Here is a 46,201-nt window from a genome sequence, read left to right on the forward strand (position 1 = left end):
GCCTTCTAAACCTTCCCGCAAATTATGAAGAAACGTATGCGTTCGCCCTAGTCACAGTTTCGCATTCTATTTACAGATGCTCACAGCGTTCCATCGGGTGTCGTCTTAATTAGCCCTAGCTTAGAGCGAAACCAGCAAGACGCAATGCACAAGATTCTGAGTGAGACGCCCTCTGATCTATATGGAGAAGCAGGATTTGTCCCCAATGCTTCAGTCCCAAATTATGAGTACATGATCTCCGTGGTGGAACAAGTTAGATCCATTTTTCCTGGCGATACCAATGAGAGTATGGCGTTGCTTCACCAGAAACCTGTTCGCGTCTTTAAGAGGTGAAGATCAGGCTTCTCCTCCCATTTTGCTCTTACTACGCCTGAGTTAGGGCGGAGTAGCTTTGGTGCTTGTTCACTGGTCAAGGCGGAAGTTCTATAAATTTGGTATAAAACAGGCGCAACTCATCATCGCTATCTGTTCCATGTGAATGGCCTACATTAATAGGCTTGAACTTGCCAGACTTGAACTTGCCAGATAAGAAGCGGCAATCAAAGAGAATGTAGCCTCAATTCGTTTCGTTTTCGCAACACAACCCTCAGCCTGATCTGGTAGGTTAAGGCATTGTGCTATGTTGCTGGAATAGGCAAAATTGCGCTTAGAACAAATTAACTAATGCTTAAGCAGTTTGGAAATTTAGTAATTTAGGCAAATTTAGTAATTTAGACAAAGAAAAACGTTGCTATGAATATCGCTGGCTGCAATTTATCAGAAGTACTGTATGAAGGGGCAAACACCGTCATCTATCGTGCTTCTAAAGAGCCAGAGCGTTACTCTGTGGTGATCAAAACACTCCGATCTGAGCATCCCACCATTGAGGAATTAACGCGATTAAAGCACGAGTTCAAAATCCTTCAATCCCTAAACATTGATGGAGTCATTAAACCTCTGGCACTGGAGAATCATCAGAATGGTTTGGCTCTCATTTTGTCAGACTTTAAAGGGGAATCGTTAGCAAAATCTCTTGCAGGTCAGCCCTTGGAGTTGAGTTGCTTTTTACAAGTTGCGATTCAACTGGCTTCAACCTTGGCGCAACTGCATCAAAACAATATTATTCATAAAGATATTAATTCTCACAACATCATTATTAATTCCAGAAAGCAAGTTCAGATTATTGATTTTAGTATTGCTTCTTATTTATCAAGAGAAAATCAAACCAGCAATCCTTCTGATTTGCTTGAAGGCACACTTGCATACATGTCACCCGAACAGACTGGGCGAATGAATCGCTCGATCGACTACCGGACTGATTTCTATTCGTTGGGTGTCACTTTCTATGAACTGCTAACAGGTCAACTGCCGTATCAAACCGCTGACCCTTTAGAGCTGATTCACTGCCACATTGCGAAAACTCCGGCGTCTCCTGAAGCGCTGAATCCCAGCATTCCTTCAGCCGTGTCTGACCTAGCGATGAAATTGCTGGCTAAAACCGCAGAAGAACGTTACCAAAGCGGGCTAGGGCTGAAAGCAGATTTAGAAGTGTGTCTAAGAATGCTGCAAACGGCGGGTGACATTGCTCCCTTTCAGATTGGAGAGCTGGATTTATACAGTCAATTCTCGATTCCGCAGAAGTTGTATGGACGCGAACCGGAAGTTCAGGTGTTGATCAATGCTTTCGGTCGCGCTCAGGCTGGCAGCACGGAGATGCTGCTCGTGAGTGGTTATTCTGGGGTTGGCAAGTCTTCTTTGGTCAACGAAGTTCACAAATTGATTAGCGCAAAGCGCAACTTTGTAGAAAACGCGTCGCACGCTTCGAGAAAAATTGGGCATTCGCGCGGCTATTTTATTTCCGGCAAGTTTGATCAATTTAAGCGAAACATTCCTTATGCTTCTCTGATTCAAGCCTTTCAGGAATTGATGCGGCAGCTTTTGACAGAGAGCGATCGCAATATCGCTGATTGGCGATCGCGGCTGTTAGACGCGCTCGGCTCAAATGGTCAAGTTCTGATCGATGTCATTCCTGAAGTAGAACGGATTATTGGAGCGCAGCCCGCCGTTCCTCAGTTGGGGGCATCCGAATCCCAAAACCGATTCAATCGAGTCTTTCAACAATTTATCCGGGTCTTTAGTCAACCCGAACATCCCCTAGTTGTGTTTCTAGATGATTTGCAATGGGCAGATCTGTCTTCTCTCAAATTGGTTGAACGGATTGTGGCTGATCCAGAATGCCAATATTTACTACTGATCGGAGCCTACCGAGACAATGAGGTTAGCGCCACCCATCCATTGCTACAAACCTTAGAGCAGATTCAACAGAGCGGCGCAACGGTAAATCAGATTATCCTTCGCCCTTTAACCCAAGCGCATGTGAACCAATTAGTCACGGATACCCTCCGCACTGACCTTACCGCCGCCCAACCTTTGGCGAACCTGGTGTTTAACAAAACTCAGGGCAATCCGTTTTTTCTGACTCAACTGCTCAACTCCCTTCATCAAGATCAGTTGCTGTCATTCAATTTCAGTCACCGCAGATGGCAGTGGGATATGGCAGATCTGCAAAACATTGACATCACTGAAAATGTGGTTGAGTTGATGGTGGGTCAAGTTCAAAAGCGATCGCGAACGACGCAGAATATTTTGAAATTAGCGGCTTGTATTGGTGACCACTTCACGCTAGATGTTTTAGCGATCGTGCATGAAAAATCTCAATCCGAAACGGCAAAAGATTTGTGGGAAGCCTTACAAGCCGGTTTAATTCTGCCGCTGTCTGAAGCGTATAAAATTCCCCTCATGCTAGAAGCTTCAGACACGCTGCAAGCTGATCTTCCTAAAGAAGTGGGTTACAAGTTTTTGCACGATCGGGTGCAGCAAGCCGCTTATTCCCTCATTCCAGAGTCGCAGAAGCAAGAAACACATCTTAAAATTGGTCGATTACTGCTTCGCAATACTCCACCGGAAGACCGTAAAGAAAACATTTTTGCGTTAGTGAATCACCTTAATTATGGGGCTGATTCACTAACGTTAGAGTCAGAAAGAGATGAGTTAGCTGAACTCAATTTGATGGCAGGGCAGAAAGCGAAAGCAGCAACGGCGTATGAATCTGCGATTCGCTACCTAAAAGCGGGATTGAGCCTATTGAGCGCTAACAGTTGGCAGCAGCAGTACCCGTTAACGCTGGCGCTCTACGAAGCCGCGATCGAGACGGCCTATCTCAATGGCAACTTTGAGCAGATGGAGCAATGGGCAACCCGTGTCTTGCAGCAGGCGAACAGTGCGATCGATAAGATGAAAGTGTATGAGATTAAAATTCAAGCTTGTATGGCGCAACTCAAACCGCTTGAAGCGGTCGAAATTGGCTTACAAGCGCTAGATCTACTGGGAATGAAGTTGCCAGCGTCGCCGAGTCCTTTAGAGATCCAGCAGACGATCGCTCAGACCGCCGCAAATTTGGCTGGGAAGAACATCTCAGGTTTGATTGATTTACCAACAATGACAGAACCCGATAAACTGGCAGCCGTGCAGATGCTCACCAGCTTAGGTTCTCCTACTTATCAGTCTGCGCCGACCCTATTTCCATTAGTGATTTGCGAACAGGTAAATCTATCGATTCGCTACGGCAATGCTCCGTTTTCAGCCTATGGCTATGTTTGTTACGGAGTCATTTTAAACGGGATCATGCATGATCCTGAGTCCGCGTATCAGTTTGGTCAACTAGCGTTTAATCTAGTCGAACGGTTCAACATTTTAGCGCTCAAGACGAGTACACTTTTTGTGGGCGGATCATGTACGGTGCATGGCAGAGTTCATGCTAGAGAAACGCTACCACTATTACTGAACGGATATCAAAGTGGACTAGAGAACGGACACTTTGAATATGGTGGGTATGCGGCTATGCAACGCTGCCAATATTCCTATTTTATCGGTCAAGAACTCACAAAACTTGAGCCAGAAATGGCGATGATTAGCGATGCGCTGGCTCAACTGAATCAAGAAAATGCTTTGAGTTGGAATCAGATTTTTCAGCAGAGTGTGCTTAATTTGCTGCACCCTTCTGAGCATCCATTCTGTTTAGTCGGGAATGCCTACAATGAAGAGAAAGCATTACCCATTCTTCAAGCAGCAAATGATAGAACAGGTCTGCACTATCTTTATTTAAATAAACTCATTCTTTGTTATTTATTTGAAGAGCATCAGCAAGCTCTAGAAAACGCTGCGCTAGCCGAAGACTATTTAGATGGAGTGACGGCATTCTTGGCTGTCCCTGTGTTTTACTTCTACGATTCGTTGGTTCATCTTGCGAGGCTTTCGAGCTTGGCGGAGCCAATTGCGTCATCGGCAGCGGCGCAAAATATTCTCAGCAAAGTGAGAAGCAATCAGGAAAAAATGCTCGTCTGGGCAAACCATGCTCCGATGAATTTCCGGCATAAGTATGATCTAGTTGAGGCAGAGGCGGCGAAGCTGTTGGGGAATCGGATTGATGCGATGGATTTATACGATCGCGCGATCGCAGGCGCTAAAGAGCACGGATATCTCCAAGAAGAAGCGATCGCGAATGAGCGAGCCGCAAAGTTCTATTTCTCGATTAACAGAACTAAATTTGCTAAAGAATATTTGAGTAATGCTTACTATGGCTATGTGGGTTGGGGCGCAACGGCTAAGGTCAGACGTTTAGAAGCACAGCATCCCGACATTTTTTCTCGACAGCCGAGAGAATCAAGCGAGGACAATCCGCGATCTTACACTACAACTAAAAAGTATTCTGAAACGTTAGATCTCGCGACTGTTATGAAAGCGTCTCAAGTGCTTTCTAGCGAGATTGTCCTCGATAGACTGCTGACCAAGTTTATGCAACTTGTCATTCAGAATGCTGGTGCAGAAAAAGGATTTTTGCTGTTAGAAAAAGCGGGAGAGTTGCAGATTGAAGCATCTGGAACTATTGATCATAATCAAATAACCGTCGAGCAGCCTAGAGCAATTAGCACTTCGCGCAACTCTGAAGGCATCGCATTACCCGCTCTTTGCCCCATGTCTGTTGTGAATTATGTGGCGAGAACGGGCGAGCCTATTGTGTTAAGTGATGCCACCCATGACGGGGCTTTTACACTAGATGCTTATATTGCAGAACAGCAACCCAAGTCCCTGTTGTGTGCGCCCATTTTGCATCAAGGCAAGCTGACTGGTGTTCTTTATTTAGAGAATAATTTGACGATCGCAGCCTTTACCCCAGAGCGACTAGAAGTTCTGCAATTACTTTCGTCTCAAGCGGCGATCTCGATCGAAAATGCGCGGCTGTATACTGACTTAGCAGAAGCGAATCGCACCTTAGAAGCAAAGGTAGAAAAGCGAACCCTAGAATTGCAAGCTAAAAATTTGCATTTGCAACAAGAAATTAGTGAACGCCAACGGGCAGAAGAAGTGGCGGATGCGGCCAACCGGGCGAAGAGCGAATTCTTAGCTAATATGAGCCACGAACTCCGCACGCCGCTCAACGGCATTCTAGGCTATGCCCAAATTCTGGGGAAGGATGCGGCGCTAACAGACTTACAAAAGAATGGGATCAAGGTCATTCGTCGCTGCGGCGAACATTTGCTGATGTTGATCAACGATGTTTTAGATGTGTCTAAAATTGAAGCCCGAAAAATGGAACTTCACCTCGATGATTTCTACTTTTCGGAGTTTCTAGAGGGAATTGTAGCCATTTGTGGAATTCGGGCTGAACAAAAAAGAATTGCTTTTACGTATAGCGCGCTGTCGCCATTGCCCCAATTAGTTCAGGCAGACGAAAAACGATTGCGGCAAGTTCTGTTAAATCTGTTGGGCAATGCGGTTAAATTCACGGAGAAAGGGGAGGTCACGTTCAAAGTTGGCTATCTATCGGCCTTTGAGCCAAACACTCGCCTCACCTCAAAAATTCGATTTCAAGTCGAAGACACGGGCGTTGGCATCATCCAAGAGCAGCTCCAGGAAATCTTTTTGCCCTTTAGACAAGTGGGCGAACAGCGCGGGCGAACGGAAGGAACCGGATTGGGATTGGCGATCAGCCGCCAACTGGTTCAACTGATGGACAGTGATATCCAGGCACAAAGCGCTCCGGGAAAAGGAAGTATTTTCTGGTTTGATTTAGACCTGGCTGAAGTGTGTCATCTGTCAAATTTTACGATCGCTGGTGCTACGATTCGTGGGTTCAACGGCGATCGCAAAACCATCCTGGTTGTAGACGACAAAGAGCCAAATCGTCTGGTGTTAATCAATCTGCTACAGCCGCTTGGGTTTGAGGTGTTTGAAGCAACCGACGGTCAAGACGCCCTGCAAAAGGCGCGTCAGTTTCAGCCGGATGTAATTTTAATGGACTTAGCCATGCCGACGATGGACGGGTTTGAGGCAACTCGTCAGATCCGGCTCTCTCCAGACTTACAGCAGACGGTGATTATTGCGACCTCGGCAAGTGTCTTTGAAATGGATCAACAGCAAAGCCAGAGCGTCGGCTGCAATGGTTTTTTGTCGAAACCCATTCGGGAAGCAGAGCTACTAGAGCAGCTATCGATTCACCTGAAGCTGGAATGGATTTATGAACCCTCCATCGAGTTAAACCGCCCACAGCCAGACCGCATTGAGCCAAACCGTGTTGAATCAAACCGCACGAGTCCATCTTTGCTCACTCCTCAAGCTCCAATGATTGCTCCCCCTGCCGAAGAAATTGCGGCTTTACTAGATTTAGCCAGGATGGGTGACTTGAGAGCGATCGCAGAGCGAGCCGCTAAACTGGAATCACGCGATTCGCAATGGATACCCTTTGCAGCGCATCTCCGCCAACTCACAAAAACGTTTAGAAGACGACAAATTCTGGAGTTTATTAAACAATTCCAAATGACCGATTGAAATTACTGATTGAAATGATTGAGTGAAAATTTATGGCTGATCAGGGCGTCGTCCTCATTGTGGATGACACACTTACAAATTTAGAAGTGTTATTTGATTCTCTCATCAACGCCGACTTCAAAATCTTGGTGGCGGAGGATGGCGAAAGCGCGATCGACACGGCCAACTATGCATTACCCGATCTGATTTTGCTTGACATTCTCATGCCCGACATCGACGGATTTGAAACGTTTCGTCGGTTGAAAGCGAATCATGCCACCGCAGACATTCCAGTCATCTTTATGACGGCACTAAGTGAAACGGTGGATAAAGTAAAAGGCTTTGCTCTAGGGGCAGTAGACTATATTACAAAGCCTTTTCAGCAAGAAGAGGTACTTGCTCGCGTTCAAACTCATTTGCGGCTTCGACAGCTTACCAAGCAACTCCAAGAACAAATGGCACGCGAACAAGCCATTCGCGCCGAAGCAGAAGCCGAACGCAGCCGAGCCACGAACATTCTAGAAAGCATTACAGATGGGTTTTTCGCGCTCGATCAAGAGTGGCGGTTTACTTACTTAAACCCCCAAGCAGAGCCGCTCCTGCAACGAAAGCGAGAGGATTTGTTAGGTAAAAACATTTGGGATGAGTTTCCCGAAGCCATTCACTCGCCGTTTTATCAGAAATATCATCGTGTCGCAACCCAACAAATCAGCGTTGAATTTGAAGAATTTTATCCCCCTTTAAATGTTTGGTTTGCTGTTCATGCCTATCCTGCCAAAAATGGGATATCGGTTTATTTTCAGGACATTACGACGCGAAGAATGGCGCAGGAAGAATTGCAGCGTCAGTATCAGCGATCGCAGCTATTCGCAGAAGTCACCCTCGAAATTCGTCAGTCGTTAAATCTTGACGAAATTCTGCAAACCGCCGTTACCGAAGTCCAAAGAATTTTGCAGGCCGATCGCGTGCTGATCTATCAATTATGGGCAGATGGAAGCGGGAGCGGAGTTGCCGAGGAGGTATTACCAGGCTGGTCGCCCGTGCTAGGGAGAAAATTTCCGGAAGAGGTGTTTCCCATCGAGTACCGAGAGCAGTACCGCCAGGGACGAGTCTGTAATATTCCAGATGTCACCGATCAGAAAGAGCATGTTCCGTCTTGTTTGATCGAGTTTGTGCAACAGTTTCAGGTCAAAGCCAAATTAGTGGTGCCGATTTTAATCAAATCAGAACTCTGGGGATTGCTGATTGCTCATCAATGTGGCGCTCCTCGTTCCTGGACTTCTTTTGAAGCAGAACTGCTTCAGCAACTCGCCGATCAGATTGGCATCGCCATCACTCAAGGGCAATTACTAGATCAAGAGACTCGTCAGCGTCAAGAACTCGGTCGTTCTAATGCTGATCTACAACAGTTTGCCTACATTGCGTCTCACGATCTGCAAGAACCGTTGCGCATGATCACGAGCTATCTCCAGCTATTGGAGCGCCGTTATAAAGATCGCTTAGATGAAAACGCCAGCGAATTTATTGGCTATGCGGTAGAGGGAGCGGCTCGGATGAAGACGCTGATTAATGACTTGTTAGCCTATTCACGTGTCGGAACTCACGGTAAAGCATTTGAGCATATCGATTGTACGGCGAGCGTCAAGCAAGCGATCGCGAACCTCAAGCTCTCCATTGCTGAGAATCAAGCAACCATTACCTGGGATGAGTTGCCCGAAGTTGTGGCAGATAGTACCCAACTGACGCAGCTATTCCAGAATCTAATTAGTAATGCCATTAAATTTCGCAGCGTAGTTCCTCCAACCATTCATATTTCAGCCATATCTCAAGCCGAGAACTGGCTCTTTCGAGTCCAAGACAACGGCATTGGCATTGAAGCTCAATACGCTGACCGAGTTTTTGTCATCTTTCAGCGTTTGCATAATCGAGCCGAATATCCAGGAACAGGAATTGGGTTAGCAATTTGCAAAAAAATTATAGAGCGGCATGATGGGACTATATGGATAGAGTCTGAACCTGGAAAAGGTTCAACGTTCTGTTTTACCATTCCAGAGCAAGCATGACGGAGTCATCAATTTTGAGTACCGAATGTCCTGAAAGACTGATCGAGATTTTGCTCGTGGAAGACAATCCTGGTGATGTCAGACTGACCCAGGAAGTTCTGAGGGAGGGCAATATCTTCAACCACTTGAGTGTCGTTGAAGATGGGGTTCAGGCGCTCGAATTTTTGCAGCAGCAAGGGAACTACAGTCACTCTCCCCGTCCCGATTTAATCTTGCTCGACTTGAATCTGCCCCGTAAAGATGGGCGGGAAGTTCTTGCAGAAATTAAATTCAGTACACACTTAAAACGGATTCCGGTAATCGTTCTAACCACGTCTCAATCAAAGGAAGACGTTCTCAGAGCCTATAACTTTCATGCCAATTGTTACATCACAAAACCGATTGATTTAGAGCAGTTTATTAAAGTTGTTCGCTCGATTGAACTGTTTTGGCTCACCATCGTAAAACTTCCAGCAGAGTAAAGATATGAATGATCAGATGATTAAAGTCTTGCTCATTGAAGACAACCCTGGCGATGCGCGGTTGTTGCAGGAACTCTTGGTGGATGTACCCTCGGTGGCGTTTGGGCTAGAGCAGGTCGATCGCTTAAGTAGTGGTTTGACACGGCTTCAAGAAGGCAATTTTGATGTCATTCTGCTAGATCTTTCTTTACCCGATACTCAGGGATTGGAAACCTTTGTCACCCTCTACAGTCGCGCTCGAAATACGCCGATCGTCGTCATTACAGGTTTAAATGACGAAACAGTCGCCATTCATGCAGTCCAGGCAGGCGCACAGGACTATTTGGTGAAGGATCAAGTGACGGGCGATGTCCTCGTGCGATCGCTGAGATATGCGATCGAGCGTAAGCGAGCCGAACAAAAAATTCGGGAACAAGCGGCGCTGCTAGACATTGCAACAGACGCCATTTTGGTGCGAGATTTAGAGGGTCGAATCTTGTTCTGGAACAAAAGTGCGGAGCGACTCTACGGCTGGAGCACAGACCATGTTCTCGGCGAAACAGATGAATTGCTATACCAGCACCCTTTACCTCAATTTCAGAATGCTCAAAACATTCTGTTTGACCAGGGCGAATGGTCTGGAGAACTTCGCCAGGTAACAAAAAGCGGCGAAGAAGTCATTGTTGAAAGTCGCTGGACGCTGATGCGCGATGATGACCACAAACCCAAATCGATTTTGGTCGTCAGCACCGATGTCACAGACAAGAAAAAACTAGAGGCTCAATTTCTGCGTGCCCAACGCATGGAAAGCATCGGCACGCTGGCGAGCGGTCTAGCTCATGACTTAAACAACATTCTCACTCCTGTTCTAGCAACATCTCAACTGTTGCAGATAAAATTTCCTCACTTAGATGAACATAATCGACGGCTCCTGAAAATGATGGAGATCAACGCAAAGCGCGGAGCGGCTCTAGTCAAGCAAGTCTTACTCTTTGCCCGAGGCGTTGAAGGAGAACAAGCGGTTCTTCACCTGGAGCCGTTAATCTTAGAAACTCAGCATGTTGTGGAAGAGACGTTTCCAAAATCAATTACGACTGATACACATCTTCCTCCAGCGCTTTGGACGATGACTGGAAACGCCACTCAACTCCATCAGGTGTTGATGAATCTCTGTGTCAATGCTCGGGATGCCATGCCCGGTGGAGGTACGTTGACTATTTCTGCGGAAAATGTGTTGCTCGATGAAAAGTGTACCCAAACAAATCTTGATGCTAAGGCGGGTTCCTTCATTAAAGTAACGGTTGCTGATACCGGGACGGGTATTCCGCCAGGAACCCTAGATCGAATGTTTGAGCCGTTTTTTACGACCAAGGAAATTGGTAAAGGCACAGGGCTGGGTCTGTCTACTGTTATTGGCATCATGAAGAGTCACGGTGGTTTTGTGACGGTGTCTAGTGATGTTGGACGGGGAACACAGTTTAATCTATTTTTTCCCGCTGCGATCGCAGCCGAACCTGAGGAGACAAACGATCCAGAAATCTTAGCAGGAAATAATGAACTGGTGCTGGTGGTGGATGACGAAGCGGCTATCCGTGACAGCAACAAAGTGTTGTTAGAAGCCTACAACTATCAGGTGCTGACCGCTTGCGATGGCATTGAGGCGCTCGACCTTTACATCAAGCACAAAGACAAAATTAGCTTGGTGCTGGTGGATATGATGATGCCTGTAATGGATGGTGAGATCACCATTAGCACGCTACAAAAAATTAATCCGCAGGTCAAAATTGTTGCCGTTAGTGGACTGGTCTCTAGCTCTCAAACTGCTGGGGTAGCAAGTTCAGCGTTCTTACCCAAGCCTTACACCGCCGAAGAACTGATCAAAATCGTCAGTCAGGCTTGCAGAGCAAGTTTAGCTTAAAGGATGTTATGAGCTTTAGCAGGTTTCCATCTAATTGCGTTTGTGATGCTGATGGTTAGACAGGTTGTTGAAATCCGGTTTCAAAGTCCATAAAGTTCTCTAGCGCGATCATTAATCAACTAAAAACCTGACTCACATAGCAGGCTCATCGCCTTCTCGTGTCCATAAACATGAATTAGCAGCCTGACTATCCAAGCATAAGACGCTCCAAGCTCAAACTCAGCATCCATAAACGGAACATCTGGCTTCCAAAATGACAAAAACTCCTGAATGGGACGACCGATTTGGCTACACTTCAACGTCAGAAGATCCGCCAAGGCTTCGTCGCCCCCCCATAGCGCACAGTGTGCTCCATGCTCGACTACCATTACCCATCGCTTGTGGGCTGAGTATAGAATGTACCTATCGGCAAAGAGAGAAGGTCTTTCTGTGTCCATAAACTCTTGAGCGATTCCTTCATCATTGAAGGCGTACTCTACCTGAGCGGTAGGGACATAGTAGTATGAGCTAGGTGTTGTCTCTAATAGTCCCCTGCGATTCATATAAGTTGTTCTGCCTTCAAAATCAACATAAAGTCCAGGGTCATGAACGGAACGCATAACGTCTGCAAGGGCAAAAACCAAGTCGTCGTCAATTTGAGTATCACAAGGATAGATGATATGACGCGATAGTAGCTTGTCGGTGAAGTAAGTCTCCAGTATTTGATCGCCCTTGAGTTCGATTGTGAGTTGCTCAACAATTGGCTTAAGCTCAGTTTCATACTCATCCTGGGTGAGGGCACGCATCATTTTTTCTTCACCTCCAGTGTTTCAACATTAGAGAACATTGTTAGCCTAAAGAATAAAATAGCCCTGCGGCAACTAGAAAGGGTTGTAAACTTCTCACTAAGCTAAAGGCATGATCAGAAAACCATGTTTAACAGACTTGCGTGAGATACCGCGAATATAAGTGGGAAAAAACGAGCAACCGAGTGCAGTAATTCTGGACAAAAGAAAGGATTTGCAAGTCATCTCCAGCAGCCCGGAGTCGTTATGTCTCGCACCAATTCGGTCATCAATTTACTTGCCTAGCCATTTTTCTAGGTTAGGTTCTACCCATTTCTCCGATGTCGAAGCGCGATCGCAGTTGGCATTCTGTAATTACGCCCACATTACAGAGGATTGGTCATGACCGCTTCAGACCCATTTCATGTGTTATCTACATTTTCAACTCAGTTAGCTGACGCGGTTGAACAAGCCGGACGATCCATTGTGTCTGTGAATGCTCGCCGTAAACTGTCGTCAAGCGGCATCTATTGGAGAGAAGGCATTGTTGTCACCGTCGATCATGCGATTCGACGCGAAGAAGAGATTGCCATCACCTTGCCCGATGGGCGCACAACAACCGCCACCATTGCCGCCCGCGATGCCCGAACCGATTTAGCCTTGCTGAGCATCCAAGCGGTTGATTTGCCGACCGCAGAGGTTGTGAATGCCGATCAGGTTAGAGTAGGACAGATAGCCCTTGCGATCGCCCGCAATGCAGACGCCGCAATCAGTGCCAGCATGGGCATCATTAGCTCGCTCAGTGGGAGTTGGCGCTGGCACAGAGGCAGGCGAGGGGACACCTTGATTCGTCCATCGCTGCTGCTCTATCCCGGATTTTCGGGCGGGGCCTTGGTGAGCGCAACAGGACAAATCATTGGCATGAATACGGCGGGGCCGCATCACATGAGCGTTACCATTCCAGCCGCGACGGTCGATCGGGTGGTGGATCAACTGCTACAACAAGGCACGATCGCACAGGGCTATTTAGGGCTTGGAATGCAAGCGGTACAGTTGCCCGATTCAATGCAGCGATCGCTGGATCTGGCTCATTCAACAGGTGTGATTGTTGTAAGCATCGAGCCAAACGCTCCAGCCGATCAAGCAGGTATCTTAATTGGCGATATTGTAGTGACGTTGAATGGAACCGCACTTGCAGATGTCAGCGATGTTCATGCGGTGTTAGATAGCCAGCAGATCGGGCAAGTTCTCTTGGCCCAAGTGGTTCGCGGCGGAGCCTTAGTCGAAGTTTCCATTACGGTTGGAGAACGCTCAGGGAGGAACGGCTAATGGTAGTAGAGGTAATAGAGGCGTTTGCAACCGTGGCAGAGTCGTTGCGCCAATCTACAGTACGAATTCGAGCGGGTCGCGCTGGAATTGGATCGGGCGTGATTTGGCGAGCGGATGGATGGATTATCAGTAATGCTCATGTGGTGCGATCGCTTGGAACTCGTCACCGATCGGATCAGACGACGATCGAACTGGCAGATGGACGCCAATTTCTCGCGTCTGTGGTGTCGCAAAATGTGCAGCGAGATTTAGTTGCGCTGCACATCGAGGCGGACGATTTACCCGCGATCGCAGTGGGTGACAGCGATCGCCTGAGAGCGGGAGAATTAGTCTTTGCAGTAGGGCATCCGTTGGGTGTCACCGGCTCAGTGACGATGGGTGTCATTCAGACGGCATCAGCAAAAGCTTGGGTTCAAGCCGATGTTCAGCTTGCGCCCGGCAATTCGGGTGGAATTCTGGCCAATGCTCGCGGTGAGGTGATTGGCATCAATACCATGATTGTAAATCGGTGTGGATGGGCGATTCCGAGCCGTGTGGTTGAACAATTCTTAGATGCTCCTGTAGCACGTCCACATTTGGGGGTGACACTGGAAGTTTTGAAAGTACAGCTTAATCGTCGTCCTGCGTTCGGATTGTTAATTAGCGCGATCGCGCCTAACAGTCCCGCCGAGCAAGCTGGATTCCGCGTTGGAGATGTGCTAATTGGCGTTCGTGGTGTGCCGTTTCAGACGCCGCACGAACTCACTCAGATTCTAGATTGCTCAACGGTCGGAGATGGATTAGCGATCAATCTTTTGCGAGGCGAACAGCATCTGATCTTGAGCGTAATTCTACAAAGTCCTTCCGAACCTCAAGCGGCATGAGTGCGGTACGTGTTGTCGTCGTTGCCCAGTCGATTGTGATGCAAGCCGGGTTAGAAGCCTTGCTGGCTACCGATCCGAGTGTCGAAGTGATCGGGCGGGCTGTGGGATGGGCGGCACTCTCAGAAACGCTTCAGGTGCTTCAACCCGATGTCATGTTGGTAGAGTGGAATCCTCAAATCGCAACCTTAGTGGAGGATATTGAGTTAGAGGAGTGCGCGATCGTAGTGTTAATGAACGACGAACTCGAAGACACGATGAGCGCAGAGGCAATTGCAGCACTGTTGCGCTCAGGTGTGCAAGGAATCTTACCGCTGGAAGCGGCAGCAGATGAGATCATCGCCGCGCTCAAAGCAACCGCGACTGGACTCACTGTTCTGCATCCTGATGTGTTAGAGATGTTGTTAGCATTGCCGTCTCGCTCAGCGTCTGAGAGGTTGATGTCGGGGTTGACTGCTCGTGAAACGGAGGTCTTAGGCATGTTGGCAGAAGGATTGGGCAATAAAGCGATCGCGCGTCGCCTCAACATTTCTGACCATACGGTAAAGTTTCACATCAGTTCAATCCTAAGTAAGCTGAATGCTTCTAGCCGAACCGAGGCAGTTATTCTAGGTGCAAAACAAGGTTGGATTTTGCTTTAGGACAGTATGAGGGCATGGCAGCTGCCATGCCCTCATAAAAGAAGTCGTTTGCAGCATTTTTTGAATGGGCATAACGATGCTCAAAGCATCTGAATTCCGCCACTCACTGGCAAATAAGCCCCTGTGATAAATCTCGCTTCTTCAGATGCCAACAGTAGAATTGCTCCTGCAACATCTTCTGGCAGTCCATTCCGTTTGAGTGGGATCGTTTGAGCAGAAGCCTCTTTGTGATCCTGTGGCAACTGCGCCGTGGCATCTGTCAGCGTTAGTCCGGGGGCAACCACATTGGCGCGAATCCCGTAAGGACCTAGTTCCAAGGCAAGGCTTTTGACAAAGGCATCTAATCCAGACTTGGCGGTACTGTGGGCAATAAATCCCTCGCCTGGATGGCGAGACAAGCCGCTGCTGACCGCAATAATGCACCCTCGCTGCTGTTCGATCATGGAGGGCACGATCGCTTTGCACGGGAAAAATGCTCCTTTGAGTTCTCCAAGCAGTTTCGCCTCAAAGTCTTCCCATTGGTAGTCTGTAAAGGGAGCCGTTGGAAAATTAGCATTGGCATTGATGATCAGCGTATCAATAAAACCGAATGTCTCTGTGACCTGCTGTACCATTGCACTGACTTGCTGAGGATCACGCACGTCTGCTTTCACGGCAACTGCCCGACTGCCCTCTGATGAAATTGCCTCAACAACCTGCTGAGCAGCGGCTTCACTGCCATAGTAGTTCACCCCAACAGCAGCACCCTGTTGTCCTAGAAGTTTTGCGGTAGCAGCTCCAATTCCACGACTCGCTCCTGTAATGAGAACGACGCGATCGCGCATCAGCTTCTGCTGATCTGAGGTTTGGTTTTGTTGCGATGGTGTAGTAACCATAGTTTGATCTTGTTGAGTATTTAATCAGCTTTAACGAGGAATGATTGGTTCCATTGACCTGAGAAAACAAAGTCATGCAATGGTTTGCGGGTCCGTGGAGCTAAGGCTCTTTGCTGGAGCTTGTCGGACAATGTGTGTGGATCGCCCAAATACCCCAGCGCGATCGCAGCAACTGGTTCGTAGCCATCGGGAATATTGTAGGTCTCGCGCGCTTTAGCCACATCAAATCCTGCCATCTGATGGATCACTAATCCTAGCGCCGTTGCTTGAATGGCTAAGTTAGCCGCTGCTGCTCCGACATCATGAAATGCGTGTCGGTTCTCCACACCGTTACGCTCAAAGTGAAGCTTTGCTACAGACAGCATCAGCACGGGAGCCGTCTTTGCCCACTCTTGATTACCTTCCGCCAAGCAACCCAACAAGCGATCGAACTCGGCTTTGTGATCTTTTGTTGCAACAATAAAGCTCCAAGGTTGCTCATTAAAGGAGGATGCTGCCCATCGGGCTGCTTCTAAAACGCTGGATAATTTTTCTGGTTCAACAGGCTGATCTGAGAACGCTAAAGGACTCCAACGGTGCTGCAACACCTCTTCGATGGGATACTGAGTGTCCGCTGTTTTGTCTGTTGTTAAGCCAGTTCTAACCGCATTGTCTGTCATGTCATGAACCTCCAGTAATCAAAATAACCTGATTGTTTAGGTCATACAGTCGAGCGCGTCGCTCACAATCTAGCAGTGACCAGCAGAAGCGGGTTGAGTAATGTAACAAGAACTCCTGTTGTCAGCTTCAGTAGATCCAGATAGATCATAATTGAAGAAGCTCCTGATGATTGCACCAGCAAGTTAGCTTCAGCAGGATTGTGAAGTAGCAAAATCATTGAAGCGATAACAACGAAAAGTTGCATGGGCTTATACTAAACCCCTTAAGAGCATTCTTCCTCTGACTTAAGTTGCGCTACACACACCATTCAAGATGTCGGAAGGAGTAAACCCGTTTGGAGTTTGGATGTGAACGTAAATCCAACAACAGCAAAAAAAGAAGATGCCGCTCGTGAACGCTGTGTATAATGACTGGCACAACAACAAACCTAACAACACCTGTTAAGCGAAATCCACAATGACCTACTCTATCTTGAGCCATGACTCGAAACAACAACTTGAGCAAGAGCGATCGCGGCTCGTGCACGAACGCGAAACGATCATCGAATCGGTGACCGCAGAGATTAATCGCCTCATTCAGCACATTGATGCCTTGCTAGGAAGCGAAGGAACGGCTGAGGTGAATGGTACTGTTGATACGGCAGTTCCTACTGCTGATGCGGCAGTTCCTACTGCTGACGCGGCAGTTCCTGCTAAGGGAACGCGGAAAGGAAAGGCGAAAAGCACAACTTCAGGCGCGGGTAGCCCTGCCAAGTCCCAAGAGAGCGCACCTTCTTCCGATGAGGTTGCTGCACCAGATGACGGGCAACAAAAACGGAAGCGACGTAAATCAAAATCGTTTGATGCAGAAGATCTCAACTCTGAGTTTAAGGGTCTAACTGCGATCGATGCCATGATCCAGGTGATGAGGGAAGCGGGGGAGCAAGCCTTTTCGACGGATGAGATGATCCAGCAGGTGTATGGAGAGTTTGAAGAGTCGGAGATGCCAAGAGCGCGGAAAAGCGTAGCAGGTGTGTTAGCTCGCGGCGCACGGTTCAACACGTTTGACAAAGTGCAAGAGAAGCCAGCGCGATATAAATTGAGTGATTCTGTCGCTTCTGCATAAATTCAGAGCAACCGATCGCAGGCAGTAGCGCGCGATCGCAGCTTAGGACACTGTAGGTTGAGACAGGTAGGTTGGCATCGATTTGGTGAAGCTGCTACCCCGATCAAAACGAGGTAGCAGTGAACACAACTCTGGACAGACGGCAGTTTCTTTAGCGTTTGGCTACTTTGAATGTACTGTCTGTCACAGTTATTCCACCATGCTGTATCGTAGCGTCACTCAAGATCGGATTTGCATCACTCAACCTACCCACGCTTGGGTGGCTGGACAGTTAGCGCAGGCATGGGGCAATGACAGTTTTGGTGCTTTCGCGCCCCGTGAGGCAGTATGTCTGGGGGCGGAGCAGCATGATATTGGGTGGTTGCCGTGGGAAGCGGCTCCTACCTTCAATCCTAAAACTGGGTATCCTCACAGCTTTAGGGAAGTTGCACCAGAAGTACACACCAAGCTATGGGCAGGCGCGAAACAGTTGGCGATGCCGATGGGACGCTATGTTGCGCTCCTAGTTTCGCTGCACGGGACTGGGCTATACGAACGCTTTACGAGTTGGCAAGGCTCTCCTGAATCTGCTCGTGTTGTTGAAGCGTTTCTGAAGCAGGAAAAGGAGTTCCAGCAAGATCTGATGGCGCGGCTTCGGCAAGATCCGGATTATGCAGCACATGTGACGCCAGACGCGATCTCGCGTAATCAACGATTGGTCGCTGTTTGGGATATGCTGTCTCTCGCCATTTGCATGGGCGTGACCGAGCAACAGCAGTTTGAAGGGGTTCCGCTTGCAACTGGAGACACAACGTTGACCCTAACGCCGATTATTGCAAAGCGCAACTCCGAAGGAACCAGCAGTAACTCTACTCAGCTTCAAGTAGCCCCTTGGTGCTTCCGAGTGTCTTCTGTTGAGTTGCTCTTTGAGGGACGCATCTTGAAAGAACCTGCACTGAACGAAAAAATGATGCAACAGCAGCTTGATAGTGCGCCTTGGGTGACGCTTACCACTACGCTTCGCGCCGCTTGAGCGACTGTTCACCCGTCTATTACGCCTCTTGAGGATTTGCTGCCTTGTCACTCAGTTCGTGGCTAATATTCGTCCCTTGGTGTAGTGGGAGATCGTGCATTCTGGATTCTGAATGAAGTTGTCTACGATCGTGCATTATGACCTCAACTCATTCTGTTGAACAACAGAGGGTGATGGAACGGAGCGCCTGATGCCCGACGGCAGATTCACGACAGATTCAATGATGAAGTCCTACCTGAACAGTTCCGCCACTTTGAGCAGCTAGTTTAGAAGTGAGCATAGCGGTCATCTCTACACCGCTGATTTACAGCAATCCCCGATACCGAATAAAAATCAGCACAACTGCCCACGATCCCAGGGCAACTTTGATGGCAACCAGAATGTTAAGCAGGGGAACTGCTCCACCGCTAATCAGTACACCCAACTCCCCGTGGGGAAGTTCAACCCCTGCTAGGGTGAGCACTGACAAAACAATGAAAACAAGCACTGAAACCTTTTCCCAGGTGGCAGCGTGCCAACGTTGATAGATCGACTCCATCCACTCGGAGGATGAGGTAATCGCCACCAGTCCGATCGCCGTTCCGCCTGCGACGCCTGCCGCAAACCCACCTCCCGGGCTTAGGTGTCCTCGAATCGCCAGTTCAACCCCCACGATCGCGGCAATGGTTGCTCCCAGTTGTGCCAGCACAATCGAGGGCTGGTCGGTAAACCGATAAATGGTGCAGAATGGGCGCTCGTTTGCCAGCAGGAATTGAGCGCCCATAATGGAGAGCGTAAACACGATGACTTCAAAAATCGTGTCATACAGCCGATTTCTGAAAATGATGCCTGACACTGCGTTAGGCACACCGCTATCTTGCACAACGGCTTCAACAATCGACAGATCGGAGGTATCTGCGATTGGGTTGGGCATGATCAGGAATTTGATGAACAGGGCAATTCCTGCTGCAACGTAGAGCCATTTCATTTAATGCTTCTCTCCTGAGTCTGTTGCTGTGACGTAGGTGAGGGTGGTGGCGGGCGATGCCAATTCAGTTTGCAGGATGTCATAGAGACGGTGGATCCGGACTGCCGTGTGATAGGGTTGCCGTCCGGATTCAATTTCTGCCGAGTCATGCTCGTCCTCGTGCGATCGCTCAATACAAGTGACGTGGACTTCTTTTTCTATCAAGGCTCGGTGTAAGGACTGTGGATTAGGATATGGAAGCAGTTCAAGCCGAAGATGGTACTTGCTGCCAATGGTTTGAAGATCAGCAATCAGTTGGAAAAAGGGGGATCGATCATCTGTCTCACCCAATTCATCTTTGAGGACGCCGATCTGCATCACCAGTGATGAACGTACCGCCACGGCGTAGAGCGTCGTGGTCAGCATAGTTCCCACCAACGCCTCAGTTAACGCCACGTCGGCCGCCCCCAAAACTGCATAAACTAGGGCTGCTACCCCTCCAAGGATGCCGCGAATGACTAGGGCATTGTAGGGATTGACCTGGACGGTGAGCATCACCGCCGCGAGTGGCAGCAGGGCAACGATGACATAGATGTAGCTATCATTCATGCTTCCCTCCACTGCTGGAGCAATATGCCAATACGTATCCCAGCACCGTATTCCAGATTGCCAGGGAAATCAGAGCGAGGACGAGCAACGACCACTGATTCGGAATTTTCAGAAGCAGCCCGAAGATAATGCTCATGGAGCCAAGAGTATCGGCAACCGAGAGGCTATGCAGTTTGAATAAGAGCGATCGTTTGCCGAGCAGGGGAAAAGTGCCCCAAAACCAGAAGACAATTCCCACACCGATGCAGATATAGCTGAGGATATTGATCATGCTTCATTCATCCGTTTAATCACATGGGCTAGCAACATTAATCCGGCATTTCCCACACTCAAAATGATTACTCCAACCACTCCAATCATCCAATCACCGCGCAGAACGGAGACCACCAGAATCATCACCGATGTTTTGCTCGCAATACTGGCAAATGCCAACATCTTTTGCCAGATATTCTCATCCTGCCAAGCCTCATAGATGGGAATAAGTAAAGCTAAAATCATGGCAATTAGGATTAAGTTCATCGCCCTTTCCTCCGTTGCACTCGATGAACTTCGTAACAGCCTTCTTCGTGGTATTTCACAACAATTGTTTTGGGTGTAAACGTAATCAGAAAAATATCCAGGAAGATGAGCCCAGGAGAGCGCCGGGGTTTAGCTCGCTCCATCGTGACAGTTTCCTGCGTGTGCGGACAGAACATTAGTTCAAATGCTTCCAAATAGGCCTGGGGAACTGCCACTATGATTTTCCACAGCATCTGCAGCCACTCTTTTAATGCAGTAGGGGCAGTACGGCTATGGGGTATCAGGAAAACAACACAAATACCAATGATGATATTTACCACACTCAGGTTAGCGGTAAGCAAAAACCAGATGACCAGTCGCAAAGTGAGATTGAGATATCCAATCATGCCAGCACCATCCAGAAGAGTAGGATCAACATCAAACTCATCACCCCGATCAAGTGATCAAATTGCTCCAACAAGCGCGGCAGTTTGAGAACAGCTTGTCGAAAAATCAAAAAGTATGCAAGCCAACCAAGAGCGATCGTGACCAGGGGTTTGACAATATTCCCGAAACTATAGGCCTCGTAGTACACGATATTCGCCAGAAATAACCCTCCAATCAGCAGGGCGATCGCGGCCCAAAAACCAGCCTGAATTTTCCCTTGTTTCTCTTGCATTTGATGCGGCAGAAAAATGAACTTGGCAAAGGAGATTGCCGTTCCCACTGCCGCAACATTCATGCCAATGACTTGCCAGGGTAACAGGCTCTTCATGGTCAACACCTTTGCCCCAAAACCAGATAGCAGCGGGAATCCAGAGATTGAGAAACTGGCAATCACCAAAGCAATCCAGATAGGTGTATGGATGGGTGTATGTTGCAGTTCCTTGAGGTTACGACTGGGGAGAACTCCTGCAATTAGGAAGAGTGCTGATTTTACTAAACCGTGGGTCAGAGCATAGAATCCGCCGACTTCTGGCGCAGCGAGAATAAAGCCTAATTGAGAAACTGTGTGAAACGCCAGCATGCGCTTGGTATCTTTTTCAAAAACAGCATAGCCCACGCCCAGCAGAGCAGTCCCCACGCCAAAGATGCGGATCAGAGGGTCAACCTCCTCCACCAACAAGGCACAACGCACCAGCGGCAAGACACCTGCTTTGACCACAACACCTGAGAGCATCGCTGATACAGGGGTTTCCGATTCGGAATGGGTCAACGGTAGCCACAATCCTGATATAAAAATTCCACCCTTAATCAGGAGTCCCAGAAAAATGAGAGCGAGTGCTTCTGGCGGTGCTTCGCGCAGTCCAGTAAACGCAAAGGAACGGTTGGCTTTGTAAACCAGCACTGCGCCCACCAGATAAAACAGCATGGCGACGTTGCTGACAAATAGATAGCGCAACCCGACCCAGATCGATCGATCCGTTCGGGGGTAGGCAATCAACAGAAAAGCGGCAATACTGATTACCTCTAGTGCCACGTACAGACTGATAAAATCCGTACAGACAAATGCGGCATTAACGCTGCCATGCAGAATGATGGTCTGCATGAAAAAGAAAGGGGTCTTACCACTGTTCCAGCAGTAGAGAATGACAGCGGCTGTCACTAACGCATTCGTCAGGATAAAGAAACTACTTAATGGATCAAGCAGTAAGGTTACGCCAAACCGATCCAGGAGTTGCAGCGTCAGCGGTGGTTGACTAAAGAGCAGCAGCGCGTAGCTAATCGACGCGATCGTCATCCCCAATGAGAGGATGCGATTCAGCGGAGGGAGCAGATAGCTGATGAACCCAACAAAAAATGGCAGGGTAATCCAGACAATAGTCAGGGTACTCATGGTGCGTTATTCTGCTCAATTTCACTGGTTTCCAGCGTCGGATTATTCCGTGCCAATTTCATCACCCCTACTAGCATGAGTGCCTGAATCGAAAAGCCGATGACGATCGCCGTCAAGATTACCGCTTGAGGCACCGGGTCGGCGTAATTCCCTCGGCGGGTAGTTGAAAGAATCGGAGTGAACAAGCCATCACGAGATGCGATCAGCACGTAGTAGGCAATCACCCCCGTACTCATGACATCCATTGAGATGATTTTCATCACCAGATTTTTCTTAAAAATGATGCCGAAAAATCCGCACAGGATAGTTGCAAAGATGAATGCTTCTAACATCGGGAATTGATGAGTGGATGGGGAGAGGGATGAATAGGAGGGAGGAGAGCAAAGAGGTGAAGAGGTGAAGAGGTAATTTCATTCTTTTTACTTCTTCGCTGTTTTACTCTTTCACCCCTTTCAGTTTCTCCTCAAGATTCACTCACCACTGTCGCTGGTTCCAGCGCGGCTTCTCCACTAGCGGGTGGCTCTGCGGACTGCCCAAAGGCAATTCGGAGGAAGGGCGGCGCGAGAAATGTAGTCAGAATCACCATGATGATAATGGCAGCTTCTAATGGCTTGCTTAATGCGCCACTGGCAGAACCAATCCCGGCAAACACGAGACCTACCTCACCCCGTGGAATCATGCCAACTCCAATTGCCAGTCGGTTAATGCCCGGTTGACCAAACACTGCCCAACCTGTGACGACCTTGCCGAAGATGGCCACGGCAATCAAAAATACGGCAATCACTAAACCAGCCCGATTTTCAGGAACTGTCGGATTGAGAACACTCAAATCTGCCTTGGCACCAACGGTGACAAAGAAAATGGGAACCAGCAGATCGGCGATCGGTTTTACTAGTTCATCCAATTCATTCCGGACATCGGTTTCATCTAGCACCAGACCGGCGGCAAAGGCACCCAAAATTGCTTCCAGGTGAATTGCGTTACCCAGAAATGCCATAAAGAAGGCAAAGATAAATGCCGGAATCACAATATTGCCGCGAGTTTTCAGTCTATCGACAATGGCAACAAAGGTCTTGTTGAAGATGCCGCCCAACAGGATTGAACCAATCAGGAACGCTGTTGCGCTCACAATCAGGTAAATTACATTAGTCACATCGATTTCACCAGTTTTAGCGAGACTAGCAACCACTGCCAGAACGATAATCCCTAGCACGTCATCGATCACCGCTGCCCCGACAATAATCTGCCCTTCCCTGGATTTAAGCCGCCCCAACTCAGACAGCACTTTAGAGGTAATGCCGATGCTGGTTGCGGTCAGAGCTGCGCCTGCAAAAATTGCCGGAATCGCTGGAACGTTAAATAACATCATTAGCCCAACCGTACCCGCCGCAAAGGGGACAACCACCCCAACACAGGCAACGATCGCCGCTTGGTAGCCTACTTCCTTCAGTTGGCGCAAATCTGATTCCAGCCCGATTTCAAATAGCAGAATAATCACGCCCAGTTCTGCCAGCACCGAAATTACTTCACTCTGGGACTGAAATACACTAGTCAATGCTTCTGGTGCCAGTCCGTTAATCCATTGCAGCACGGTCATAATCACCGAATCAGCAGCCTGCATCCCGCTTTCGGGAAAAACCATCAGATGCAGAGCAGACACGCCAATCATCACCCCAGCAACCAGTTCGCCTAAAACGGGCGGAAAATCCAACCGCTTAGAAATTTCAGCCCCAAATTTACTGGCAAGGTAAATCACCACCAGACTCAGCAGCACGCCAGACAGAATAATGGGTGAATCCTCAGCAACAACGGTCGCCAGGAATGGCATCGGAGCCATGAGAGCGGCTATCCCCCCACTGAAAGGAGGCAGAATGTTGGACAAAATCATGAGTTTAAAGCGATGAAAGTTAAGGGTTTGAGGGAGTTATAAAACTGCGAGGGGTTATGAAAAAGGCAACCGATCAAGGACGGTCATGCTTTGGATTCTTTGAGTAACGGTCACCAAAAAGCCGGAGTCATGACCCGGCTTTTTAGGTCCGCGTCGTCTCGATTCAACAGCCGTCTGGTCCACAGAAACTGTGCCCGTACAGTACCTCCGCGTCACAGATATAGATCATGCCCGCAAAATCGAGGAAAAACTTTATTGCGACCTGATCCGCAATATTCTCGGCCATATCCCGATCCGGGGTGAGCACCTCGAATTTTATATTCGCCGTGGTGTCAGAAACGCTGGGTTGTCCCGACGAGCGCACGTTGCGACTGCCTTTACCGCCGGTTTCCAGAACCGTATAACCGGTTGCCCCGGATTCTTCGATGATATCGGCGATCTTTTTCAGCAGAATCTTTTCCGTGATGATGACGAGCTTTTTGGCTGACTTGGCCATGTTGGTTACCTCCTTACCGTAATTGATCTTATATATTGAGTCGCTTGGTCTACCGGGTCAAGGGAGGGCCGACAGACCGCGACCCGTCTGGGATTAGCTGCCGCTGATCGCCTGGGCAAGCCCGAGGAAGAGCGGTATTCCCACGCCAATCGCAATGGGTGTACCGATAGCTGTGGAGGCACCGATGTAGGCGGAGGGATTGGCCGACGGAATCCCGGCTCGCAACGTGGGTGGGCCTGAGATGTCTGAACTGGAGGAGGCGATGACGGCCAGAACCACTACGCCACCCATGCTGAATCCTGTGGCGTAGTGGGCAATCATACCGAGACCGAAGGCGATGAACCCATGCAACAGCGGTGCCACTACGCTATACACGACGTACCACTGAGCCACCTTACGTAGTTCGCCAAGTCTTGACCAAGCCTCCATACCCATGACCACCATCAAGATCGAAAGCAAGCCGCGAAAGGCGGGATCGTAGAAGCTTTTATAGACACTTTCCGGCTGGGCGAATATGCCAAGAGCAAGACCGAGCAACATTGCCGATAGGGCAGATCCCTGGAGGCTTTCCTGCACGATCGGCCATATTTTGACCCGATTATCCGCAGACTGCTGCTTGCTGAGATACTCCTGCCGGGTGCTGGGATAATCCTGCTGATCGGGATAATCGCCTGCTGCAACGGTCTGCTTGCTGAGATACTCCTGCTTGCTGAGATACTCGCCTGCTGCACTACCCTTCTTCTTCTTGTTGAGATAAATGTTGGCTATCACAATCGCAGTTACGAGCGCTGGGATATCCATGAAGGGATAGAGTGCGCCAGCCCATGCCTCGTATTGGATGTTTTGTCCATCCAGTACCGTCAGGGCGGCGGCCATAGTAGAGCCACTTACAGCACCAAACAACCCCCCGGTCGCAATCGCATCTACGGTTTTGACCTTCGGCAGCTTGGCCAACGTATAGCGCGCGATGAATACAATGAGAATTCCTACTGCTATAGCAAACGCTACGGGTAACACCATCTCCGTTAGGTTGGAATTGCGGATCGCCTGACCACCGGTCAGACCGATTTTCATGAGCAGCATGAAGACGATGATCTGAGTAATCGCCTCTGGAATTACCAATTCGCTACCAAGGGCGGCAATGACCATACCACCAATCAGAAAGCTGAGTGTTGGGGACTGCAACTGCTTAACGAAGTCCATTAAGAACAAGGACAAAAAATCCACGAATACCTCCTTCTCCTCTGATGAGGAGTATTGCAATAAATGAACTAAATGCACTTGCTAGAAGCGACCCATTTCATAGAAAGGATCGGCTACAGATAAAAATCGGCCGGAGAATGGAGTCTGGCATCTGCGATCGCACGCTCAAAGAAGTCTCAACAACAGACTGCCGAGAATGATTGCTGAGCGACTGCAAGCTCTGAAAAACTAAGTCGCAATAGTTAAATCATTTAGATGTTTTTAACTGTACGCTACTCTGAGTAAAGTTACTCATTGAGTGACCAAGAAAAAAGTTTCGGTCTGTATAGGAATTCTTCTATGGTTTTTAGATTACTGGCACCGCGAAGCCAGCGGTCGGGGCAGCAGCCCAACAAGTTGTTGCAGCGGCGGAATAAAGGTGGTTGTGTCGCAATGTCAGGTTTAATAGTGAGGTAAGAAATCTAAAACTTTGGATTAAGCCACAAGTATTTTTTTAATGATAAATAGTCTGAGCCAATCGCGTTACCTTAAGCGATAACTTCAAAGTGTTTTTTACTCAAGCTTACTTGAAACCACTGTTTCCTTTGCCAATTCCATTAGCTTAATGGGAAAGCGCCAGAACTGAGATTTTAATGTTGAGCGAAGTAGGCTTCATCTGATAGTCCGAGGGCTGAACCCCATTCCTGTTTGATAAACTGCCCTATTGTAATTCTGTCCTCATCACTCACCTTCAACACATGACCATTCTCAGCTATGGGACGTTTTACAGCTGTGACCAAATACTTTTTGGCGGCAAAGGAGCTGTTTCAATATCGTTGCCTTAAACAACTCCAAAACCGAAAGTGATACTGGCTCAATCCTGCTATCTCAGCCCTTTTTGGCTTAAAGTAGCTACATTCCGGCTTGACTAAATTTCGTCTTGACTAAGAATCATCTCTATTTCGTCTAAAGAACTTCCAACTGAAGGCACGCGATCGCGTTCGTCGCTGCTGACGATGGCGCAAGGCAGAAGCCTCTCGGCGGCGTCTGCGATTGGCTCTGTCCGAAGGATCGCGAGTCATCGCTTCGGTTCCTTCTTCGCCGATGGGTTTCGGATCGGGTTCTGTTTTTTCGTCTTTGCTGAGCCACCAGTCTACAATCAAGCCGCTCGCTAAGCCGCCCAATGCTCCTAACGCAATACTAAGCAGCGCAGAATAGCCACTCCAATATAGGCTAAGCAAAAACAAAAGCCAGACCTGCAACCCGGCTGAAAACCCTTTAGAAATGGGCTGTCTACGCACGATCGTTACCTTTACGACTTTAGACAGGATACAGCGAATTTCAAGCCCCAGACCGGAGATTCAATAAGGGAAGAGGGACGCAAGATAATCTGCCGACTTCATCCCTCATCCCTCCCTGCGTCAGCGTTGCCGCAAGGCGTCCCTCATCCCTCCTTCTTAGCCGTATCGATCGTCTTCACAAACCGCTGTTCCTCATCCGTAAACGGCTCCATGTGTTGATTAGACAAAACATCAGTCGTTGCATCAGAGATGTCGCCTTGACGCTGCTGAACCCGTTGTTGCAACACATCATCTGGCGCAGTGCAATGAAGAATTTCCAGGGGAATTTGATGGGTTTGGGCCGCTTGGATGACCTGCGATCGCGTGGCTTGCCGATCATATTTTCCATCCAAAATCACGGTATAGCCTTGAGCCGCTAACGTGATGCCGAGGTCAAGTAAGCGATCGTAAGTTTTCTGCGTCATCTCTGGACTGTAGAGCGACGCATCGCCTTTTGCATCCAGATCAACACCGCCTAAATGCTTGCGAACCGAATCCGAACGAATCTGAATCGCTCCAGACTCGCGGGCTAAGGTTCGAGCCGTCGTGCTTTTGCCTGAGCCAGAAAGCCCAGACATCATGACCAACTTGCCTGTCTTCTGCTGCGTGTAGTGCCACGCAAGCTGATAGTAACGACTCGCCGTTTCCTTTGATTCTTGCTTGACAGCCTCTGGAATGCCAGGATCACCGAGCAAGAATGATGTGACTTTTGCCCGCACATACGCTTGACGGCTGAGGTAAAGCGGCAACACCTGCAAGCCTTCCCAGTCCCCTGTCTGCTCAAGGTAGGCGTTGAGAAATAAATTACTCAAGTCAGGACGGTTGCGAGCATCAAAATCCATAATGATGTACGCAATGTCGAACATCACATCGACGAATCGGAATGGTTCGTTAAATTCAATGCAATCGAATAGAAGAATTCTGTTATGCCAAAAGCAAATATTTCTAAGGTGAACATCGCCATGACATTCGCGAATCCATTTATTTTGAATTCGACTATTAAAGAGAGGTTTCTGCTCTGCGAATAGTTTGTCGGTGTATGCCTTCGTTTCGTCAAACTGTTGCTGCGTTTGAGCGACACCAATGTAGTTGACGGTTTGATCGTAGTTCTCATCGATCGCTTGACGAATTTGCGCGACCTCTCCAAAGCTGAGGATGTAATCATTCGTGGGTGCCGCTTTATGAAAATCAGCCAGGACTTTTGCGAGTTCTTCAAGATGCTGTTCGCTCAGTTCGCCGCGATCGTACATCTCACTCAGCAGCGTCTCTTGCGGAAACTGCTGCATCTTCACGACGTACTCAACCGCTTCTCCCTCGCCGTCTAAGACAAAGTTCTCCCCGTCTTGAACGATCGGCAACACATCTAAATACAACTCGGCTGCGCCCCGTTGGTTGAGCCGCAGTTCCTCATGGCAAAAGTGTTTGCGTTTCTCTAGCGTTGAGAAATCTAGAAAACCATAATTCATCGGTTTCTTGAGCTTATAAACCAATTCACCTGTGAGCAACACATAAGAAATGTGGGTTTGCACCAGTTGAATCGGTTCAGTCACCGCATGCGGATAAAACTGGGGGTGCAGCATGGACTGGACTAAAGGAGGCAGGGTTGAGGTTGTCATAGCGTTTCTTTCATTTGCGCCTTGAGCGCAAATCGCAATGGGTATTCCGGATGAGTATTCCGGGCAAAATGGGTATTCCGGGCAAAGAGATATCTAAAACGAAAAAGCCAGGGATTGCTCCCTGGTTTTATATACACTGAATCTTTCACCCAGCAGACTTATTGGCCGGGTGTGGCTGCCGCAGATTCTTCGGCTGCCGCAGATTCTTCTTCGGCGGCGTCGCTTGTTGCCGCCGTGCTGACTCCCGCAATCATCACAACGACTCGATCTGACTCTCCGAGAGCTTCTACACCAGCCGGAAGCGTTAGCTCATTCACATGCAGCGCGTCACCGACATTGAGTGCAGTCACATCAATGTCGATCTTCTCAGGAATTTGCTCAGGGTCACATTTGACGGCTAATTCAGTGAGAACGCTATTAAGTGTGCCGCCGTCGTTTTTGACGCCAGTAGCATCGCCCACAAAATTGAGTGGAACCGTCACTTCAATCGAGCTTTGTGCTGCGATCGAGAAGAAACTGATGTGATACAAAAAGCCTTTCCAAGGATGCTTCTGCACTTCTCGCAACAGCGCTTTACCTTTCCAAGGCATGTCTGGCACACTCACCTGAATTAGAGTGTTGTTGACCGCCGCATCTCGGACGAGAAATCCGGCTTTCTTGGCATCGATCACAAGCTGAACCGATTCAGTCCCATTGTGACCATAGAGCGTCGCCGGAATTTGTCCACCTTGGCGCAGGGCGTTCGGCTTGCTGCCGTCAGGACGTTTTTGACATTCGATCGTAAGTGGCATGGTACTTCTGAAGTAGTAATTTAGATAGAACGGCGGTGTGGTCTTAGGCGTTTACAGCTTGCGGGGCGTCGTTAGGATACAACAGCGCCCGTTTTGGACCGTGAATCGGATCTTCCACAATAATGGTCTGATCGCGCTTCGCTCCGAGCGACACGATCGCGATCGGCACTTCCATTAATTCTGCCAGGAATTTGAGATAGTCGAGCGCTTGCTTGGGCAAATCATCGAGCGATCGACACTCATCGGTTGAGCGTTTCCAACCGGGCATGGTTTCGTAAATCGGCTGACACCGGGCAAATTTACGCGCATCGCTGGGGAAATCGTTGCAGCGTTGCCCATCAATTTCATAAGCAACACAGACGCGAATTTCATCCATCTCGTCTAGCACATCGAGTTTAGTGATCGCCAAACAATCCAACCCGTTGATCCGCACAGCGTAACGCCCAATGACGGCATCAAACCAGCCGCAGCGTCTCTGACGACCCGTGGTTGTGCCAAATTCTGCGCCGCGATCGCACAGTTGAGCGCCCAGTTCTTCATGCAGTTCAGTCGGAAATGGACCTTCTCCCACGCGGGTGGTGTAGGCTTTTGCCACGCCAATCACGCGATCAATCATCGTTGGACCGATGCCCGTTCCCACGCAGGCTCCCCCAGCCACTGGATTAGAGGAGGTGACATAAGGATAGGTTCCGTGATCAAGATCAAGCAGCGTTCCTTGAGCGCCCTCAAACAAGATGTTCCGCTTGAGGCGGATCGCCTCGTAAATTTTGAGGGAGCTATCGACCACGTGAGGACGCAGCCGCTCGGCATAGGCGAGGTACTCCTCTAACACCTCATCGGCATCTAACGGCGGTAGCCCGTAGAGCTTTTCGAGAATGCCATTTTTGTGAGCGATCGCCCACTGCAATTGTTTTTTGAGTGAGTCTGAATTCATCAAATCGATGATGCGAATGCCGGTTCGCTCAGACTTATCAGCATAGGTCGGACCAATACCGCGTCCGGTCGTGCCAATTTTGTGGGTTCCGCGTTTTTCTTCGGAGGCCAGATCGATGACGCGGTGATAAGGCATCGTCACGTGAGCCGTTTCAGAGATCATCAGGTTCTCGGTCGAGATACCCCACTGTTCCAATTGATCTAATTCTTGAATCAGAACTTTTGGATCAATGACAGTTCCGCAGCCAATAATGCATTCGGTATCGGGATATAAAATGCCTGATGGAATGAGGTGTAGCTTAAAGGTTTGATCCTTGACAACGACTGTATGCCCAGCATTCACACCTCCTTGGTAGCGGACGACGACATCTGCCGATTTACTCAGCAGATCCGTAATCTTGCCTTTCCCTTCATCGCCCCACTGGGCACCAATTACAACTACGTTAGCCAAGGGTCTTTAGTGTAATAGAGTTTTCAACAAACTCCCATTATCTCATTAAATTGGCGAGTGTCAAATGGTCGAGTTGACAAGTGTCAAATAGTCGAGCGTCAGTCAAACTTTGGTGCGAGCAGGAGGTATCTTTAGCCGCGCTTTGCAGAGGGGTAAGACGGGTGAAAACTTCAGTGAACCTGTGATAATTCGGTATTTGTGTAAGATCGAAATACTCTAGATTTCTAAGATCTGTATTTTAAGATCTGTGCTTCAGATTTCAGGTTAATCTTAAAAATCTCTTTCCCTCCATTCCCCTCTTCGCCACCATGCACACTTTTCTTCCCCTCGCGTATTTCAAGAATCAATTTGTGCCGTTTGAGCAGGCGAATCTGTCGATCGCGACTCATGCCCTGCACTACGGAACTGGGGCTTTTGGAGGATTGCGCGGCATTCCTGATCCGCAGACCCCTGATCAGGTACTGCTATTTCGGCTCGATCGACACTGCCAACGATTGAGCAACAGTGCTAAGTTCCTGATGCTTGATTTGCCCGCCGATAAGATTCAGGCCATCATTACAGATTTTGTTAAAAAAAATCGACCTCAGACCTCGTTTTATATTCGCCCATTTGTTTACACATCGGATTTGGGAATTGCGCCTCGGTTACACAACATTGAAAAAGATTTCTTTGTGTATGGGTTGGAGTTGGGAGATTACTTATCGCCGGAGGGGGTAAATTGTCGAATCAGTTCTTGGTCTCGTCAGGAGGATCGCAGTTTACCGTTGAGAGGAAAAATTAGCGGTGCTTACATTACGTCGTCATTAGCCAAAACAGAAGCAGTCGAATCGGGATTTGATGAAGCAATTTTGCTAAACACTCAAGGTAAGGTAAGTGAAGCTTCTGGAATGAATGTATTTTTGGTGAGAAACGGTGAATTGATTACCCCAGGATATGAACAAGATATTTTGGAAGGAATTACACGAGATAGCATTTTAACGATCGCTAGAGATATCGGAATTAAAGTAGTTGAACGTCCAGTTGATAAAACAGAATTGTATATTGCAGATGAAGTGTTTTTGAGTGGAACGGCAGCTAAGATTACTCCCGTAAAACGGATTGAAACCTATACGCTATCTCAACAGCGACCTATCACAGATAAACTACGAGAAAAGCTGACCGCAATCACGGAAAATCAAGATCCGAAATACAAGGACTGGATTTTCGCTATTAATACTAGAGATGATTCTGAAGCAACTGCGATGGGATAAATCACAATGCAGGGTAGCTTATAAAACTACCCCGACTAAAGGTTAGCTTTTGTTGACAACTTGGCTACCGTGGCTTCGAGGATCGGCAGCGCTCTCTTGTGAAAGGGAAGATGAAAATTCTGAAGTCTGCCCCGTTGCTTGGGCATAGGGAAGCGTTGTTCCGTCTACTAAGGCAACCAAATTCTCTTCCAGAATTTTGCGAGGCTGCTCGCCGATCGCTTGCCCAATTGATTTTCCGCCATTGCTCAAATACACAAAATGAGGAATTCCATCGACGCGATAGGAGAGGATTTCGGGCAGCCATTTCTCGTTATCGACATTAAGCATGACAAAGTTAACGCGATCGCTATACTGCTCTTTTAGCGACTCGATTTCTGGAGCCATCGCCTGACAACTCGTACACCAATCTGCATAAAACTCCATCAGGGTCGGTTTGCCGTTACTAAGGGCAGTCTCTAGAGGCACAGATTCTTTCGCCATTACGCTTAGGGAAACGCCCGTTGTTTGAGTCTTGAAGCTGAGCGCAAAGACGATGGTCAGCACGATCGCAGCCAACGCAATCAGAAAGTTTCTGATCCGCGCTCCATTCGTTAAATTGGCAGGTTCTGGAGTTGAAGAGGTCATAGCTGAATTGTTAAGCAAACACTTTTAGTGTAACCATTGGCTGTTACGACTACAATCTCAGTGGCTACAATCTCAGTGGCTACAATTGCACTCACTGCAATTGCAGTAAGTATGATTAAGCGGTGAGTATAATTAGAGAGTGAAAAAACGAGTCACTCTTACATTTCCTAAGCGCTCTGTGCAGATGCCTGTCACCTATCGACTGGCAAAAGATTTTAATGTCGCTGCAAATATTATTCGTGCCCAGGTTGCGCCTAACCAAATTGGAAAATTAGTTGTAGAGTTGTTGGGCGATATTGATCAGCTAGATGCCGCGATCGAGTGGATGCGATCGCAAGATATCAATGTCTCGTTTGCCAGTCGTGAACTCGTGATCGATGAAGAAACGTGCGTAGATTGCGGCCTATGTACAGGAGTGTGCCCGACGGAAGCGTTAACCCTCGATCCACAGTCGTTTAAGCTGACCTTCACGAGATCGCGCTGCATTGTGTGTGAGCAGTGTATTCCAACTTGCCCCGTTCAAGCCATCTCAACCAATTTTTAGATAATTTTTAGATTAAGAGCGCCAGTTAATTCGAGAAGATCTGCAAGCTTGTTAAATGGTTTGAGAGGTGCTCAAGCAGGCTGCTACGCCAGATCAAATTCTTTCAGTGCAGGTAGAAAATTCTTGTTCTCGTGATTGGAACGGCTTAACTTAATCAGGGCAAAACGCTGTAAAGGCGTTAGATCTTTCCATTGAGTCGCTTGAATCGTCAGCCCTAATTCTTGGGCTTGAGTTTGCACGCTCTGAGGTACGGTCGTCTCTAACCACTCAGGATGCGGATCAATGGGTAAATCGCTGGCTATTTCTCCTGATCGCTGCTGAATGAGATCATGAAGATCCGAGCGGTAGGTTTCAATTTCTGATGCTGTACGGCACGGCATCTCTACTAACTGGTGGCGATCTCGCTCATTGAACTTATTCCATTGGTGTAATTTTAGCTTCACACCGCACGTATCCAGTTTGAATCGCACTTGCATTGGAATGCAACGTAGAGAATCAACAAAATCAGATTCAAATTGAAAAAACTTAGCCATCGTGTTTTTAGTTTAATGAATATTTTTAGGAGCAACTTTGCGAATAATCCAATAACTAACAGACAGGGCAAGAATTGCAGATGCAAGGGCAATGAGATCTAGGCCTGCCGTTTTTTCTAGATCTAGAATAATGATTTTACGGGCAACCGCAATCAGTGAGGTAACAATAACCAACTCTGCTTGCACTACGTGATGCTTCAGGTACGCCGTAATATTTTCTAAAATTTCAAGGGCAATTAAAACATTCAGAAACAAGCCAAAAATCGAGAAAAGCGTTTTGCCAAATTGACCAATCGGTGGCGAATAGAACAACTCCTTCACCATAAAGATGAGCAACTCGGACACTGATGCAAAAATAACTACCAGCATCGCAAGAGCTAAAACTTTAGAAACCCATCGTTCAATGTGGCTTGTGAACTTTAAAAAGCTGCTGTCTCCAAGACTGCTTCTAATATTTTGAGATAACCGCGTTAGCCGACGCATAGCAAACCATTTTGAACTGCTGCTGTGAGCATACTAGGTAGAAAGACTCATCGTAAAGAGATCGGCGGCAGTTAGAAGATGAAACTTCTGTGAGCGCACCATCGCTCTTTCTCTATAGCTCTTTCTCTATAGCTACCCCGCTACCGCACAAGCGACGGCTCAAACTCCTGAGCCTGAACCGTTACTTCAGAAGACATCGGCACAATTTCAACGGCACAGGCTTTTAATTCGGGCTGTTTTGAATCGGGGCACGAGATTGGATGCGTCAGGGCATTGGCTTCGGCTTGGTCTGCCCATAACGCGCCCCAATGCATCGGCACAAAAACGGTTCCCGGCGCGATCGCTTTTGTGACCATCACCGGAAATTTTGCTTTGCCCCGCCGCGATCGCACTTCCACCCATTCATCAGGTTTCACACCCAATTTGTCTGCATCTTTTGGATGGATTTCGATGAATGGATTGGGGTGCATTGCCCGAAGCTTTTCAACGCGCCCAGTGCGGGATTGAGTGTGCCAGTGGCCGTAAAGTCTGCCGGTCGTCAGCACAAACGGATAGCGATCGTCGGGCGGTTCAGCCAACCCGCGAGAATGATATGCTCCGAAGCGGGCACGACCATCAGGCGTGTGGAACTGATGGTCGGTATAGAGTCGGGAGGCGACGGATACCTTCTGACCCGGATGGATTTGACCCAATGACCCAGCTTTTTCGGGTGAATCCAGCTCTTCAGTCACTAACGTGCCCCACTGAGTCGGGCCATGCTCAAACAAATAGGTATGGCTCAATTGGGACTGATCGCACGGTTGCCCTTGGGTCAGCAGGGCATATTCTCGGTAGACTTCAGCCGAATAGTTGTAGGCAAACTGCTTTGAGAAGCCGAGCCGCCGACCGACTTCTGCAAAAATCATCCAGTCCGGTTTCGCTTCACCCGGAGGCGTGCGGAACTGAGAGCAGAGCGTCACGCGCCGCTCAGAATTGGTCATGACTCCCGTTTTCTCGCTCCATTGCGCGGCAGGCAGCAAGACGTGAGCATACTCCACCATTTCGGTCGGATAGTAGCAGTCTTGATAAATCGTGAAGGGCGATCGCTTCAATGCTGCTTTCGTGCGCTCTAGATCGGGCATACTTACCGCTGGGTTGGTTGCCGCTACCCACAGTAACCCGACTTCTCCTCTCTCAATCCCCGTGATCATCTCCCACGCGTTGCGCCCCGGATTAGGAGAAATTTTGCCAGGAGGTAGCCCCCAAAACTGCTCAACGTGATTCCGGTGCTGAGCATTCGTAACTGACCGATAGCCTGGCAGCAAGTGGGATAGGCCGCCCGCTTCTCGTCCGCCCATCGCGTTTGGCTGACCCGTCAGCGAAAACGGACCTGCCCCCGGTTTACCAATCTGCCCAGTCATCAAATGGAGATTAATAATTGAGCGAACTTTTGCTGTGCCTTCCGAAGATTGATTCACTCCCATCGACCACATGGACAACACTCGCTGAGACTGTGCCCAGAAGCGAGCCGCTGTGGATAAATCGGCTTCCGAAATGCCGCAGCGCTCGGCAACCACGGGTGGAGGATAGTGACGAATGACCTCAATAAATTGCTCAAACCCGTTAGTGTGGTCGCGAATGAATGTACGGTCGAGGTCGTGCCAGCGCCAGAGTAGGTAAGCGATGCCATTAAGTAAATCGATGTCGGTTCCGGGCTTGATCGCTAAATGTAAGTCCGCGCCCTCTGCGGTTGCCGTCCGACGAGGATCAACGACGACGATTTTAACGTTACGGTTTTTCTTGTGATGCTTGCGTAATCGGTTGTAGAGAATGGGATGGCATTCTGCTGTATTCGTGCCGATCAGAAACGCGCAATCGGTTTCGTCTAAATCGTCGTAACAGCAGGGGGGACCATCTGCCCCAAAGCTTTGAAGGTATCCCGCTACCGCAGAAGACATGCAGAGTCGAGAGTTGGCGTCAAAATTATTAGTGCCCAAACAGCCTTTGATCAGCTTTTGGGCGATGTAGTAATCTTCGGTTTGAAATTGCCCAGAGCCGTACATGCAAATGGCATCCGGTCCTTGAGTAAAGCGGACGACCTGAATGCGGTTGACGATTCTTGCGATCGCGTCTACCCACGTCACCTGACGAAACGGCTGATCCAGCGAATCGCGCACCATGGGATAGCGTAATCGGTCTTTGTGCAGCGCCTCTGCGACCGTTGCCCCTTTCACACAGACCATACCTTGACTCGACGGGTGAGCGCGATCGCCTCTGACCTGCCAAATTGGGGTTCCGTCTTTATCTCGATTGATTGCCCTGCCAGGCTGAGCCGGGGGCAACACTTCTAAGCCGCAGCCAACCCCACAGTATGGACATAGAGTTTTGGTTGGTTCAGCCATAATCAAGACCTCTTAAGCGTAGATTTAGTCACACCCGCCTTTCGACTGAGCGTGTAGTGTCTGACAGGGAATAGTGTTGAGTAATGTCACACCATCCAGTTCGGAATAGATATAAATTTCTATCCAAGTGTCAGACAGGGCTTCAAACAAGATGCGCTGCTTTGGAAAAACAACTCGCTCCAGTTTTAGGCCTGAAGACCCCGGAGTTTTTGCAATCTGAAGCTGATTTGTGGAGTTGGTGTAGTAACAAAGAATTCGGTTGACAACTGATGAGGTGACGACCGATGAGGGGGCTGTTTCGGAAAAAGCCATTTGCGCAGATTCCATCGCGACGGTGGATAAGCAGAATTCAACAGGAAATACATCGGGTTAACGTTCCAATAGATTGTGCGAACCCCGAAATCGCACCGAACCAGCATTGACTTGCTAAAAAACGGCAATCAAATCCTGCCTGCAAGCCGCTTGATCTAGCAGATCGCGACAGGCTCTATTGTTGATCTAGAAGGGATGCAAAACTGTGCTTCTAGATACTTCACTTTACCTTTGAGCGGAAGACTGTTCTAGATTAACCGGAAGCGTTGCCGCCGCTTGCCCGTTACTCACCTTCGGTTAATGCAAATCGACCATACAAGAAGTCTAACGCCTGATTTCGCAGCGTATAGTACTGCGGATCTTCTATTAACTGAGTGCGATTGCGGGGTCGATCAAACGGAACCTTCATGATTTCGCCAATTTTAGCCGCAGGGCCATTGGTCATCATCACGATGCGATCGGCCAGAAATAGCGCTTCGTCAATATCGTGGGTGATCATCAGCACGGTGACTTTGTGCTGTCTCCAAATGTTGAGCAGTTCTTCTTGAAGTTCCTCTTTGGTAATGGCATCAAGAGCGCCAAAGGGTTCGTCTAGCACTAAGACTTGCGGATAGATGGCTAGGGCACGTGCGATCGAAACGCGCTGTTTCATCCCGCCAGACAACTGCCCAGGCTTTTTATTTGCCGCTTCATCCAGTCCAACCATGGTGAGATGAGTGCGGACAATTTCAGTTTTTTCTGCCTTTGATTTTTCGGGATATACCGAGTTCACAGCAAGATAAACATTCTCATACGCTGTTTTCCAGGGCAAGAGTGAGTAGTTTTGAAACACAACCATGCGATCGGGGCCAGGACGAGTGACGCGCTTGCCTTGCAGACGCACTTCGCCGCTGGTCGGCTCGCGGAAGCCAGACACCATATCGAGCAATGTCGATTTGCCACAGCCCGAGTGCCCAATGACGCAAACAAATTCGCCTTCATTCACCGTGAGGCTAATGTCATCTAACACCACGTTGTCGCCTTTCGGCGTGGAATAGATTTTTGAGACGCCATCGATCTCAAGAAAGGAAGGGGTTTCGACCAACTGAGATTGGGAGTCGGGAGTAGAGAGGATTTGCATAGCAAAAAGGGCTGGTGTGAAGATCAATCGGACGGAGAGCAATGCTATAACCCACGGTTTGGGAATGGGTTAATTTATGGAAGAGTGATGCATCCGAACTACTGCTAGATGCACGCTCAAGTTATACCGCGATCGCAAGACTGCTCTCGCTAACGCTATCGATAATAATCTCTTCGATGCGAATGTCTCGGCAAATATCAAGGCTATTGAGGTAGCCAATCGGATCGTCAGGGTTAAACACCTTGCCATCGAACAACTCAAACGACGTGCGGTTGCCTTCGTTGTCTGGCAGCCCTAGTTCTCTTGCCGCTCGGCCATAGAGATCCACTCGACGCACTCGGTCTAGCACTTCAATCCAGTTGCGCGGGAAGGCGGTGATGTTCCACCGGGCAAGCTGAGTCAAAATCCACAGTCCCTCTGCCCGTCCAGGACAGTTGGCATTATCGACATGGAACTGATTGAAGCGCAGTAGGGTTTCGGGGGCATCACCCATGCCGCGATCGTACGGGTCAATAAAGCCGGGACGCCCGTATTCGGCTGACGGCCCCATGTACTGAGGGCGTGCCAATAAGCCGAGAATTTCCTCCCGGTTGCGGCGATCGTCGCAGTATTCGCAAGCTTCGAGCAAGGCTTTCACGAGGGCATTGTGGGTTTCAGGATGCTGATTTGTCCAGTCTTCTCGTACGCCCAGCACTTTTTCCGGGTGGGATGCCCAAATCTCAAGATCGGTCGCGATCGTGTAACCCAAGCCGTCCCGAATTGCGCGAGAGTTCCACGGCTCTCCCACACAAAAGCCATCGATACTGCCAGCACTAAGGTTAGCCACCATTTGCGGCGGCGGTACGATCGTCATGGTTAGATCGTGGTCGGGATCAATGCCTGCCGATGCTAACCAATAGCGCAACATCAAGTTGTGCATCGAAGTCGGGTGAACCGTTGCCATCGTGTAGACCTGATCCGGGACGCCTTTGAGTACCGATTTCAGGGCGCTTAAGGAGCGGACGCCGCGATCAAGAAATTCTTTCTTTAGCGTGATTGCGTTGCCATTGCGGGAGATCACGAGTGCTGTGACAACTGGCAGTTGAGGATTATCGCCATAGCCCAGCGTCATGGAGAGCGGCATTCCTGCTAGCATGTGCGCCGCGTCTAATCGCTTCGTTCTGATCCCATCAGCGATCGCTTTCCAACTCGGTTCGCGGCTGAGGGTTACTTCTTCTAACCCGTGCTTAGCAAAGAAGCCTTTCTCTTTGGCGACCACGAGTGGTGCACAGTCGGTGAGCGGTACGAATCCGATGTCGAGATTGACTTTTTCCAGGCCATGACGAGCGATCGCCACCACTTCTTTGCGCTTGCGCTTTTTGTCCCGCTTTTGCTGATTGAGGAAATAAATCATTTCATTTCTCAATCCGTAGTAGCTCGGATGGTTCACCACTTCTAAGCGATGGCGCGGACGCGGAATCGGCACATTTAGAATTTGCCCAACGTGAGATTCGGGGCCGTTGGTGAGCATCACGATTCGATCCGAGAGCAGCAAGGCTTCGTCTACATCGTGCGTCACCATTACACAAGTGACGTGGCTCTCCTCGCAGATTTTCATTAACTGTTGCTGCAAGTTCCCCCGAGTCAGGGCGTCGAGTGCGCCAAAAGGTTCGTCGAGCAACAAGAGCTTCGGACGAATGGCAAGGGCACGCGCGATCGCGACTCGTTGTTTCATGCCGCCCGAGAGTTCGCGGGGCTTCTTGTCAGCGGCTAAGCGCAACCCCACCATATCGATATGATGCTCAATCAGGCTCTGGCGTTCGTCTTTTGGTAAATCTTTGAGAACTTTATCAACCGCAAGAGCAATGTTTTCGCGAACGGTTTTCCACGGCAGTAGAGAATAGTTTTGAAATACCATCATCCGGTCAGGCCCCGGTTCGGTTACTTGCCGCCCGTCGAGAATGATCCCGCCTTGGGTTGGTTTGTCGAGTCCTGCCAAAATATTAAGCAGCGTAGACTTACCGCAACCCGAGTGACCAATTAGCGTCACAAATTCTCCCTTCCGAATTTTGAGTTCGATATTCTTGAGGGCGATGTAGCTGCCGCCATCTTTAAGTGGAAAGGTGCGATCGATATGATCAATTTCAACAAAGAAAGACATGGAACTGCGGGGTGAAGGACACGAGTAACGAAACGGAACAAGCCATTAGCGCAGAGCGCAACTCTAGCGGAAACGCGGGACTAGTGATCAGAGCTAATGCGAGACCCAATCCATCCGACAAGCCGATCAAGGGCGAGACCCACCAAACCGACGTACAGCACGCAAATAACAATTTCGCTCATGCTATTTTCGTTGCCCGCGTTGTAAGCATCCCAAATCTTGAACCCAATGCCGCCTTCTGCCTTCAACATTTCAGCCGCCACAATTGCCAACCACGCTAAGCCAATGCCAATCCTTAATCCTCCAAACACGTAAGGAACAGTCGAGGGCATTAAGATGCTGAAAAAGTACTCTTTTCCAGACAGACGCAGCACTTTCGCGACGTTGTTGTAGTCCTGGGGGATTTGCTGCACGCCTACCGCAGTGTTGATCAAAATGGGCCAGATAGCAGTAATAAAAATTACAAAAATAGTAGCTGGATCGCTACTTTGAAAAATTCCTAACGCGATCGGTAGCCATGCCAAGGGCGGAACTGTCCGCAAGACTTGAATAATCGGGTCGAGTCCGCGGCGCATAAACGAGTTCAAGCCGATGAATGCCCCGATTGAAATGCCCGCGATCGCGGCTAACGAATACCCAAAAGCGACTCGCTGCAAACTAATCAAAATCTGCAATCCCAAACCTTTATCGGTGCCACCATTGTCATAGAACGGATCGAGAATGAGCGTCCAGGTTTGAGCAATGACTCTGAGCGGTCCTGGCATCTTAGAATCTGGAGCAAGGCAGAGCAGTTGCCAGATTCCGAGCGCTACTGTTAAGCAAATCACGATCGGAATCAAAGACTTCGCGACGTTAGACGCTTTCTGCGAAAACGGAGAGGACTTTCTGAACCGAGCGGATGGGCTAATGGTCGTCATGAGAAAAATTCCTAAAGCGGTGGGTTCAAACTAGACGGAAGACAACAGAAAGCAGAGTTGTAGAGAGTTGGCAGCGAGCTTAATCCGCTCGCTGCCATGAATTAGGCTTTCTTGAACTTGAGGCTATCTAGGTACGCTTTCGGATTGGCTGGATCAAAGGCGACCCCATCAAAAAACGTTTCGACCCCGCGCGAATCGTCTTTAGGAATCTCTGCATCGGCCACTCCGATCGCCTTCGCGGCTTCCTTCCACAGATCAGACCGATTGACCTTATCCACCAAGGCTTTAGTGTCGGTATCACCGGGCAAGTAGCCCCAGCGAATATTCTCGGTTATAAACCAGAGATCATGGCTCTTGTAAGGGTACGAGGCATTATCGCGCCAGAATTTCATCAGGAGATCGCTTTGTTCTAATTTGCGACCATTGCCAAAGTCAAAATTCCCCTTCATGCGCTCAACAATGTCAGAGGCCGGCGCTTTAATATACTTATCCGCCGAGACGATTTTTGCCATCTCTTCTTTGTTTTCGTCTTTCGCGCACCACTGCTGCGCTTCTTGCACTGCCATCAAGATCGCTTTTGCCGCTTTCGGATTTTTATCGACCCAATCGGCTCGCATCGACAGGGCTTTCTCTGGGTGATTCTTCCACATTTCGCCCGTTGTAAACGCGTTGAATCCAAGGTTTCTGGAGATCAAACGCTGATGCCAAGGTTCACCCACACAGAACGCGTCCATCGTTTTCGTTTCCATGTTGGCAACCATTTGGGGCGGCGGAATCACCACAAGGTCTACATCGTTTGTGGGGTCGATGCCGTTTGCTGCCAGCCAGTAGCGCATCCACAAGTCGTGCGTGCCCCCCGGAAAGGTGACGGCACACTTAAACTTCTGATTTGCCGCTTTGCGCTCATCTATTTTTGCCTTAAGCTTTTCAGCTTTGGTTGTAATGTCAAGATCTCTATAATCATTGGATAGGGAAATACCTTGGCCGTTGGTATTGAGACGCGCCAAGATGTACATCGGTACAGGAGTGCCGCCTTTGGTAATCTTGCCAGTCGTTAGCAGAAACGGCATCGGCGTCAGGATGTGTGCGCCATCGATACCGCCGTTGCCGCTACCCAGTTCAAGGTTGTCGCGGGTGACGGCCCAAGACGTTTGCTTTGCAACATTCACGTCGGTCATGCCGTATTTGGCAAACATGCCTTTCTCCCTAGCGATCGCGAGCGGAGAGCAGTCGGTGAGAGCAATAAATCCTAGCGTCGCTTTGGTGGTTTCTGGAGTATCGGCTGTGCCAGAATTCACTGCTGGAACTGCACTTGGATTCGACCCACTACTGGACGCACTTTTGTTCAGACCTGTGCTGCAACCGTTTACCAACAATGCACCCGTTGCGCTTGCGCCTGCGGTAATGATGAATTTCCGTCTTGAGAAGTTAGTCATTTCGTCCTGTCGATTGGGTAAGAGTGAATTCTTAGAGAGATATCGGCAAGCGCACTTGCTAATTGCTGAAACAATCAGATAGATCAGTTCACAGAAATCGTTCAGGTTAGAATAACTAAACCTGAATGATATTAAGCAAATGACGTAAGATCAAACAACATAATACACTGCTTAAATAACACTTTAAGCAATGCAGAAGTCATGCATCTAACCGAATTTGACCAATAGGTCGAGCAATACAGGTGAGAATCTGACCTGTCTCGCGATCGTGGTCATTCAATGCATCGGGATCGCCGTCATAAGTGACTTCACCCGAAAGCAATTTTGTTTTGCAGGTTCCGCACGAACCAGACCGACAACTGCTGTCGATCGCCACTCCCGCTTGCTCTGCAATTTCTAAAATCAAATCGTCCTGTGTACAGGCGATGCTTTGATTGGACTGCGCGAAGCCTACCATTGCGGGAGCCGCGTTTCCTTTGGCGTTGCGCTCTGCGCTAATCGCTGGAGGCGGGGTGATTGCTGCTACGGGAGGAGCAGATTCACGCACGAGGGTTGCTGTCGCCGCACCAGCGCCATTCATTGTTGCCGTTGCCTTAGTCGGAAGATTCATCGCGATTGGCATTTCGGCTCGGGGCTGTGCCCCAAATTCCTGAATCAAGATATCCCGTAGAATTGGCTTGAGATCCTCGCAGGCAATGCCCTTCTGAACGCACGTGCCAAGGTGGGCATCTTTACCAACCTTGCCACCCCGGTAGAGATCGACGCCCTCCACGGTCTTGCCATCTTTCCGAACTTTCGTGCCCATCAAGCCGATGTCTGCCACCTGAGGCTGACCGCAAGAATTAGGGCAGCCCGTCCAGTGAATTCGGACCGGACGAGCACAATAGAGTTCGCGCTCGATCTCGTTAATTAGCTCTACGGCACGATTTTTGGTTTCAATTAGCGCAAAGTTGCAGAACTGAGCGCCTGTGCAGGATACTAACGCCCGCGCTAGGTTTTCCGGCTGAACCGGAAAGCGCGATCGCACCAGTGGTTCTCTCGACAATGCGGCAACGCGAGAATCGGGGACATTGGGAATGATCACATTCTGCTCAACAGTGAGGCGAATTTCGCCACTGCCATACACTTCTGCGATGCGAGCGAGGTCAAACATGTCTTGTGCAAACAGCCGACCTACCGGAACATGTAGCCCGACGTAGTTGAGACCCGGTTGCTTTTGAGCATGAATGCCAATGTGATCGCGCTTATCCCACAGAAATTCATCTTTTGGAGCCGCCGTCTGTAGCACGGCACCAAACTGTTGTTCGACTTCCCGGCGAAACTTCTCCATGCCCCACTCGTCAATCAGCCACATCAAACGAGATTTCTGTCGGTTGGCGCGTAAACCATGATTGCGGTAGACAATTAAGATTGCTTCGCTTAGCGCCACCACATCGCGGGCATCAACCCAAGCGTCAAGCGGTACCGCCGCCTCACACCGTTTTGCCGAGAAGAATCCTCCCACGACTACGTTGAAGCCTAGCGTTCTATTTTTGTAGGCAGGAATAAAGGCAATGTCATTGATTTCAGCGTGCACCGAGTTGTCACGGCAACCAGCGATCGCAATGTTAAATTTGCGCGGCAGATTCGTAAAGCTCGGATTGCCACGACCGTTATTTGTGATCATGTCCTGTACTTTCCGCACCAAGCCCCGCGTGTCGATTAACTCATCGGCATCGATGCCTGCGACTGGAGAGCCAGTAATGTTACGAACATTGTCCATTCCAGATTGAACGCTCGTGAGTCCCATCTGCTCAAACTTGCGGAAAATATCAGACAAATCCTCGATCCGGATGCCGCGCAGTTGGATATTCTGACGAGTGGTAATATCTCCATACCCGTCCTCACCGTAGCGTTGCAGCGTCTCTGCCAGAACGCGCATTTGCCCACTCGTGAGAATGCCATTGGGCATCCGCATTCGCAGCATAAATTTGCCAGGAGTCACCGGGCGAAAGAACACTCCCAACCACTTGAGACGGTGGTCGCGATCGGTGCCATCCATCGCTTCCCAGCCAATGTGAGCAAAATGCTCCAGTTCAGCCTTTACCGCAAGACCGTCTTTTTCGGCTTTGATCTTCTCAAACTTATTGAGGGTCGCTGCGGCTGAAATCGTGTCTGTCATGGGTTAAGCCTTGTAATAAACCGTGTCTGAGACAAACCGAAAATTGCGAGACCGAGTGCAAAACTTGGGAAATTCGTCATGCGGCGGATTGACAATCTTCATGTCATTCAAGTTAGGCGAGATCAAAAGTGGAATTCGTATCACCAATTACAAAGTTTTGCTAACTATTGCTTCTTTGCATTGCTCTGATGCAAAGTTTGCATTAAAAATCGAGAGCCGTAGAATTGAGGTCTATACTGGCTTGGCTTCAGCGGAGTTGCGCTAACTGAGCATTGGTATAGAAAATTTCTGCAATCTTATAGGAGGCATATGGATGGGAGAACACATGGATCGTCGCAAGTTCTTATCTTGGGCTGGAGTCGGTTGGCTTAGTAGTCGGTTGCCCATTCTGATGACTCTCACTCATCTTGTGTCTTGCTCAAACAGCAATCAGGCTAAAACCTCGACTCGTCCTGATGGATTTGTCTCGGTCGGCGCGATCGAGGAGCTGGACAAATCGGGTCAATTGTTGGTCGAGCAATCTGCGATCGGTCCGGTTTCTATCGTTCGCAGCCCAACGGATCCACAGGCATTAGCAGCGGTGAACCCAACCTGTACGCACCAAGGCTGCCTTGTGCAATGGAAGAGCGAACGGAAGGCGTTTGTCTGCCCGTGCCATAATTCTGGGTTTGCGGCGGATGGCAAAGTGTTAGAAGGCCCAGCCACAAAGCCATTGCCTACCTATGCCGCAAAGCTAGAAGGAAAATCAGTATTAGTAAAAGGGAGTTGACCCCATAGATAGATTTTCTCTCAATCCTCTTAAAACACCGTTGAATTAACGTTTTTGAGATTTGATTTTATGTCTACTACAACTGAAAACGCTCGTGCTATGAGCGACCTAGAGTACGATTTGATTACCGTTTTGAAGAACAAATCAGAAGCAGTCAAAGCTTACGATACTTATATCCAAGACGCACAAAGCATGGATTCTCAACCTTGTGTTGAGCTATTTCGCAAGCTGAAAGAAAACGAGATGCAGACGGCGCAAGAAGTTCGCTCGCATCTGCAACAAGTTATGCAGAACGGCAAAATGTAATTTCCATTCTGTCAATTAGACTCCCTCTAGAAAGCACCCTACAGATAGGGTGCTTTTTTGCATGATGCCGTCTCTAGGTTGTGTTGATAATTATGTGAAGTTGGGCTGAATAAGCTAAAAGGCGAT

Annotated in this window: 41 protein-coding genes; 13 read left to right on the plus strand and 28 right to left on the minus strand. The window is 48.9% G+C overall.

The window, feature by feature from the left end; all coding sequences use genetic code 11:
• Positions 1–732: 732 nt before the first annotated feature.
• Genes AC5JLB_RS26510 through AC5JLB_RS26525 form a run of 4 tightly spaced genes read left to right on the plus strand, consistent with a single transcriptional unit; the run spans position 733 to position 11,267 of the window.
• Positions 733–6,867 carry a hybrid sensor histidine kinase/response regulator gene (locus tag AC5JLB_RS26510; RefSeq protein WP_495876827.1) on the plus strand — a complete coding sequence of 2,045 codons (6,135 nt, stop codon included), beginning with the start codon at positions 733–735 and terminating at the stop codon, positions 6,865–6,867.
• Between the two features lie 32 nt (positions 6,868–6,899).
• Positions 6,900–8,909: an ATP-binding protein gene (locus AC5JLB_RS26515; protein ID WP_495876828.1), complete on the plus strand. Its 2,010-nt coding sequence runs from the start codon at positions 6,900–6,902 to the stop codon at positions 8,907–8,909.
• Positions 8,906–9,370: a response regulator gene (locus AC5JLB_RS26520; RefSeq protein WP_495876829.1), complete on the plus strand. Its 465-nt coding sequence runs from the start codon at positions 8,906–8,908 to the stop codon at positions 9,368–9,370. The genes AC5JLB_RS26515 and AC5JLB_RS26520 overlap by 4 nt, the downstream gene beginning before the upstream one ends.
• Before the next feature lie 4 nt (positions 9,371–9,374).
• The gene (locus tag AC5JLB_RS26525; protein ID WP_495876830.1) at positions 9,375–11,267 is read left to right on the plus strand and encodes a hybrid sensor histidine kinase/response regulator; all 1,893 of its coding nucleotides are present in this window, start codon (positions 9,375–9,377) and stop codon (positions 11,265–11,267) included.
• A 119-nt stretch (positions 11,268–11,386) separates the two neighbouring features.
• Here the strand turns inward: AC5JLB_RS26525 and AC5JLB_RS26530 are convergent, their stop codons facing one another.
• Complete coding sequence (locus AC5JLB_RS26530; RefSeq protein ID WP_495876831.1) at positions 11,387–12,055, minus strand: hypothetical protein; 669 nt, start codon at positions 12,053–12,055, stop codon at positions 11,387–11,389.
• A gap of 378 nt (positions 12,056–12,433) precedes the next feature.
• On the opposite strand from AC5JLB_RS26530, the gene AC5JLB_RS26535 reads away from it, so the two are divergent.
• The 3 genes from AC5JLB_RS26535 to AC5JLB_RS26545 are packed head-to-tail and all read left to right on the plus strand — an operon-like array spanning position 12,434 to position 14,861.
• Positions 12,434–13,360, plus strand: coding sequence for a S1C family serine protease (locus AC5JLB_RS26535; RefSeq protein ID WP_495876832.1), 927 nt, complete (start codon positions 12,434–12,436; stop codon positions 13,358–13,360).
• The gene (locus AC5JLB_RS26540) at positions 13,360–14,223 is read left to right on the plus strand and encodes a S1C family serine protease (RefSeq protein ID WP_495876833.1); all 864 of its coding nucleotides are present in this window, start codon (positions 13,360–13,362) and stop codon (positions 14,221–14,223) included. The genes AC5JLB_RS26535 and AC5JLB_RS26540 overlap by 1 nt, the downstream gene beginning before the upstream one ends.
• Positions 14,220–14,861 carry a response regulator transcription factor gene (locus AC5JLB_RS26545; protein WP_495876834.1) on the plus strand — a complete coding sequence of 214 codons (642 nt, stop codon included), beginning with the start codon at positions 14,220–14,222 and terminating at the stop codon, positions 14,859–14,861. Before AC5JLB_RS26540 ends, AC5JLB_RS26545 begins: the two co-directional genes overlap by 4 nt.
• 80 nt (positions 14,862–14,941) lie before the next feature.
• On the opposite strand, the gene AC5JLB_RS26550 is transcribed toward AC5JLB_RS26545, so the two are convergent.
• The 3 genes from AC5JLB_RS26550 to AC5JLB_RS26560 form a co-directional block, all read right to left on the minus strand.
• On the minus strand, positions 14,942–15,736 hold the full coding sequence (locus AC5JLB_RS26550) for an SDR family oxidoreductase (protein WP_495876835.1): 795 nt from the start codon (positions 15,734–15,736) through the stop codon (positions 14,942–14,944).
• A gap of 20 nt (positions 15,737–15,756) precedes the next feature.
• Complete coding sequence (locus tag AC5JLB_RS26555) at positions 15,757–16,395, minus strand: nitroreductase family protein (protein WP_495876836.1); 639 nt, start codon at positions 16,393–16,395, stop codon at positions 15,757–15,759.
• Between the two features lie 62 nt (positions 16,396–16,457).
• On the minus strand, positions 16,458–16,640 hold the full coding sequence (locus AC5JLB_RS26560; RefSeq protein WP_495876837.1) for a hypothetical protein: 183 nt from the start codon (positions 16,638–16,640) through the stop codon (positions 16,458–16,460).
• Between the two features lie 212 nt (positions 16,641–16,852).
• Here AC5JLB_RS26560 and AC5JLB_RS26565 point away from each other — a divergent pair, with 212 nt between their 5' ends.
• Positions 16,853–17,500, plus strand: coding sequence for a hypothetical protein (locus AC5JLB_RS26565; RefSeq protein WP_495876838.1), 648 nt, complete (start codon positions 16,853–16,855; stop codon positions 17,498–17,500).
• Positions 17,501–17,585: 85 nt separating this feature from the next.
• Positions 17,586–18,512: a DUF3891 family protein gene (locus AC5JLB_RS26570; protein ID WP_495876839.1), complete on the plus strand. Its 927-nt coding sequence runs from the start codon at positions 17,586–17,588 to the stop codon at positions 18,510–18,512.
• Positions 18,513–18,816: 304 nt separating this feature from the next.
• On the opposite strand, the gene AC5JLB_RS26575 is transcribed toward AC5JLB_RS26570, so the two are convergent.
• The 14 genes from AC5JLB_RS26575 to AC5JLB_RS26640 all read right to left on the minus strand — a co-directional run bounded on the left by AC5JLB_RS26575 (position 18,817) and on the right by AC5JLB_RS26640 (position 31,099).
• The gene (locus AC5JLB_RS26575) at positions 18,817–19,479 is read right to left on the minus strand and encodes a Na(+)/H(+) antiporter subunit B (RefSeq protein WP_495876840.1); all 663 of its coding nucleotides are present in this window, start codon (positions 19,477–19,479) and stop codon (positions 18,817–18,819) included.
• Positions 19,480–20,067 carry a DUF4040 domain-containing protein gene (locus AC5JLB_RS26580; protein WP_495876841.1) on the minus strand — a complete coding sequence of 196 codons (588 nt, stop codon included), beginning with the start codon at positions 20,065–20,067 and terminating at the stop codon, positions 19,480–19,482.
• Positions 20,060–20,338: a monovalent cation/H(+) antiporter subunit G gene (locus tag AC5JLB_RS26585; RefSeq protein ID WP_495876842.1), complete on the minus strand. Its 279-nt coding sequence runs from the start codon at positions 20,336–20,338 to the stop codon at positions 20,060–20,062. Before AC5JLB_RS26585 ends, AC5JLB_RS26580 begins: the two co-directional genes overlap by 8 nt.
• Positions 20,335–20,586, minus strand: a complete 252-nt coding sequence (locus tag AC5JLB_RS26590; protein ID WP_495876843.1) for a hypothetical protein — start codon at positions 20,584–20,586, stop codon at positions 20,335–20,337. Before AC5JLB_RS26590 ends, AC5JLB_RS26585 begins: the two co-directional genes overlap by 4 nt.
• Entirely contained in the window at positions 20,583–20,972 is a 390-nt protein-coding gene (locus tag AC5JLB_RS26595; protein WP_495876844.1) for a cation:proton antiporter, read from the minus strand. Before AC5JLB_RS26595 ends, AC5JLB_RS26590 begins: the two co-directional genes overlap by 4 nt.
• A complete protein-coding gene (locus AC5JLB_RS26600) occupies positions 20,969–22,402 on the minus strand; it encodes a cation:proton antiporter (RefSeq protein ID WP_495876845.1) in 1,434 nt (477 codons plus the stop codon). The genes AC5JLB_RS26595 and AC5JLB_RS26600 overlap by 4 nt, the downstream gene beginning before the upstream one ends.
• Positions 22,399–22,734: a cation:proton antiporter subunit C gene (locus AC5JLB_RS26605; protein WP_495876846.1), complete on the minus strand. Its 336-nt coding sequence runs from the start codon at positions 22,732–22,734 to the stop codon at positions 22,399–22,401. The genes AC5JLB_RS26600 and AC5JLB_RS26605 overlap by 4 nt, the downstream gene beginning before the upstream one ends.
• Before the next feature lie 131 nt (positions 22,735–22,865).
• On the minus strand, positions 22,866–24,290 hold the full coding sequence (locus AC5JLB_RS26610; RefSeq protein WP_495876847.1) for a cation:proton antiporter: 1,425 nt from the start codon (positions 24,288–24,290) through the stop codon (positions 22,866–22,868).
• A 163-nt stretch (positions 24,291–24,453) separates the two neighbouring features.
• Positions 24,454–24,786 carry a P-II family nitrogen regulator gene (locus AC5JLB_RS26615; protein WP_495876848.1) on the minus strand — a complete coding sequence of 111 codons (333 nt, stop codon included), beginning with the start codon at positions 24,784–24,786 and terminating at the stop codon, positions 24,454–24,456.
• Positions 24,787–24,879: 93 nt separating this feature from the next.
• Positions 24,880–26,013 (minus strand): sodium-dependent bicarbonate transport family permease, encoded by a 1,134-nt coding sequence (locus tag AC5JLB_RS26620; protein ID WP_495876849.1) that lies wholly within the window; start codon positions 26,011–26,013, stop codon positions 24,880–24,882.
• Positions 26,014–26,912: 899 nt separating this feature from the next.
• Complete coding sequence (locus AC5JLB_RS26625; RefSeq protein WP_495876850.1) at positions 26,913–27,269, minus strand: hypothetical protein; 357 nt, start codon at positions 27,267–27,269, stop codon at positions 26,913–26,915.
• Positions 27,270–27,412: 143 nt separating this feature from the next.
• Positions 27,413–28,924 (minus strand): bifunctional aminoglycoside phosphotransferase/ATP-binding protein, encoded by a 1,512-nt coding sequence (locus AC5JLB_RS26630; RefSeq protein ID WP_495876851.1) that lies wholly within the window; start codon positions 28,922–28,924, stop codon positions 27,413–27,415.
• Positions 28,925–29,082: 158 nt separating this feature from the next.
• On the minus strand, positions 29,083–29,715 hold the full coding sequence (locus AC5JLB_RS26635) for a 50S ribosomal protein L25/general stress protein Ctc (protein WP_495876852.1): 633 nt from the start codon (positions 29,713–29,715) through the stop codon (positions 29,083–29,085).
• 43 nt (positions 29,716–29,758) lie between these two features.
• The gene (locus tag AC5JLB_RS26640) at positions 29,759–31,099 is read right to left on the minus strand and encodes an adenylosuccinate synthase (protein ID WP_495876853.1); all 1,341 of its coding nucleotides are present in this window, start codon (positions 31,097–31,099) and stop codon (positions 29,759–29,761) included.
• A 308-nt stretch (positions 31,100–31,407) separates the two neighbouring features.
• Here AC5JLB_RS26640 and AC5JLB_RS26645 point away from each other — a divergent pair, with 308 nt between their 5' ends.
• Entirely contained in the window at positions 31,408–32,349 is a 942-nt protein-coding gene (locus AC5JLB_RS26645) for a branched-chain amino acid transaminase (protein WP_495876854.1), read from the plus strand.
• 42 nt (positions 32,350–32,391) lie between these two features.
• Here AC5JLB_RS26645 and AC5JLB_RS26650 read toward each other — a convergent pair whose 3' ends face one another.
• Entirely contained in the window at positions 32,392–32,973 is a 582-nt protein-coding gene (locus tag AC5JLB_RS26650; RefSeq protein WP_495876855.1) for a thioredoxin family protein, read from the minus strand.
• 139 nt (positions 32,974–33,112) lie between these two features.
• Here AC5JLB_RS26650 and AC5JLB_RS26655 point away from each other — a divergent pair, with 139 nt between their 5' ends.
• Positions 33,113–33,517, plus strand: a complete 405-nt coding sequence (locus AC5JLB_RS26655; protein ID WP_495876856.1) for an NIL domain-containing protein — start codon at positions 33,113–33,115, stop codon at positions 33,515–33,517.
• 83 nt (positions 33,518–33,600) lie between these two features.
• Here AC5JLB_RS26655 and AC5JLB_RS26660 read toward each other — a convergent pair whose 3' ends face one another.
• The 9 genes from AC5JLB_RS26660 to AC5JLB_RS26700 form a co-directional block, all read right to left on the minus strand.
• A complete protein-coding gene (locus tag AC5JLB_RS26660) occupies positions 33,601–34,050 on the minus strand; it encodes a nitrate reductase associated protein (RefSeq protein WP_495876857.1) in 450 nt (149 codons plus the stop codon).
• 12 nt (positions 34,051–34,062) lie between these two features.
• A complete protein-coding gene (locus AC5JLB_RS26665; RefSeq protein ID WP_495876858.1) occupies positions 34,063–34,533 on the minus strand; it encodes a phosphate-starvation-inducible PsiE family protein in 471 nt (156 codons plus the stop codon).
• Positions 34,534–34,673: 140 nt separating this feature from the next.
• Positions 34,674–36,914: a molybdopterin oxidoreductase family protein gene (locus AC5JLB_RS26670; protein ID WP_495876859.1), complete on the minus strand. Its 2,241-nt coding sequence runs from the start codon at positions 36,912–36,914 to the stop codon at positions 34,674–34,676.
• Between the two features lie 24 nt (positions 36,915–36,938).
• Positions 36,939–37,226: a DUF1830 domain-containing protein gene (locus tag AC5JLB_RS26675; RefSeq protein WP_495876860.1), complete on the minus strand. Its 288-nt coding sequence runs from the start codon at positions 37,224–37,226 to the stop codon at positions 36,939–36,941.
• Positions 37,227–37,509: 283 nt separating this feature from the next.
• Positions 37,510–38,346 (minus strand): nitrate ABC transporter ATP-binding protein, encoded by an 837-nt coding sequence (locus tag AC5JLB_RS26680; RefSeq protein WP_495876861.1) that lies wholly within the window; start codon positions 38,344–38,346, stop codon positions 37,510–37,512.
• 121 nt (positions 38,347–38,467) lie between these two features.
• Positions 38,468–40,486 (minus strand): ABC transporter ATP-binding/substrate-binding protein, encoded by a 2,019-nt coding sequence (locus AC5JLB_RS26685; protein ID WP_495876862.1) that lies wholly within the window; start codon positions 40,484–40,486, stop codon positions 38,468–38,470.
• Positions 40,487–40,566: 80 nt separating this feature from the next.
• Positions 40,567–41,403: a nitrate ABC transporter permease gene (ntrB, locus tag AC5JLB_RS26690; RefSeq protein ID WP_495876863.1), complete on the minus strand. Its 837-nt coding sequence runs from the start codon at positions 41,401–41,403 to the stop codon at positions 40,567–40,569.
• A gap of 101 nt (positions 41,404–41,504) precedes the next feature.
• Positions 41,505–42,839, minus strand: coding sequence for a CmpA/NrtA family ABC transporter substrate-binding protein (locus AC5JLB_RS26695; RefSeq protein ID WP_495876864.1), 1,335 nt, complete (start codon positions 42,837–42,839; stop codon positions 41,505–41,507).
• Between the two features lie 199 nt (positions 42,840–43,038).
• On the minus strand, positions 43,039–45,000 hold the full coding sequence (locus tag AC5JLB_RS26700) for a ferredoxin--nitrite reductase (protein ID WP_495876865.1): 1,962 nt from the start codon (positions 44,998–45,000) through the stop codon (positions 43,039–43,041).
• A 313-nt stretch (positions 45,001–45,313) separates the two neighbouring features.
• Between AC5JLB_RS26700 and AC5JLB_RS26705 the strand changes: the two genes are divergently transcribed.
• A complete protein-coding gene (locus AC5JLB_RS26705) occupies positions 45,314–45,769 on the plus strand; it encodes a QcrA and Rieske domain-containing protein (RefSeq protein ID WP_495876866.1) in 456 nt (151 codons plus the stop codon).
• A 69-nt stretch (positions 45,770–45,838) separates the two neighbouring features.
• Positions 45,839–46,075, plus strand: coding sequence for a hypothetical protein (locus tag AC5JLB_RS26710; RefSeq protein ID WP_495876867.1), 237 nt, complete (start codon positions 45,839–45,841; stop codon positions 46,073–46,075).
• Positions 46,076–46,201 lie beyond the last annotated feature (126 nt).

This window comes from Myxacorys chilensis (assembly GCF_059505265.1).

What these genes read in the sequence shown, in the direction of transcription:
- AC5JLB_RS26510 (WP_495876827.1), top strand. Translation starts at nt 733, where the DNA reads ATGAATATCGCTGGCTGCAATTTATCAGAAGTACTGTATGAAGGGGCA.
- AC5JLB_RS26515 (WP_495876828.1), top strand. Translation starts at nt 6,900, where the DNA reads ATGGCTGATCAGGGCGTCGTCCTCATTGTGGATGACACACTTACAAAT.
- AC5JLB_RS26520 (WP_495876829.1), top strand. Translation starts at nt 8,906, where the DNA reads ATGACGGAGTCATCAATTTTGAGTACCGAATGTCCTGAAAGACTGATC.
- AC5JLB_RS26525 (WP_495876830.1), top strand. Translation starts at nt 9,375, where the DNA reads ATGAATGATCAGATGATTAAAGTCTTGCTCATTGAAGACAACCCTGGC.
- AC5JLB_RS26530 (WP_495876831.1), bottom strand. Translation starts at nt 12,055, where the DNA reads ATGATGCGTGCCCTCACCCAGGATGAGTATGAAACTGAGCTTAAGCCA.
- AC5JLB_RS26535 (WP_495876832.1), top strand. Translation starts at nt 12,434, where the DNA reads ATGACCGCTTCAGACCCATTTCATGTGTTATCTACATTTTCAACTCAG.
- AC5JLB_RS26540 (WP_495876833.1), top strand. Translation starts at nt 13,360, where the DNA reads ATGGTAGTAGAGGTAATAGAGGCGTTTGCAACCGTGGCAGAGTCGTTG.
- AC5JLB_RS26545 (WP_495876834.1), top strand. Translation starts at nt 14,220, where the DNA reads ATGAGTGCGGTACGTGTTGTCGTCGTTGCCCAGTCGATTGTGATGCAA.
- AC5JLB_RS26550 (WP_495876835.1), bottom strand. Translation starts at nt 15,736, where the DNA reads ATGGTTACTACACCATCGCAACAAAACCAAACCTCAGATCAGCAGAAG.
- AC5JLB_RS26555 (WP_495876836.1), bottom strand. Translation starts at nt 16,395, where the DNA reads ATGACAGACAATGCGGTTAGAACTGGCTTAACAACAGACAAAACAGCG.
- AC5JLB_RS26560 (WP_495876837.1), bottom strand. Translation starts at nt 16,640, where the DNA reads ATGCAACTTTTCGTTGTTATCGCTTCAATGATTTTGCTACTTCACAAT.
- AC5JLB_RS26565 (WP_495876838.1), top strand. Translation starts at nt 16,853, where the DNA reads ATGACCTACTCTATCTTGAGCCATGACTCGAAACAACAACTTGAGCAA.
- AC5JLB_RS26575 (WP_495876840.1), bottom strand. Translation starts at nt 19,479, where the DNA reads ATGAAATGGCTCTACGTTGCAGCAGGAATTGCCCTGTTCATCAAATTC.
- AC5JLB_RS26580 (WP_495876841.1), bottom strand. Translation starts at nt 20,067, where the DNA reads ATGAATGATAGCTACATCTATGTCATCGTTGCCCTGCTGCCACTCGCG.
- AC5JLB_RS26585 (WP_495876842.1), bottom strand. Translation starts at nt 20,338, where the DNA reads ATGATCAATATCCTCAGCTATATCTGCATCGGTGTGGGAATTGTCTTC.
- AC5JLB_RS26590 (WP_495876843.1), bottom strand. Translation starts at nt 20,586, where the DNA reads ATGAACTTAATCCTAATTGCCATGATTTTAGCTTTACTTATTCCCATC.
- AC5JLB_RS26595 (WP_495876844.1), bottom strand. Translation starts at nt 20,972, where the DNA reads ATGATTGGATATCTCAATCTCACTTTGCGACTGGTCATCTGGTTTTTG.
- AC5JLB_RS26600 (WP_495876845.1), bottom strand. Translation starts at nt 22,402, where the DNA reads ATGAGTACCCTGACTATTGTCTGGATTACCCTGCCATTTTTTGTTGGG.
- AC5JLB_RS26605 (WP_495876846.1), bottom strand. Translation starts at nt 22,734, where the DNA reads ATGTTAGAAGCATTCATCTTTGCAACTATCCTGTGCGGATTTTTCGGC.
- AC5JLB_RS26610 (WP_495876847.1), bottom strand. Translation starts at nt 24,290, where the DNA reads ATGATTTTGTCCAACATTCTGCCTCCTTTCAGTGGGGGGATAGCCGCT.
- AC5JLB_RS26615 (WP_495876848.1), bottom strand. Translation starts at nt 24,786, where the DNA reads ATGGCCAAGTCAGCCAAAAAGCTCGTCATCATCACGGAAAAGATTCTG.
- AC5JLB_RS26630 (WP_495876851.1), bottom strand. Translation starts at nt 28,924, where the DNA reads ATGACAACCTCAACCCTGCCTCCTTTAGTCCAGTCCATGCTGCACCCC.
- AC5JLB_RS26635 (WP_495876852.1), bottom strand. Translation starts at nt 29,715, where the DNA reads ATGCCACTTACGATCGAATGTCAAAAACGTCCTGACGGCAGCAAGCCG.
- AC5JLB_RS26645 (WP_495876854.1), top strand. Translation starts at nt 31,408, where the DNA reads ATGCACACTTTTCTTCCCCTCGCGTATTTCAAGAATCAATTTGTGCCG.
- AC5JLB_RS26650 (WP_495876855.1), bottom strand. Translation starts at nt 32,973, where the DNA reads ATGACCTCTTCAACTCCAGAACCTGCCAATTTAACGAATGGAGCGCGG.
- AC5JLB_RS26660 (WP_495876857.1), bottom strand. Translation starts at nt 34,050, where the DNA reads ATGGCTAAGTTTTTTCAATTTGAATCTGATTTTGTTGATTCTCTACGT.
- AC5JLB_RS26665 (WP_495876858.1), bottom strand. Translation starts at nt 34,533, where the DNA reads ATGCGTCGGCTAACGCGGTTATCTCAAAATATTAGAAGCAGTCTTGGA.
- AC5JLB_RS26670 (WP_495876859.1), bottom strand. Translation starts at nt 36,914, where the DNA reads ATGGCTGAACCAACCAAAACTCTATGTCCATACTGTGGGGTTGGCTGC.
- AC5JLB_RS26675 (WP_495876860.1), bottom strand. Translation starts at nt 37,226, where the DNA reads ATGGCTTTTTCCGAAACAGCCCCCTCATCGGTCGTCACCTCATCAGTT.
- AC5JLB_RS26680 (WP_495876861.1), bottom strand. Translation starts at nt 38,346, where the DNA reads ATGCAAATCCTCTCTACTCCCGACTCCCAATCTCAGTTGGTCGAAACC.
- AC5JLB_RS26685 (WP_495876862.1), bottom strand. Translation starts at nt 40,486, where the DNA reads ATGTCTTTCTTTGTTGAAATTGATCATATCGATCGCACCTTTCCACTT.
- ntrB (WP_495876863.1), bottom strand. Translation starts at nt 41,403, where the DNA reads ATGACGACCATTAGCCCATCCGCTCGGTTCAGAAAGTCCTCTCCGTTT.
- AC5JLB_RS26695 (WP_495876864.1), bottom strand. Translation starts at nt 42,839, where the DNA reads ATGACTAACTTCTCAAGACGGAAATTCATCATTACCGCAGGCGCAAGC.
- AC5JLB_RS26700 (WP_495876865.1), bottom strand. Translation starts at nt 45,000, where the DNA reads ATGACAGACACGATTTCAGCCGCAGCGACCCTCAATAAGTTTGAGAAG.
- AC5JLB_RS26705 (WP_495876866.1), top strand. Translation starts at nt 45,314, where the DNA reads ATGGGAGAACACATGGATCGTCGCAAGTTCTTATCTTGGGCTGGAGTC.
- AC5JLB_RS26710 (WP_495876867.1), top strand. Translation starts at nt 45,839, where the DNA reads ATGTCTACTACAACTGAAAACGCTCGTGCTATGAGCGACCTAGAGTAC.